This window comes from Collinsella sp. LCP19S3_B7 (genome assembly GCF_052121795.1).
In the GTDB taxonomy this organism is placed as follows: domain Bacteria; phylum Actinomycetota; class Coriobacteriia; order Coriobacteriales; family Coriobacteriaceae; genus Collinsella.
The window spans coordinates 1-57,671 of sequence record NZ_JBQKDO010000005.1; the positions used below are offsets into that span (position 1 = coordinate 1).

The 57,671-nt window shown below is 60.0% G+C and carries 48 protein-coding genes and 2 pseudogenes (1 of these 50 running past the window's edge); 24 read left to right on the top strand and 26 right to left on the bottom strand.

Going from position 1 to position 57,671, the window contains the following annotated elements:
* Window positions 1–309 precede the first annotated feature (309 nt).
* The gene (locus ACTQW0_RS03190) at window positions 310–1,872 is read right to left on the bottom strand and encodes a cation:proton antiporter domain-containing protein (RefSeq protein ID WP_427794183.1); all 1,563 of its coding nucleotides are present in this window, start codon (window positions 1,870–1,872) and stop codon (window positions 310–312) included.
* Window positions 1,873–2,056: 184 nt separating this feature from the next.
* Here ACTQW0_RS03190 and ACTQW0_RS03195 point away from each other — a divergent pair, with 184 nt between their 5' ends.
* The 3 genes from ACTQW0_RS03195 to ACTQW0_RS03205 all read left to right on the top strand — a co-directional run bounded on the left by ACTQW0_RS03195 (window position 2,057) and on the right by ACTQW0_RS03205 (window position 7,820).
* Window positions 2,057–5,803, top strand: a complete 3,747-nt coding sequence (locus tag ACTQW0_RS03195; RefSeq protein WP_441566912.1) for a phosphoribosylformylglycinamidine synthase — start codon at window positions 2,057–2,059, stop codon at window positions 5,801–5,803.
* A 100-nt stretch (window positions 5,804–5,903) separates the two neighbouring features.
* The gene (locus ACTQW0_RS03200; RefSeq protein WP_441566914.1) at window positions 5,904–6,839 is read left to right on the top strand and encodes a DMT family transporter; all 936 of its coding nucleotides are present in this window, start codon (window positions 5,904–5,906) and stop codon (window positions 6,837–6,839) included.
* 135 nt (window positions 6,840–6,974) lie between these two features.
* Complete coding sequence (locus tag ACTQW0_RS03205; RefSeq protein WP_441566916.1) at window positions 6,975–7,820, top strand: hypothetical protein; 846 nt, start codon at window positions 6,975–6,977, stop codon at window positions 7,818–7,820.
* On the opposite strand, the gene ACTQW0_RS03210 is transcribed toward ACTQW0_RS03205, so the two are convergent.
* Window positions 7,817–8,968: a diguanylate cyclase domain-containing protein gene (locus ACTQW0_RS03210; RefSeq protein WP_441071042.1), complete on the bottom strand. Its 1,152-nt coding sequence runs from the start codon at window positions 8,966–8,968 to the stop codon at window positions 7,817–7,819. The two genes, ACTQW0_RS03205 and ACTQW0_RS03210, sit on opposite strands and share 4 nt — an antisense overlap.
* Before the next feature lie 150 nt (window positions 8,969–9,118).
* Window positions 9,119–10,141 (bottom strand): 2-keto-3-deoxygluconate permease, encoded by a 1,023-nt coding sequence (locus ACTQW0_RS03215; protein ID WP_441566918.1) that lies wholly within the window; start codon window positions 10,139–10,141, stop codon window positions 9,119–9,121.
* A gap of 514 nt (window positions 10,142–10,655) precedes the next feature.
* Here ACTQW0_RS03215 and ACTQW0_RS03220 point away from each other — a divergent pair.
* A complete protein-coding gene (locus ACTQW0_RS03220; protein ID WP_441547069.1) occupies window positions 10,656–11,468 on the top strand; it encodes an HD domain-containing protein in 813 nt (270 codons plus the stop codon).
* Here ACTQW0_RS03220 and ACTQW0_RS03225 read toward each other — a convergent pair.
* The 3 genes from ACTQW0_RS03225 to ACTQW0_RS03235 are packed head-to-tail and all read right to left on the bottom strand — an operon-like array spanning window position 11,465 to window position 15,090.
* Window positions 11,465–12,670 carry an FAD-binding protein gene (locus ACTQW0_RS03225; protein ID WP_441566920.1) on the bottom strand — a complete coding sequence of 402 codons (1,206 nt, stop codon included), beginning with the start codon at window positions 12,668–12,670 and terminating at the stop codon, window positions 11,465–11,467. The genes ACTQW0_RS03220 and ACTQW0_RS03225 overlap by 4 nt on opposite strands.
* Window positions 12,671–13,486 carry an electron transfer flavoprotein subunit beta/FixA family protein gene (locus tag ACTQW0_RS03230; RefSeq protein ID WP_441048480.1) on the bottom strand — a complete coding sequence of 272 codons (816 nt, stop codon included), beginning with the start codon at window positions 13,484–13,486 and terminating at the stop codon, window positions 12,671–12,673. It lies immediately after the preceding gene.
* A gap of 2 nt (window positions 13,487–13,488) precedes the next feature.
* Window positions 13,489–15,090 (bottom strand): FAD-binding oxidoreductase, encoded by a 1,602-nt coding sequence (locus ACTQW0_RS03235; RefSeq protein ID WP_441566922.1) that lies wholly within the window; start codon window positions 15,088–15,090, stop codon window positions 13,489–13,491.
* A gap of 344 nt (window positions 15,091–15,434) precedes the next feature.
* Between ACTQW0_RS03235 and ACTQW0_RS03240 the strand changes: the two genes are divergently transcribed.
* The 8 genes from ACTQW0_RS03240 (at window position 15,435) to ACTQW0_RS03275 (ending at window position 25,104) form a co-directional block, all read left to right on the top strand.
* Window positions 15,435–15,731: a hypothetical protein gene (locus ACTQW0_RS03240; RefSeq protein ID WP_154517147.1), complete on the top strand. Its 297-nt coding sequence runs from the start codon at window positions 15,435–15,437 to the stop codon at window positions 15,729–15,731.
* A complete protein-coding gene (locus tag ACTQW0_RS03245) occupies window positions 15,728–16,237 on the top strand; it encodes a hypothetical protein (protein ID WP_427719604.1) in 510 nt (169 codons plus the stop codon). The genes ACTQW0_RS03240 and ACTQW0_RS03245 overlap by 4 nt, the downstream gene beginning before the upstream one ends.
* A gap of 87 nt (window positions 16,238–16,324) precedes the next feature.
* On the top strand, window positions 16,325–16,927 hold the full coding sequence (locus ACTQW0_RS03250) for a hypothetical protein (RefSeq protein ID WP_441566924.1): 603 nt from the start codon (window positions 16,325–16,327) through the stop codon (window positions 16,925–16,927).
* 280 nt (window positions 16,928–17,207) lie between these two features.
* Window positions 17,208–18,599, top strand: coding sequence for a hypothetical protein (locus ACTQW0_RS03255; protein ID WP_441566926.1), 1,392 nt, complete (start codon window positions 17,208–17,210; stop codon window positions 18,597–18,599).
* A gap of 87 nt (window positions 18,600–18,686) precedes the next feature.
* Entirely contained in the window at window positions 18,687–19,403 is a 717-nt protein-coding gene (locus ACTQW0_RS03260) for a DUF554 domain-containing protein (RefSeq protein WP_441566928.1), read from the top strand.
* Window positions 19,404–19,491: 88 nt separating this feature from the next.
* Window positions 19,492–21,252: a TerB N-terminal domain-containing protein gene (locus ACTQW0_RS03265; RefSeq protein WP_441566930.1), complete on the top strand. Its 1,761-nt coding sequence runs from the start codon at window positions 19,492–19,494 to the stop codon at window positions 21,250–21,252.
* Window positions 21,245–22,543, top strand: coding sequence for an ATP-binding protein (locus tag ACTQW0_RS03270; protein ID WP_441566932.1), 1,299 nt, complete (start codon window positions 21,245–21,247; stop codon window positions 22,541–22,543). The genes ACTQW0_RS03265 and ACTQW0_RS03270 overlap by 8 nt, the downstream gene beginning before the upstream one ends.
* Window positions 22,544–22,659: 116 nt before the next feature.
* A complete protein-coding gene (locus tag ACTQW0_RS03275; protein ID WP_441566934.1) occupies window positions 22,660–25,104 on the top strand; it encodes a DEAD/DEAH box helicase in 2,445 nt (814 codons plus the stop codon).
* Window positions 25,105–25,307: 203 nt separating this feature from the next.
* Here the strand turns inward: ACTQW0_RS03275 and ACTQW0_RS03280 are convergent, their stop codons facing one another.
* From ACTQW0_RS03280 to ACTQW0_RS03295, 4 genes are all read right to left on the bottom strand, one after another.
* Window positions 25,308–26,183, bottom strand: a complete 876-nt coding sequence (locus ACTQW0_RS03280; RefSeq protein WP_441540930.1) for a spermidine synthase — start codon at window positions 26,181–26,183, stop codon at window positions 25,308–25,310.
* On the bottom strand, window positions 26,184–28,091 hold the full coding sequence (locus ACTQW0_RS03285) for an elongator complex protein 3 (RefSeq protein WP_441540928.1): 1,908 nt from the start codon (window positions 28,089–28,091) through the stop codon (window positions 26,184–26,186).
* Window positions 28,092–28,189: 98 nt separating this feature from the next.
* Window positions 28,190–29,086 carry a DUF4097 family beta strand repeat-containing protein gene (locus ACTQW0_RS03290; RefSeq protein ID WP_441566936.1) on the bottom strand — a complete coding sequence of 299 codons (897 nt, stop codon included), beginning with the start codon at window positions 29,084–29,086 and terminating at the stop codon, window positions 28,190–28,192.
* The gene (locus tag ACTQW0_RS03295; RefSeq protein WP_441566938.1) at window positions 29,086–29,802 is read right to left on the bottom strand and encodes a helix-turn-helix domain-containing protein; all 717 of its coding nucleotides are present in this window, start codon (window positions 29,800–29,802) and stop codon (window positions 29,086–29,088) included. The genes ACTQW0_RS03290 and ACTQW0_RS03295 overlap by 1 nt, the downstream gene beginning before the upstream one ends.
* A gap of 267 nt (window positions 29,803–30,069) precedes the next feature.
* Between ACTQW0_RS03295 and ACTQW0_RS03300 the strand changes: the two genes are divergently transcribed.
* The 3 genes from ACTQW0_RS03300 (at window position 30,070) to ACTQW0_RS03310 (ending at window position 34,891) form a co-directional block, all read left to right on the top strand.
* Window positions 30,070–30,942 carry a class I SAM-dependent methyltransferase gene (locus ACTQW0_RS03300; protein ID WP_441055196.1) on the top strand — a complete coding sequence of 291 codons (873 nt, stop codon included), beginning with the start codon at window positions 30,070–30,072 and terminating at the stop codon, window positions 30,940–30,942.
* A gap of 118 nt (window positions 30,943–31,060) precedes the next feature.
* On the top strand, window positions 31,061–31,942 hold the full coding sequence (trmB, locus tag ACTQW0_RS03305) for a tRNA (guanine(46)-N(7))-methyltransferase TrmB (RefSeq protein ID WP_154517108.1): 882 nt from the start codon (window positions 31,061–31,063) through the stop codon (window positions 31,940–31,942).
* 267 nt (window positions 31,943–32,209) lie between these two features.
* On the top strand, window positions 32,210–34,891 hold the full coding sequence (locus ACTQW0_RS03310) for a DEAD/DEAH box helicase (protein ID WP_441566940.1): 2,682 nt from the start codon (window positions 32,210–32,212) through the stop codon (window positions 34,889–34,891).
* Between the two features lie 79 nt (window positions 34,892–34,970).
* Here ACTQW0_RS03310 and ACTQW0_RS03315 read toward each other — a convergent pair whose 3' ends face one another.
* From ACTQW0_RS03315 to ACTQW0_RS03345, 7 genes and pseudogenes are all read right to left on the bottom strand, one after another.
* The gene (locus ACTQW0_RS03315) at window positions 34,971–36,728 is read right to left on the bottom strand and encodes a DUF2130 domain-containing protein (RefSeq protein ID WP_441540920.1); all 1,758 of its coding nucleotides are present in this window, start codon (window positions 36,726–36,728) and stop codon (window positions 34,971–34,973) included.
* Between the two features lie 150 nt (window positions 36,729–36,878).
* A complete protein-coding gene (locus ACTQW0_RS03320) occupies window positions 36,879–37,439 on the bottom strand; it encodes a metallophosphoesterase (protein ID WP_441540919.1) in 561 nt (186 codons plus the stop codon).
* A gap of 51 nt (window positions 37,440–37,490) precedes the next feature.
* On the bottom strand, window positions 37,491–37,670 hold the full coding sequence (locus tag ACTQW0_RS03325; RefSeq protein ID WP_154517096.1) for a hypothetical protein: 180 nt from the start codon (window positions 37,668–37,670) through the stop codon (window positions 37,491–37,493).
* Window positions 37,671–37,688: 18 nt separating this feature from the next.
* Entirely contained in the window at window positions 37,689–38,015 is a 327-nt protein-coding gene (locus tag ACTQW0_RS03330) for an HIRAN domain-containing protein (protein WP_117655201.1), read from the bottom strand.
* A 123-nt stretch (window positions 38,016–38,138) separates the two neighbouring features.
* The gene (locus ACTQW0_RS03335) at window positions 38,139–39,518 is read right to left on the bottom strand and encodes an aldehyde dehydrogenase (RefSeq protein ID WP_441566942.1); all 1,380 of its coding nucleotides are present in this window, start codon (window positions 39,516–39,518) and stop codon (window positions 38,139–38,141) included.
* Window positions 39,519–39,526: 8 nt separating this feature from the next.
* Window positions 39,527–39,763, bottom strand: coding sequence for a hypothetical protein (locus tag ACTQW0_RS03340; RefSeq protein WP_441567012.1), 237 nt, complete (start codon window positions 39,761–39,763; stop codon window positions 39,527–39,529).
* Window positions 39,764–39,866: 103 nt separating this feature from the next.
* Window positions 39,867–40,040, bottom strand: a pseudogene (locus tag ACTQW0_RS03345) (iron-containing alcohol dehydrogenase); the annotation flags it as partial.
* A 405-nt stretch (window positions 40,041–40,445) separates the two neighbouring features.
* Between ACTQW0_RS03345 and ACTQW0_RS03350 the strand changes: the two are divergent.
* On the top strand, window positions 40,446–41,006 hold the full coding sequence (locus ACTQW0_RS03350) for a ferritin family protein (RefSeq protein WP_154517090.1): 561 nt from the start codon (window positions 40,446–40,448) through the stop codon (window positions 41,004–41,006).
* Between the two features lie 250 nt (window positions 41,007–41,256).
* On the opposite strand, the gene ACTQW0_RS03355 is transcribed toward ACTQW0_RS03350, so the two are convergent.
* Window positions 41,257–42,129: a hypothetical protein gene (locus tag ACTQW0_RS03355; protein WP_441559628.1), complete on the bottom strand. Its 873-nt coding sequence runs from the start codon at window positions 42,127–42,129 to the stop codon at window positions 41,257–41,259.
* A gap of 547 nt (window positions 42,130–42,676) precedes the next feature.
* Window positions 42,677–44,107: a MocR-like pyridoxine biosynthesis transcription factor PdxR gene (gene pdxR / locus ACTQW0_RS03360; RefSeq protein WP_441566944.1), complete on the bottom strand. Its 1,431-nt coding sequence runs from the start codon at window positions 44,105–44,107 to the stop codon at window positions 42,677–42,679.
* A 145-nt stretch (window positions 44,108–44,252) separates the two neighbouring features.
* Here pdxR and pdxS point away from each other — a divergent pair, with 145 nt between their 5' ends.
* Together pdxS and pdxT are read left to right on the top strand one after the other, a co-directional pair.
* Window positions 44,253–45,143, top strand: a complete 891-nt coding sequence (gene pdxS / locus ACTQW0_RS03365) for a pyridoxal 5'-phosphate synthase lyase subunit PdxS (protein ID WP_441566946.1) — start codon at window positions 44,253–44,255, stop codon at window positions 45,141–45,143.
* Window positions 45,144–45,163: 20 nt separating this feature from the next.
* Window positions 45,164–45,751, top strand: coding sequence for a pyridoxal 5'-phosphate synthase glutaminase subunit PdxT (pdxT, locus tag ACTQW0_RS03370; protein WP_441566948.1), 588 nt, complete (start codon window positions 45,164–45,166; stop codon window positions 45,749–45,751).
* Window positions 45,752–46,168: 417 nt separating this feature from the next.
* Here the strand turns inward: pdxT and ACTQW0_RS03375 are convergent, their stop codons facing one another.
* A complete protein-coding gene (locus ACTQW0_RS03375) occupies window positions 46,169–47,068 on the bottom strand; it encodes a hypothetical protein (protein ID WP_154517075.1) in 900 nt (299 codons plus the stop codon).
* Window positions 47,069–47,282: 214 nt separating this feature from the next.
* Here ACTQW0_RS03375 and ACTQW0_RS03380 point away from each other — a divergent pair, with 214 nt between their 5' ends.
* Window positions 47,283–47,693 (top strand): peptide deformylase, encoded by a 411-nt coding sequence (locus ACTQW0_RS03380; protein ID WP_154517072.1) that lies wholly within the window; start codon window positions 47,283–47,285, stop codon window positions 47,691–47,693.
* A gap of 226 nt (window positions 47,694–47,919) precedes the next feature.
* Here ACTQW0_RS03380 and ACTQW0_RS03385 read toward each other — a convergent pair whose 3' ends face one another.
* Window positions 47,920–49,401, bottom strand: coding sequence for an aminotransferase class I/II-fold pyridoxal phosphate-dependent enzyme (locus ACTQW0_RS03385; RefSeq protein WP_427747912.1), 1,482 nt, complete (start codon window positions 49,399–49,401; stop codon window positions 47,920–47,922).
* Between the two features lie 202 nt (window positions 49,402–49,603).
* The gene (locus ACTQW0_RS03390; RefSeq protein ID WP_427794949.1) at window positions 49,604–50,461 is read right to left on the bottom strand and encodes a LysR family transcriptional regulator; all 858 of its coding nucleotides are present in this window, start codon (window positions 50,459–50,461) and stop codon (window positions 49,604–49,606) included.
* A gap of 118 nt (window positions 50,462–50,579) precedes the next feature.
* On the opposite strand from ACTQW0_RS03390, the gene ACTQW0_RS03395 reads away from it, so the two are divergent.
* From ACTQW0_RS03395 to ACTQW0_RS03405, 3 genes and pseudogenes are all read left to right on the top strand, one after another.
* A complete protein-coding gene (locus ACTQW0_RS03395; RefSeq protein WP_441566951.1) occupies window positions 50,580–51,491 on the top strand; it encodes a DMT family transporter in 912 nt (303 codons plus the stop codon).
* A 267-nt stretch (window positions 51,492–51,758) separates the two neighbouring features.
* Window positions 51,759–51,902: pseudogene (locus tag ACTQW0_RS03400) on the top strand (KUP/HAK/KT family potassium transporter); the annotation flags it as partial.
* A gap of 38 nt (window positions 51,903–51,940) precedes the next feature.
* On the top strand, window positions 51,941–52,102 hold the full coding sequence (locus ACTQW0_RS03405) for a hypothetical protein (protein ID WP_441547130.1): 162 nt from the start codon (window positions 51,941–51,943) through the stop codon (window positions 52,100–52,102).
* Between the two features lie 79 nt (window positions 52,103–52,181).
* On the opposite strand, the gene bsh is transcribed toward ACTQW0_RS03405, so the two are convergent.
* Both bsh and ACTQW0_RS03415 read right to left on the bottom strand, forming a co-directional pair.
* The gene (gene bsh / locus ACTQW0_RS03410; protein ID WP_427719772.1) at window positions 52,182–53,147 is read right to left on the bottom strand and encodes a choloylglycine hydrolase; all 966 of its coding nucleotides are present in this window, start codon (window positions 53,145–53,147) and stop codon (window positions 52,182–52,184) included.
* Between the two features lie 244 nt (window positions 53,148–53,391).
* Window positions 53,392–53,811, bottom strand: coding sequence for a peptide deformylase (locus tag ACTQW0_RS03415; RefSeq protein ID WP_441547094.1), 420 nt, complete (start codon window positions 53,809–53,811; stop codon window positions 53,392–53,394).
* 193 nt (window positions 53,812–54,004) lie between these two features.
* Here ACTQW0_RS03415 and ACTQW0_RS03420 point away from each other — a divergent pair, with 193 nt between their 5' ends.
* Together ACTQW0_RS03420 and ACTQW0_RS03425 are read left to right on the top strand one after the other, a co-directional pair.
* Window positions 54,005–55,315 (top strand): NCS2 family permease, encoded by a 1,311-nt coding sequence (locus tag ACTQW0_RS03420; RefSeq protein WP_427794244.1) that lies wholly within the window; start codon window positions 54,005–54,007, stop codon window positions 55,313–55,315.
* Window positions 55,316–55,451: 136 nt separating this feature from the next.
* Window positions 55,452–56,117 carry an alpha/beta hydrolase gene (locus ACTQW0_RS03425; protein ID WP_441547096.1) on the top strand — a complete coding sequence of 222 codons (666 nt, stop codon included), beginning with the start codon at window positions 55,452–55,454 and terminating at the stop codon, window positions 56,115–56,117.
* A gap of 58 nt (window positions 56,118–56,175) precedes the next feature.
* Here the strand turns inward: ACTQW0_RS03425 and ACTQW0_RS03430 are convergent, their stop codons facing one another.
* Window positions 56,176–57,510, bottom strand: coding sequence for a uracil-xanthine permease family protein (locus ACTQW0_RS03430; protein ID WP_441562719.1), 1,335 nt, complete (start codon window positions 57,508–57,510; stop codon window positions 56,176–56,178).
* A gap of 122 nt (window positions 57,511–57,632) precedes the next feature.
* Window positions 57,633–57,671, bottom strand: partial view of a 5-methyltetrahydropteroyltriglutamate--homocysteine S-methyltransferase gene (locus tag ACTQW0_RS03435; RefSeq protein WP_441566953.1) — the 3' portion only. 1,095 nt of this gene lie beyond the right edge of the window; 39 of the gene's 1,134 nt are visible here — the last part of the coding sequence; the start codon falls outside the window, past its right edge — the gene reads right to left on this strand; the stop codon is at window positions 57,633–57,635.

The following is a 57,671-nucleotide window of genomic DNA, read 5'->3' on the forward strand; positions in this document are numbered from 1 at the left end:
CCGATACAATACGGAGAGGCGCAGCGATGCGCTCGGCGGCCGCACGCCGGCCGAGTTCCGCGCCGCGCTGGGAAGGGCCGCGTAACGGTCCAAGAAATCGTCCGCAGTCCCGCCTTTGATTCGGAAAGCGCATCCCATTTTGAACCTTCAGACTGGGACGCGCTTTCCGGCAGGAGTCCAAAGCGGAAACCGCATCCCACTCTGGGCGTCCATTCTGGGATGTGACTTCCCGATGGGGGCCGATGAGGAAACTGCGTCCCGTTTCGGGTCTTTAAAGCGGGACGCGGCTTCCCCTAGGGAAGCATCTCGTTATTTGCCGTCGTCGTCCTGGGCTTCATCGCGCGCGTAGAGCTCCAGCATGCGGCGGCGGTATTCGCGCACGGCGAGCTTGGCGCGCTCCAGGCGGCGGCGCTCACGCGGAGTCAGCTTGGACGGGTCGATCTCGTCGCCATAGGTCTTCTCAGCCAGCAAATGAGCGGCGTCCACGATGCGGGCATCGATGTGGCCGCTTGCCGCCTCGGTCGAGAGGCGGTCAGCAATGGAATCAAGGGTAGGTATGCCGTCGAGCGAACGCCCATGGCCATGCGAGGTCAAAAGCTCATGCTCGCGCGCGAGCAGGCTCGCTAGGTCGTGGTGAGCGCGCAGGATATCGAGTGCGTCGGCAGGGTGCTCGGCGACCTCTGCCACGGCAGTGGCCGGCGCGGCATCGACCACGCGATAGAAGAGCTGCGCGAGCAGCGGCATCAAGAACACCGTGATGGCACCGGCGGCTACCATAACCGAGGCGACGTCTTGCGACAGAGCGCCTGCGTTGACGGCCACACTCGTCACGGCAACGATGATCGGCAGGGCCGTGGTGCAGTACAGAGCCACGGTAATGCGGCCATACGCCGAAACGTCACGTGTCGCGGGACAAATGCTCATAGAGACAAGGATCGGCACGGCGCGAATGATCAGCAACGCCGCGATAAAGCCCACGAGCAGACCCGGGCGCGACGCCACGGCCGTCAGGTCAATCTTTGCGCCCGACACGGTAAAGAACACCGGAATCAAAAAGCCATAGGCCAGGCCATCGAGCTTGGTCTCGAGCGTATGGTTGCCCTCGGGGATGATATAGCGCAGGACAAAGCCAGCGGCAAAAGAGCCCAACACGATGTCGAGGTCAAAGATGGCGGAAAATGCCACGAGTGTGACCAGAATGAGCACCGTCAGGCGCACGAATGTCTGCGACGTCGTGTCGGCCCGTTCCTCGACAAACGCAAAGAAGCGGCTGCCGACGCGCTTGGAGCGGCTCGGAACCACGGCCAACAGCACACAGACCAGTGCAAACAAGCCAAGGATCACGAGCGTCTGGATACCAGTACGAGCGGAGAGCAGCACCGACATGGCAAGCACGGGACCGAGCTCTCCCCACGTGCCATAGGCAAGGATGGAGTCACCCACACGCGTGCCGGTCAGCGAACGCTCACGCATGATGGGCACGAGCGTGCCGAGCGCCGTCGAAGTGAGCGCCAGCGTCACGGCGATACCGTCGAAATGGCTGACCGAGAACCACGGGGTAAAGCGCACGGCAAGCCAGGCGATGCCAAACGTGACGACCCACGTCGCCATACCGTAGCGTCCCTCGACGCCCGTGATGTTCTTGGGGTCGATCTCAAAGCCGGCAAGCAGGAACAAAAAGGCCAGACCGAGCTCGGAAACAAGCGATACCTCGGCATCTACATGGATGACGCCGAGCATGTGAGGTCCCAGCACCGCGCCGAACACGAGCAAAAAGACCGTCTCGGGAACGGGCTTTCCGGGAATCGCCGATGCGATAAAGGGGCTTGCGAAAGCCACAAGCGCGATGATGGCGAGCGAAACGAATGCCATGTGATGCCTTTCTCTTGTTTGCGCTTCACTGTAGCACCCTCGCCGTCCTCAATACGCCATGAGCTGTCGTATCATAGTGACGTTTACAAACATGTGGCTCAAGGCGACCGCGAGGCTTGTCCCGCAAACCGACCGCTGCCGCATACCGCACCGTACGCCCAACCGATCAGGAAGGCAGGAACCAATGGTCTCTCGTATTTACGTGGAGAAGAAACCCGGGTTCGACGTCGAGGCTCAGCAGCTCAAGGGCGAGCTGACCGAAATTCTCGGCATCAAGGGCATCGAGGCCCTGAGGATCATCAACCGCTACGACGTCGAGGGCATCGACGAGGAGCTTTTCCGCTCCTGCGTTCCGACCGTCTTTAGCGAGCCCCAGGTCGATGTGACCTACGACGAACTCCCCGCAAGCGATGGCGCCGTCTTTGCCGTCGAATTCCTGCCTGGCCAGTTTGACCAGCGCGCCGACTCCGCCAGCGAGTGCGTGCAGCTCATCAGCCAGGGCGAGCGCCCCGCCGTGCGCTCCGCCAAGGTCTATATGATCTCGGGCGCTCTGGACGAAGCCGCCATCGAGGCCATCAAGCACTACGTGGTGAATCCCGTCGAGGCCCGCATCGCCTCGCTCGACCTACCCGAGACGCTGTACATGGAGACCCCCGAGCCCCAGCCCGTCGAGGTGCTCGACGGCTTCCGCGAACTCGACGAGGCCGGCCTTGCCGCCTTTATCTCCGAGCGCGGCCTTGCCATGGACGAGGCGGACATCGCCTTCTGCCAGCAGTACTTCCGCGATGAGGACCGCGACCCCACCATCACCGAGATCCGCGTGATCGACACCTATTGGTCCGACCACTGCCGCCACACCACCTTCGGTACCGTCCTGGACGACGTGACAATCGATGACGCCGTGGTACAGCAGGCCTTCGACCGCTATATGGAGATGCGCCACGAGCTCGGTCGCGACGCCAAGCCCGTCTGCCTCATGGACATGGGCACCATCGGTGCCAAGTACCTTAAGAAGACCGGCGTCATGACCGATGTCGACGAGTCCGAGGAGATCAACGCCTGCACCGTCAAGGTGAAGGTCGATGTCGACGGCGAGGACCAGGACTGGCTGTTCCTGTTTAAGAACGAGACCCACAACCACCCGACCGAGATCGAGCCCTTCGGCGGTGCCGCCACCTGCGTGGGCGGCGCCATCCGCGACCCGCTCTCTGGCCGCAGCTATGTGTACCAGGCCATGCGCGTCACCGGCGCCGGCGACCCCACCGTCCCGGTCTCCGAGACGCTCGAGGGCAAGCTGCCGCAGCGCAAGCTCGTGACCACCGCTGCCGCCGGCTACTCCAGCTACGGCAACCAGATCGGCCTTGCCACCGGTCAGGTCAACGAACTCTATCACCCCGGCTACGTGGCCAAGCGCATGGAGGTCGGCGCCGTCGTGGGCGCCACCCCGGCAAACCACGTGCGTCGCGAGTGCCCCGCCCCCACCGACAAGATCATCCTGCTGGGCGGCCGCACCGGCCGTGACGGCATCGGCGGTGCCACCGGCTCCTCCAAGACCCAGAATACCGATTCCATCGAAACCTCGGGTGCCGAGGTCCAGAAGGGCAACGCCCCGGTCGAGCGCAAGCTGCAGCGTCTGTTCCGCCGCGGCGACGCCTGCCGCCTGATCAAGCGCTGCAACGACTTTGGCGCCGGCGGCGTCTCGGTCGCCGTGGGCGAGCTTGCCGACGGCCTGTATGTCGACCTGGACACCGTGACCAAGAAGTACGACGGCCTGGACGGAACCGAGCTCGCTATCTCCGAGTCCCAGGAGCGCATGGCCTGCGCCGTCGCCGACGGTGACGTCGAGGAGTTCATGGGTTATGCCGCCGAGGAGAACCTGGAGGCGACCGTCATCGCCGAGGTTACCGCCGAGCCGCGCATGCGTATGGCCTGGAACGGCGTCGCCATCGTCGATCTGTCCCGCGAGTTCCTCAACTCCAACGGCGCACCCAAGCACCAGGTCGCCCACGTGTGTGCCCGTAGCGTGTGGCAACCCAGCTGGGCCGGCACCACGCTTGCCGAGCGCATGACCTCGCTTGTCACCGATCTCAACGTCGCCTCCAACAAGGGCCTTTCCGAGCGCTTCGACTCCACCATCGGTGCCGCTACCGTGCTCATGCCCTTTGGCGGCAAGACGCAGCTCACCCCGAGCTCTGCCATGGTCGCCAAGTTCCCCGTGGACGGCGAGACCACCACGGCGAGCGCTATGGCATGGGGCTTCAACCCCTACCTGATGGAGGCCGACCAGTTTGCAGGCGCCTACCTGTCCGTGGTCGAGTCCATCGCCAAGCTCGTTGCCGCCGGCTTTGAGCACAAGCGCGCCTACCTCTCCTTCCAGGAGTACTTTGAGCGCCTGCGCACCGAGCCCGAACGTTGGGGCAAGCCCATGGCAGCCGTCCTGGGCGCCCTTATGGCCCAGGTCGACCTGGGTGCCGGCGCCATCGGCGGCAAGGATTCCATGAGCGGCTCGTTTGAGGACGAGGCCGGCGAGCTCAACGTTCCGCCGACCCTGATCAGCTTCGCTGTCGCCGTGGGCCGTGCCGCCCGCGCCGTCTCCCCCGAGTTTAAGGGCCTCACGCACCGCGTCGTTCGCATCGCCCCCGCCACCTACGGCGAGGACTACCGCCCCGATGCCCAGCAGCTGCTCGCCGCGTTTGACGCCGTCGAGGCGCTCACCGCTACCGGCGACGCCCTGGCCGTCTCCACGCCCGGCTACGGCTGCGGCGCCGAGAGCCTCTTTAAGATGTGCGTCGGCAACCAGATCGGTATCGAGCTTGCCGAAGATGTGGACGTGGAGAGCCTCTTCACCCCGCTCTACGGCAGCTTTATCGTCGAGCTCGCCGAGGACGCCGAGCTGCCCGAGGTCGCCGACGGCGTTGTCGTCGAGCCCCTGGGTACCACCGTCGAGGGCTATGTCATCGACACCGGCTCCGAAGTCATCGAGCTCGCCGAGCTCCAGGAGGCCTGGGAGAGCGGTATCGAGGGCGTCTTCGCCTACCGCAGCGCCGGCGAGACCCCCGAGGTCGAGGCCATCGACTTCCGCGCCAAGGATATCCACGTGTACGGCGGCGCCAAGATCGCCCGCCCGCGCGTGATCATCCCTGTGTTCCCCGGCAACAACTGCGAGTACGATAGCGCCCGCGCCTTCCGCGCCGCCGGCGCCGAGGCCGACACCTTCGTGATCAACAACCTCACGCCCGAGGCCGTCGCCGAGAGCACCCACGAGCTCGCCCGTCGCATCCGTGCAAGCCAGATCGTCATGATTCCCGGCGGCTTCTCGGGCGGCGACGAGCCCGACGGCTCCGCCAAGTTCATCACGGCGTTCTTCCGCGCTCCCGAGGTCACCGAGGCAGTCCGCGACCTGCTCAAGGCCCGCGACGGCCTGATGCTGGGCATCTGCAACGGCTTCCAGGCCCTGATCAAGCTCGGCCTGGTGCCCTACGGCGACATCGTCGACGCCACGCCCGATGCGCCCACGCTGACGTTCAACACCATCGGTCGCCATCAGAGCCGTCTGGTGCGCACCCGCATCTCGTCCAACCTGTCCCCGTGGCTGTCGCAGTGCAGTCTGGACGACCCCTACACCGTCGCCATCAGCCACGGCGAGGGCCGCTTTGTCGCCAACGATGAAGTGCTCGCCCAGCTGATCGCCAACGGCCAGGTCGCCACGCAGTACGTGGGCGAGGATGGCAAGCCCAGCATGGATCTCTCCGTCAACCCCAACGGCTCCGTGCTCGCCATCGAGGGCATCACGAGCCCCGACGGCCGCGTCCTGGGCAAGATGGGCCATGCCGAGCGTCGCGGCGACAACCTGTACCGCAACGTGCCCGAGCATGTCCCCGGCGATAAGTTCATGCCGATCTTTGAGAGCGGCGTAGCCTACTTCGCTTAAATACGTTCCCATCGGGTACAATCCCCTCGGGTAACAACACCCGCCACCGGCACACCCGGTGGCGGGTTCTTTTTTACTTCGCGCATACAGGAAGGACATCATGGAAAGCCGCAAGCCGTATCTCGCCACCCTGCCCGGACTCATCCTGGGCTGCCTCGTCTGCTGCGCACTCTGGGGGTCGGCTTTCCCCTGCATCAAGATCGGCTACGAGCTCTTTGGCATCCCCGCGCACGATAGCGCCTCGCAGCTGCTCTTTGCGGGCTTGCGCTTCACGCTTGCCGGCGCCCTGGTTATCGTTGGGATGAGCACGGCCCAGCGCTGCCCACTCGTTCCACAGGCTCGCGACATTAAGCCCATCTGCATCCTGTCGCTCTTCCAGACTATCGGGCAGTACTTCTTTTTCTACCTGGGACTCTCGCGCGCCAGCGCCATGTCGAGTTCCATCATCGAGGCCAGCGCCAACTTCCTCGCCATCCTCTTTGCCGCTCTGGCGTTTCGCACCGAAAAGCTCGATGCGACCAAGGTGCTCGGCTGCGTACTGGGCTTTGCCGGCGTCGCATTCGTCAACCTTTCGGGTGCGGACGGCACCTTTGGCTTTACACTCGACGGCGAGGGATTTATCTTGGCTTCCACTATTGCGGGCGCCCTGTCGACCTGCCTCATTGGCATCTTCTCGCGCGAGCATGACGGCGTCTTGCTCGCCGGCTGGCAGTTTTTGGTCGGCGGTTTGGTCCTTACCGCCATCGGGTTTTTGATGGGCGGCGCGCTATTCCCCACCGAAATCGCCCCCGCCATCGCGCTCATCATTTATATGGCGCTCATTTCCGCCGTCGCGTACTCGCTGTGGTCCCGCCTACTCGCCGTCAACCCCGTTAGCCGCGTTTCGGTCTTTGGCTTTATGAACCCGGTCTTTGGCGTGCTGTTGAGCGCGTTGTTGCTCGGAGAGGGCGCTGGCACGAGCCCCGTTACCGTAATTGTGGCCCTGCTCTTGGTCTGCGGTGGCATCATCATTGTCAACAAACCTAAAAAGGCCTAACAAACCACCCCGTTTGGAAAAGGGCAGCTCTCACTTTAGCTTAATGGAGTACACTGTATCTCGTTGATTTCGTACCGAGTCGCGGCGGCAAACGCCGTCTTGCCGTAACGCGCCGGCGACATCGAGGGGATACAGATGCATAAGAAACTGGTTATGGGAAACCAGGCCTTTGCGTATGCCGCGCTTGCGGCGGGCGTTCGCGTGGTCGCCGGTTACCCGGGCACGCCGTCGACGGAACTTGTCGAGACAGTTGCCAAACTCAAGGCCCAAGGTAGTGCCGAGGGTGTCCACGTCGAGTGGTCGACCAACGAAAAAGCCGCGCTCGAGGTGCTGGCAGGTGCATCGTATGCAGGAGCGCGCTGCCTTTTTACCTGCAAACAAGTTGGACTAAACGTTGCCTCCGACCCGCTCATGAGCCTCAACTACGTGGGCATCAAGGGCGGCCTGGTGCTGTTTGTTGCCGATGATCCCGGCCCCATCTCCTCTCAAACCGAGCAGGATACGCGCCGCTTTGCCGCATTTGCGAAGATCCCCGTGCTCGATCCGCAAAATCTGGAGCAGGGTTACGCGATGATGCAAGAGGCATTTGAAATCTCGGAGCGCTACCATACGCCCGTTATCGTGCGCCCCACCACCCGCGTATGTCACGCCTCAACCTATTTGGAGGTACCCGAGCATACCGTCGCACATCCCGCTGGCACCTTTGAGAAGGATCCCAAATGGGTTATCTTCCCGCGCCGTTCGTTTGCCGCCCATGGCGAGGTTAACGAGCGCCTGCCGCAGATTGCAGACGCCTACTCCAGCGGCAAGGCCGCAGACGCGTTTAACCCCATCGAAAACCATGGCGATGCCACGCCGCGCCTGGTGAGCTGCCGCGCTCCGAGAAAAAGACGAGGCGCATCTTCGACAGCCGATACTAGTCCCCGAAAGCGCAGAAGGGGCGCACGACCATCGCAACGGTCGTGCGCCCCTTTTTTCTAGCGTATCTGGACGCCGACTTTCTTCTTCTCGCGCTTTACGCGGTAGAGCTCCGCGTCGGCAGCACGGAGCAAGTCTTGCCAGGTATCGACGCCATCACCAACCCGTGCGTAGCCGATGGACATCCGCAACAGATACGGAACCTCGGCGCGCGCGAGCTCGTCGTTGATTGCCGCGCACAGATGCAAGATATCCTGCTCCGCTATCGCCTTTTGAAGCACCACGAACTCATCGCCGCCATAACGCGCGATAAAGCTACCAGACGCCGAGCAGACTTCTTTGAGCGCAGCGGATATGACCTGAAGAGCATGGTCGCCCTCCACATGTCCATAGCGGTCGTTAATCTGCTTAAAGCCGTCGGCGTCCATCACAAGCAGATACACGTCTTTGGCCTGATCCACATTTGAGAAGAGCGACAGTATATAGGTCTCAAAACGGTTGCGATTGTTGAGGCCAGTCAACGGGTCGGTCGAGATGAGCTGCTCCTGGAAGACAATGTAGAGCAGCAATATGCTAATCATTATGCCGACACAAAGGCCGGGCACCGAGTATACGACCTGAAAGGTACCGCCCACCAGGGCCGGAATGGCGAAAAATGCCAAGGTTCGATAGATGGTCTTCGTCTGCAGGCTCTCGACCCTGCGAGACTGCACAAACGCATGTAGGGACGTATGTAGAACGTAACAGTAGCTGACAATGGGCTGGATCATATAAGCAGAGCCGCGACTATACACGCCCTGCGAATCGATATAGAACAGGGCGTGCGTCCAGTAACTGGTAAACGCCAGCACGACCACCAGAACCGTAGGCGACGCTACAAGCACCACCCTATAGCGCGAGGCCAAAAGGCGAGAACCCTGCACCGTCTCGGAATAGATAAACCAAATGAGACACACGATGGCAAAGAGCGAAAACGAAACCGCGTTGGAAATCCAGTTGACAGCAATGCCCAACGTGCCGTCCACACCATCCAATAGCACCCAGATCATATCGAATAATATGTACGCGGCAGAGGTGTAGCCAAGCATGCTAAACAATAGCTGCTGGGTGCTCGAGAACAAGGAGCGACGACTCCGCACGGCAAGCCCGATAAGAACAATCATGCTTAGCAGGAATATCTCAATCTTGAGCGCCTTAACCACCAGGCCCATCTCCCCATCATCAAACCGACAGCGCTTCTCCGAGCCGCACGCATCACCATAACTCCCCCAATACAGAGGGGAATGAGGGAATAATACCAGAGCGCCCGGGCGCTCTCACGGCGCGAGTTGCACGCCAGCATCATTGATGGGCGCCGATGGCTACTCGCCATCGATGTCGGCCGCGACGGCTTCCTCGATGGCCTCGACACCGGCGGGCGACAGGTCTTCCTTGCCCTGGCAGAACTTCTTATCGACCCAACCGGTCAGAATCGGAGCCATGATTGCCGTGATGATGACGGCGGTGGCGATCTGAGCGTATGCGGCGGGCGCAAGCTCGGCATAGCGCGGCGCGACCTCGGCAAGAGCAACCGGCGTGGTCATAGCCGTGCCGGCGATGGTGGAACAAGCCACGGCGGCTTTGCCGTTACCGCCGCACAGGCGCTCGAACGCAAAGGTGATGGGGCCGACGACAAACAACGTGACAAGGCCCAGCAAGATGCCGGAAATGCCGCCGGTGATAAAGCTCGACAGGCTCATAGACGCACCGAGCTGAAATCCGATGACGGCGATCGCAGGATTGGTGCCGGGAACCAGCAGGTTCTTGATGAACGGGAAGAGGTTGCCCAAAACCATGCCAATCACGAGCGGCAGGATGGAACCGATGATGGTGCCAACGGGAATGTTGGCAAGACCAGAGACACCAAGAATGATCATGGTAACCGCAGGGCCCGCCGTGAAGAACAGGATGCCCACGGCGCCCTGCTCGGACTCGTCGCCAAACTCGCCCATGATGCCCGTGTAGAGCGCCATGTTGCAAAACGTAATGCCGCCGATGATGGAAACCGAGCTCAGGCCCAAAAAGTTGTCGTTAAAGAAATACGCAACGCTCAAGCCCAGCACGGCTGCCACCACAAGCTTAGGAATCAGTACGACGATGCCGGTCTTGATGGCACCCGGCGTGGACTTAAAGCTGATGCCGGCACCCACGAACAACAGGATCGCGGCGACGATGGTATTGGAACCGCCGCGGCAGGCGGCGGTAAAGAAGCCGCCGATCTCGAAGACCTGCGGGCAGAAGGTATTGAGCGAAAGGCCGACGATCATCGGGTAGATCATGATGTCACCCGGAATGCGCGGTACTTTGAATTTCTTTTGCTCGTTGGCGATCGCTTCCTGTGCCATGAAACCCCCATTTCCGCCGACGCAGAACAAAAGCCCACGTCATGCTTTGCTACAGTAAAGTTTGACCATGGTACCAGAAGAAGCAGACCGGCTCGGTGAGAAATCCGATTCGTTGGGCCCGGACGGCAAACGCACCCCACTCCTATACGAGGCTCAAAACGATATAGAGCCCGATACCCGAGACGCAGCACCACAACATCGACTTTGTCTTGATTGCCACCGCAACGACGCCGACAGCCGCTGCGAAAAGAGCAGGCAAATAAAGAGCGATGTGCAGACAAAACCCGCAATAGCGGTGGGGACATCGACAACGGCGCACCTATCGCAACATAGGCAAGCATCACCGGCCAGACGGTTTTAACGATTTTGAGCACCGTAGCGTTCCTCGTCCCGACAAGCTTTCCGAGCCGCATTCGACGACATGGCAGAATCATCGCCCGGCGGCAACCGAGTTCACCTACAATTGCCACCGGATCGAAAGACACAGAAAGACACAGCTTTTTAGGAAGTCGTTATGACAGCTATCGATCGAACGGGGGCAATCGCGGCCTTCAGGACCTACACCGATGCCTACGATGCCGCCAATCCGCGTATCGCGCTCAAAATCGAGCATACGTACCACGTTGCCGAGGCATGTAATGCCGTGGCACGCGAGCAGGGCTGGTCACCGCAGGACATTGACCTGGCGTGGCTTTGTGGGCTGTTGCACGATATGGGCCGCTTTGAGCAGCTGCGACGCTGGGACACGTTTAAGGATGCCGAGAGCATGAGCCATGCGAAGTTGGGCCTCGAGGTCCTTTTTGGCAAAAACCCTGCAGACGCGCCCGCGGCAACAAGTATCCGCGACTTTATCGACAGCCCGGCAGAAGACGAGCTCATCCGCGCGAGCATCGCCTATCACAGTGACTTTCGCCTGCCGGCACAACTCGACGAGCGTACACGGTGCTTCTGCGATATCGTGCGCGATGGCGACAAAATCGACATTATGCGCACCATCGCCGACAGCACCGTCGACACCATCCTCAAGGTGGATGAGGACGCATTTCTCGCCAGCCACTTCTCGGCGCCGACGTTGGCCGCCTTTGACGAGCACCGCTGCGTCGCACGTGATGAACGCGACGAGCCCGCGGACTACCTGGTAGGACTCATCTGCTTTATGTTTGAGCTCGTCTATCCGGCGAGCCGCGCGCTGGCGCGCGAGCAGGGCGATATCTACCGCCTGCTCGACGCGCCCTTTGGTATTACGCAGCCCTTTACCGATCCCGCCACACAGGCAACCTGGAGCCGTCTTAGGGAAGAGATGCGCGACTGGCTGGCGCGCGCCTAGCGCTCAAGCTGGGCTAGCAGCTCCTCGACGACCTCGACGGCATCACCGACAACCTTGTACTGGGCAGCACCAAAGATGGGGGCATCCGGGTCCTCGTTGATGGCGATAATGCATTCCGCCCCACCGATGCCGGCAAGATGCTGGATGGCGCCCGAAACACCAATACTCACAAGAATCTTGGGCGAAACCGATACGCCCGTCTGGCCAATCTGATGGCGATACTCCAACCAGCCGGCCTCCACGACGGGTCGCGTGCAGCCAAGCTCGGCTCCCAGAGCCTCGGCGAGCCTTCGCATCAGCGGCAGGTTTTTCTTGGAACCAATGCCGCGACCTACCACGACCAGGCGCTCGGCATCGGCGATTGAAGCCTGCTGTCCCCACTCCTCGGCGGGAATCGAGATCTCGACACGAGCCTTAGCATCATCCGCAAGTGCTATCTGGGTGATCGTGCCGGAGCGGCCGTAGTCAAAGTCGGGCGCCTTAAAGATGCCGGGGCGCACCGTTGCCATCTGGGGACGATGATTGGGGCAGACGATGGTGGCCATCAGGTTGCCGCCAAACGCCGGACGCGTCTGTTGCAGCAGCCCCGTCTCCGTATCCATCGAAAGCACGGTGCAGTCAGCCGTAAGGCCCGTCTGCAAACGCACGGCAACGCCGGGTGCCAGTTCGCGGCCAAAGGCGGTCGCTCCGTACAGAATGGCCTCGGGCTTGCGCTCTGCCACCAAATCGCAGATGAGCCGGGCGTAGACCTCCACATCGTTCTGGCGCAGACGCTCGTCGCGACAGATCAGGACCTCGTCTGCACCGGCGCAAACCAGATGCTCCAGGTCACCGAGAGAACCCTCGGGGCCCATGCCGACCAGCGCCACCAGGCGACAGCCGCGTGTATCCGCAAGCTCGCGGCCCTTGCCCATGAGCTCGAAGGCAACGGGAGCCACCGTATCGTGCTCGTCGGTCTGCGCGAATACCCAAATGTCTCGATATGCATCGAGGTCAACCGCGCCGGCGGCCTCGTCGCGCTCGATCGAAATGGCATTGACGGGGCAAGCGTCGACGCACCCGCCGCATAGGATGCAGCCGTCGGTTACGCGGGCGCAACGGTTGGGCCGCTCGCCTTCCACTACGATGCCGCCCGAGGCACAGGCGCGAACGCAGCGACCACAGCCGATACAGGCTTCGCTATCGATAACCAGTCCGCTCATCTATGCCATCCCCTCGATAATCTTGGCAAGTTTCGCCGCCTGCTCGGACGCCGTTCCGTCAACGGCCTCGCACGTTTGGTTGCGGTCGGGCACAAACGATCGCACGACCTGTGTCGGCGAGCCGGCAAGACCGCAGCGCGCGGGGTCGGCGTTCACGTCGGCAGCGTTGACCACGCGCACGTCCGCCTCCTCGGCCGCACGAATACCGGCGATACTCGGCATACGCAGTTGGCCAATCTCCTTGGCAGTCGTCATCGCGCACGGCATCTCAAGATAGACCGTCTCCTCGCCGGCATCGCAGCCGTGAACAAGCGCCAGTGAACCACAGGTCGTAAAGCCCGCACTCTGCACGCAGCTCACGTCGGTCACGCAGGGAATCTCGAAGGCACCGGCAAGCTCGGGACCAATCTGGGCCGTATCGCCGTCCACCGCCATCTTGCCGCAGATGAGCAGGTCGAAGTCCTCGTCGAGCGCCTCGATGCCGCACTTGAGGGCATAGGTGGTTGCCAGGGTATCGGCACCTGCAAAGGCGCGATCGGTTAGCAGCAGTGCGTCATCGGCGCCTCGGGCGATGCAGTCGCGCAATAGCGATTCAGTCGCGGGGATGCCCATCGACACCACCGTTACGCGCACGTCCATGCCAAAGCCGATAAAGTCGTCCTTCAGCGCCAGCGCGCATTCCAAAGCGCTCGCGTCAAAGGGATTAATGACCGCCTGCTTACCATCGCGCACGATGGTATTGGTCTTGGGGTCCATCTTGACCTCGGTGCTGCCCGGCACCGCCTTGACGCACACCACCATATGGAAATCGCTCATCTTCACGCGCCCCCTTTCTGGACGAGCTCATCCAAGAGCTTCTCCGAAAACAGGTTACCGCGGCCCAGCTGCCCGGCAGGATCGAGCTGGAGCTTGAGCCGCGCCGACTCGACCATGGCCTCGTGACCGTACATCGTCTCCAAGAAGCCCGCCTTGATCTTGCCGACGCCGTGTTCGGCGGAAACGGCGCCGCCCATGGCCGTGACCTCGGAAGCCCACTGGGCAAAGAGCTCTCCGCCGCGGCGGTAATCCTGCGCATCGCGCGGCAGAATGTTCACATGCAGATGGTTGTTACCGATGTGCCCCCAGGCGGCAGATTCAAGCCCACTTTCGGCCAACGTGCGGCGATAAAGGGCGATGACATCGGCCAAGCGTGCGTTGGGCACCGACATATCCGACCCCAGCTTGGTAATGGTGGGGTCCGTGCGGCGACGCTCGTCGATGAGCATGTTGACGCTCTCGGGCACCGCATGGCGGAAGAATCGCTGACACTCGCGATCGACCTCGGTGCGCGCGACCCATGTCGCATCGTCGCTGCCGCCCGCAAGCTCCAGTACCCACCCCAAGTGATACAGCTCCTCAGTCGCCTGGGCTTCGTCGTCGCAGTCGAGCTCCACGTAGACACAGACCTTGGCGTCTTTGTCGAGCGCCGGCAGCGAGGCGAACGCGGTCGACTGCTCGCGCTGACGACGCAGGATATCCAGGGCGCCCGCATCGAAATATTCGATGGCAGCCGCGTGGGACAGGACGGGACGTACAGAATCGGTGAAGGACACGGCCTTGTCTTCGCTGTCAAAGAAGCAGCTCACGCCCCAAACGACCGCAGGCGCCGCCTGCAGGGCAATCTCGAGCTCGGTGATGACGCCGAGTGTGCCACACGCACCGATAAACAGATCGATGGCATCCATATCGTCAGCAACGAAATAGCCCGAAGCATTCTTGGTCTTGGGCATGGTGTAGTCGGGAAGGTCGAGCTCGAGCGTGCGGCCCTGCACCGTGACGAGCGAAAGGCGACGACCCTGTGCAAAAACCTCGCCACGGTGAAGCTCGAGCAGGTCGCCATCGGTCAGCACGACATGAAGGCCCGTGACGTGAGGGCGCATGGGGCCGTAAGCGTAGCTACGGGCGCCGGAAGCGTTGCATGCCGCCATACCGCCCAGGCAGGCAGATGCCTCGGTGGGATCGGTAGGAAAGAATTGCTCGGGAGCTTCCTGGAACTCCTCGTAGGCCTCAAGCGATGCCTGGTCCCAGCCGGCAGTCGGCAGCACTTTCTTGCCCAGTTGCTTGCGCAGCTCAGACAGCACGACGCCGGGCGCCACGCGCAAAAGAAAGCGGCCCTGCTCATCGCGGCGAATGCCTAGGTAGCGATTCATGCGGGAAGTATTGAGAATGTGACCGCCATGAGGCACGGCGCCGGCGGCAAGACCGGTCCGGTCGCCCTGAACCGTCACCGGGACACGCTCGGCATGGAGCTTTTCCATAATGGCGCGGACCTCGTCCTCCGTTGTCGGAAACGAGATGCTCGAGGCCTCGCCCGATGTGCGAGACTCATCGCGACCATACTCTTCGAACTCGTCGGTGAAGGGTTTGATGGTTGCAGACACGCGAACTCCCCCTTTAGCTAACTACAGTGTTTGCAGGGAAATGTTACCGCATCGTTTCACCGACATGTTCGAGACCGTCTCCATAATTGACGTTTTTAACGTTCGCGCAATTCGGCGAACGGTGGAATTTTCGAGACAAGCGACGCTTTTGCCACACGTTGCCGCGCAGCCACAACATGTGCATTTATCAGTCAAAAATAGTTGAGATTTTTTTCACATGCTTTTACCTGCGGGGATATCGGCTCGTCAAGCAATTGGTTAGTTATTGGGCAAGTTGCGGCTGATACGGTCGGCATCGACAGCCAAACCAATAGGAGTTTTGGCCCCAGAGCAGGGAGGTTTCCATGGCATATTACTGGCCCCAATACGGTTTCGCCATCGAAGTCGATGACGACCCCTATCTCTTGCCTTTCGACGAAGATGCATTTCCAGGTACGGAGGTCTACCACGTCACCACCGATGTGATCTGCGACCCCGAGTCGTTCTCGGCGCTCGCCCACCACATCGCGCGTATCCACAACATCGAGCTCCCTCACGACTTCGACGAGCTCATCTACTCGCGCCGCCTGATGCTTCACATGCTCTTTGGAGCGGACCCGTCCACGTTCGCACGTGTCTACACCACCAAGGACGCCGCATGAGTGCGAAGAAGCCGCCCCGCCTTGCAGGACTGGGGCGTCGCAAGAAACTCGTCGTTGTCTGCCTGGCTGTCGTCTGCGCCCTCATCGCCGTAGGGCTATACGCCTGGCAGTCGCAGCCCGTGCCCGAAGCGGGCGCCTCAGTCACGACGGCAGAAGGTAAATCGCGCCAAGAAATCCAGGATGAGCTCGACGCCATCGTCCGCGACAACATGATGACGATCTCGGTCGCGCCGGTCGCACAGTTGCAGGAAGGCGGCAAGTTGCGCGTCAACGTGCAAAACGTCCAAGACAACAAGTTTCCCCAGCGCTTCCGCGTGATTCAAAACGACGAGACCATCTATGAGTCCGGTGTGGTCGAAGCCGGCAAGACGGTTGAGACCTGCCCCGCCGGCGATATCCAAGAAGGCGAGGCATATATCGAGATTCAGGCACTCGATGCCAAGACCTACGACACCCACGGCAATCCGACGCGCGTCAAAGTGCGGGTGGCACAGGCAGAAGGCTAGTGGCCGACGCGCTCGCAGGGGCAGCACCCTGTCCCCATTCGTCCAACCATCACGGAACCAGTCCGTGACGAGCAGAAAGGATCAATTATGAACACACCCATGAACCTGAGCGGAGCCAGGGCACTCGCCGTGGGCGCAGGGCTTACGCTCGCACTTGCGATGGGCGCCGCGCCAACGGCGGCCATGGCAGAGGTGCGCGTTGGAACCACCGATGTGACGGTGAAGGCCGACATTAGCAATGTTTCGTTTAAGGCGCCAACGGTCATCCCCTTTGCCGCCAAAGCCGACGGAACGCTTGTAGGACCCTCCGACGAGACGATTACCATCGACAACCTCTCGGCATACGGCATCCACGTCACCAACATGAAGGTCACGGCCCAGAACGACTGGACAATCGTTGCAGACGCAAAGACGGGCTCGGCCCAGAACTCCATCGATTTTAAGGTTGGCCCCGATGAGGCAGAAAAGGATGCCAGCTCGGCGACTCAGACTACGGGCCTCGATCTTTCCCAAGACGCAAGCTTCGACATGAAGTACAAGGACATTGGCGACGGAACGGACAAAATTAGGCTCAATGTGAGAGGCCACGTCGCCCGCGTCACGCGTGACATCTACCACGCCGCCGGTACGGGAGATCAAGTGGCAAGCATCACCTGGACGGTCGAGCCCGGTGCGCACGCCACGTCCTAAGGCGATTGCACTGGCCGCCATCGTCAGCATCTTGGCGTCCGCACCCGCAATGGCCTTTGCTCAACAAGAGCAAGCGCAGGCAGCCACAGAAGTGACCGTCGATCTTTCGGGCCTTAATCGCGGCAGCTGTCACGAGCCGCTCGTCCAGACGAGCGACACCCGGCAACTCATTGCGGTAGGCGTCGCCACGGTGGGAGCAGGACTGACGTGCCTTGGCCTGCACATCAAACGCAACCAATAGCCAAGCACGACCGGAGTACGCGGAATAGATAGGAGAACCATGGCACCCAAAAACCTTTTGCCCGTTGCCGCGCTCTGCGGCGCACTGGCGAGCGGTACGCCTCTCGCCGCTTGGGCGACGCCCGCCACGGCAAGCTCCTTACCGCAAGCTCTGAACCCCGCGTCGAATTCGTCGGGTATCATCGCCTGCCAACGTTTTTCGCTCGCACATGCCACGGTCCGAACCTCGGGATGCCTTCACCGCAATACGGTCGACTCGATAGTCGTGGATATCAATCGACCGGACAAGGAGAACGGCCCCCAGACAGGTTGCGCCATCTGCACATGGAAATCGGCTGCAGTCGACGCCGATGGCGACCCATGCGACTTAGAGCTGCGCATCGATATTGCCTCGGTCGATGACTCGGCGAACGGGGCAAAGGTCGTCTTCGACAGCGCGGCCCATGAAGAAGAAGGGGGTGTATGCCTGGGCTGCGTTCCCTCGAATGTCGATGGCGCGCAGCCCATCATCTCCTTTACGGCGTCGCTGCGGCTGACCAAGGCGGACACCGAAGCCATCGCAACGGGAGATGCGCCTTTGCTGTTCTACGCTGGCGACGCGGACGACCAAAAGGCTCAAAGCACCAGGCAGAAGGGCTCGCTTAACCTCACGCGCGGATCAGAACCCGCCCCCATCAATATCGATGCCCAGGAGCCGGGCGTGCAGCGCATTCTCGCCGATCCGGCGCTGCTCCAAATGACATGGCACGGAGTGGGATCCGTCGAGATTGCCGCTCCTATATCGAGCGATAATGACCAATCCCCCAAAGACGAGGACGCAGACGCACCGGCACATGTTGACGATGCATCATCAGAAGACAACGCTGCGGTTCCTCTCGAGAAGCCAAGCGGCAACGCCACCGAACTAGGCGATTCCCAACCGAAAGACGGCCTGGACTTTGCCGCTCCCCCAGGTGTCGACGAAGGCAACTGTTGCATGATGGTCGCGCTCGACCACACGGAAACCGTCGATGCTGCAAGCATTGAGCCAGTCGCTGCCAATGCGCCCCGCCGCAAAAATATCCTCATCGCATTCCCCAGCACCGTCGAGCTCGTCTTTTTGCCTTCGGGCGAAGTCGTCGCGCCTACGGCACTTACAGCAGTGGGAGCAAAGAGCGCATCGAACGATATCCAAGCTATCTCGGCACTTGATGCCACAACGACCGCCAAGTTACACCTTTATTCCGTTGCAGCAGACGGAACGCGAACCGAAGAATTCGACGGAACCAAGCTTTTGGTTCCTCGTCGCATCGGTATCCAAGAAGACGTCCCCTATCAAATGGAACTTGAAGGGTTCGATCGCGCACGAGATGCCGACATCATTGCCGCAGCCATCGAATCCCCACAGCACCTCATGACGCTGCGCTTCGACTTTAGCCCCATCCTGTCCTAGACCGCTAACCGTCGCTTGGCTCGGATACTGAGCGCCCCTCCCCGTTCTGCTACGATTGCCGCGTTGGCATCAATTACAGGAGGGTTCATGCCGGGTTTAGGAACGATCATCAACGTCGCGCTTTTGATCGCGGGCGGTCTGCTTGGCCTTATGGGCGGGCGCTTCATTACATCTCGCATCCAAGACACGCTCATGAAGGCGTCGGGGTTGTGTGTTCTGTTTATCGGCCTGGGCGGCACCATGCAAAAGATGCTCGTTATCGATGGAGAGGCGTTGGCGACCACCGGCACCACCATGCTTATCGTCTCATTTGCCCTCGGTTCGCTCATCGGCGAGGCCATCAACCTGGAGGCCGCCATCGAGAACCTCGGCGAATGGCTCAAGCGCAAAACCGGCAGCGAAGGCGACAACGAGTTTACCAACGCCTTTGTCTCGGCATCGCTCACCGTGTGTATCGGCGCCATGGCCATCGTAGGATCGATTCAGGACGGTCTGCTCGGCGACTGGTCCACGCTTGCCCTGAAGGGCGCGCTGGACTGCATCATCGTCTGCACCATGACGGCCTCGCTTGGCCGCGGCTGCATCTTCTCGGCCCTGCCCGTTGCCGTATTCCAGGGCACGATCACGCTTTTTGCCGGCGCACTCTCCCCCATCATGACCACCGCAGCCCTCGACAGCCTTTCGCTTGTGGGCTCTATGCTCATCTTCTGTGTTGGGGTTAACCTTATTCGACCTCAGACCTTCCGCACGGCCAACATGCTCCCCTCCGTCGTCGTGGCGGTCATCTACGCCCTCTTGTTCTAAATCTATCTACGTAGCGGTTTCTCGAACACCTGTTTGATGCTGTGCTATGATATGAGGTCACCGAAGCTGCGTTAGGAGAGGAGAAGCGGTGGCCGACCAGGACGTCAAGATGCTCATCGAGCGCATTATGGCCGAGGCCCGGACCCATCAGTCCGCCCACTTCTCAAACGAAATCTATGCTGACGAGCCGATTCTCAAGACCGGTCGACAGATGCAGAACTTCCTCCCCGACCAGTACCGCAAGATGCGCGAGATATCGCGCTGGCAAGATGATCCCAAAGGCGGCGCGGGACGTTGGCTATCGGAGGCGGAGCTCTTTTACCGCCAAGGCCTGCTGATGGCCGACTTCGAGGACGATTGTCCCTACAACGGCACCTTTAAGTCGTACTTTCCCACCTACAATGCCATGAGCGATCGACAGTTGCGCGGCTACTTTACCTGGCGTGCCCAAGTGCGCCGCGGAACTGTCGAGGAAACGTCTACGTCCTTTGCCTTCCTGTATCTCTATGAGCTGATCTGCGGCATTGGCGTAGATGACCCACTCGATGGCTTTAGCAAGATCAAGGCCTTTTGGAACGCCTATCGTGCCTTCGAGCCCGGCATCGACCGGTTTGCACGCGTGTGGTTGCAAGATTACGCCGTTTTCCACGGGCTCGACCCCAAACTGCTTCGCGACTCTAAAACCGTCATGTTCGATAACGCCCTTATCGAGCTGCGGCGCGCGGCTCGAGACCTTGCACCTGCACCGACGCCGTCGGATCTGCCGCCTGCGCGTCGTAAGACCTCCGAGCCTACGCTCCCCCTCCCGCCCGACGAGGCGGGCGAGGAGCGACTCATGGCCGCTATCAACGCCCTCTCCACGTATAACCTCGATAACTCTAGACTCGATCGCAGCCACCATCGCGACCTACGCCACGTGGCATGTGCCGTGTACGTCCGCACGGCGCGCTACTATGACACGCATCGAAAGACCGGTATCGTGGCGAGCTTGTTTGGGGAGGAGACGGCCATGCCCTATACCATGTTTGCCTCGGCCGTGTTCTTTGCGCCCGAACGCCACGAGGACTGCGAATACCGTCTTGACCCCATCCATATCTACCGCTGCCAAAACGGTTTTTGGGAATGCATGCGAATTCACGGCAGCAGGCAAAAGAGCAGCAAGCTTGGTGAGATGATGCGCGCCTGCGACCAACGTCTGCGCCTGGCCCTAGCCCCCGCCCACCCCCTGAAGGAGGAGAAGGTCCCCAAATATCTGGCCAAAATCATCGATGACGAGATCGTGGCATGGCTTTCGTGGGATGCCGCACACCAGCCCGTCAAGATCGATATCGATTTGAGCCAGCTGGGGCACATTCGGAGCGCCGCCGCGCAAACGCGTGAAGCGCTTTTGATTGATGAGGAGCGCGAGGACGGCACGCCCGTGGAAGCCGAGGCAACGCTTATCGAGCAGCCGGGCCGCGAGCCTGCGCCCGGCATGACTGCCGAACCTGGCGAGATGACCATTCAGCAAGACGAACCCGACGAGCCGACTGTTTCCGCCGAAGAGTTTGGCGTCATGGCACCGTTCCTCGTGTCTGCGCCCGCACCCGTAACGCCCGCGTCTGCCGAAGCTACGAACAAACTCGCGCCCGCCGAAGATGCCTTTCTTCGCGCACTCCTCGAGCAAAACACAGCGCAAGCGACATCGGCAGTGGAGAGGTCGGGCCAGAGCGAGGATATGCTCGTCGACAGCATCAACGAGACGCTCTTTGACCTGGTGGGAGACACCGTTATCGAGTTCGGCGCGGCAGGACCGCAAATTATCGAGGATTACGAAGCAGACGTGAGAGGATACCTAGACCATGAGTGATACCGCATCCGCAGCACCCCGCGTGCCCAAGCGCGTCGCTGCCGTCATTCTCAACTCACTCAAGGGCGGTGTGGTCCCGCGCATCGGCCTTCCCTATATCACCGTAGGGCGCGAGGTCGAGATCCGCGCCCTGCTCACCGATTTGAGTCTCATCGCCGACGGTGGCGCGAGCTTCCGGTTTCTGGTCGGTCGCTACGGCGCAGGCAAGAGCTTTTTGCTCCAGACCATCCGCACGCACGCCATGGGCGAGGGGTTCGTCGTCGCCGATGCCGACCTGTCGCCCGAGCGCCGCCTGCAGGGCGGTCAGGGGCAGGGCCTTGCCACCTACCGTGAGCTCATCCGCAACATATCGACCAAGACGCGCCCCGAGGGCGGTGCGCTCAACCTTATTCTGGATCGCTGGGTCGCCTCGTGTGCCGACGTCGACGAGTCGGTCGTCAATGCCCAACTGGCCCCGCTCGAGGAGATGGTCCACGGCTTCGACTTCGCCCGCATGCTCCGCCGCTACCGCACGGCCGTATCCGAGGGCGATGAAGAGGCCATGAGCCGCGTAACCAAATGGATCCGCGGCGAATACCGCACCAAGAGCGAGGCTCGCGCCGAACTGGGTTCCTCGACCATCATCAGCGATGACGACTGGTACGACTACGTTAAACTCATTGCGCGCTTTTTGGTCTGCAGCGGCTACAAGGGCATGCTGGTGCTCATCGACGAACTCGTGAATCTGTATAAGATTCCCAACGCGATCACGCGCCAATACAACTACGAGAAGATCCTGACCATGTACAACGACACGCTCCAGGGCAAGGCGCAGTACCTGGGCATGATCATGGGCGGCACGCCAACCTCCATCGAAGACCGCCGCCGCGGCGTGTTCTCCTACGAGGCCCTGCGCAGCCGACTCGCTCAGGGCCGCTTTGCACGCGAGGACCTTAAGGACATGCTCGCGCCCATCATCCGTCTGCAGCCACTCACCTACGAAGAGTTGCTGGTGCTGATCGAAAAACTCATGCAAATTCACGCCGGCTACTTTGGCTGGACGCCCACGCTTACCGAGAGCGACCTGGTGGACTTCCTCAAGATTGAGTTCGGTCGCGTGGGAGCCGACACGCATCTGACGCCGCGCGAAGTCATTCGTGACTTTATCGAGCTGCTCGACATCCTATGCCAAAACCCCAACGCCAACGTGGCCGAGCTGCTGCAAAGCGTCGGCGGTGACGCGCCAGCAGCCGCAACAGACGACACCGGCACCGCAGGCGCCGACCGCAACTTCGCCGAATTCGCCATCTAACCTGCCAAAAAGGGACAGGTTTATTTTGGCAGGTTTTACCTGGGCAAACATTGAAGCAGTCATGCAGCAAGCCACTGCCCGCCGCGTTGAGAGATTCGCTTTTGAAAGGAGGCCCCGTGAACGCCTTTGACCGCTACGCCCCGTTTATCCAAGACTTCATCTACTCCCACGATTGGGAGAGTCTCCGCTCCATTCAGGTTGCGGCGGCAGATGCCATCTTTAACACACAAGACAATGTGCTCCTGACGGCATCCACGGCTTCCGGCAAAACCGAGGCGGCCTTCTTTCCCATCCTGACCGAGTTTTGGGAAAGGCCGCCCGCGAGCGTGGGCGCCCTCTACATCGGCCCCCTCAAGGCGCTCATCAATGATCAGTTCGTCCGCCTTAACGACCTCTGCGAAGAGGCCGATATCCCTGTCTGGCACTGGCATGGCGATGTCTCGCAGTCGCACAAGGCTAAGCTCATCAAAAAGCCGAGCGGCATCTTGCAGATTACGCCCGAGTCACTCGAGGCGCTCCTGATCCATAAGCACATGGCGATCCCGCGCATGTTTTGCGACCTGCGCTATGTGGTCATCGACGAGGTCCACTCGCTCATGCGCGGCGACCGTGGCGGGCAGACGCTCTGCCTTATCGAGCGACTCTCGCGCATGGCCGGCGTGCAGCCTCGACGCATTGGCCTTTCGGCCACCATCGGCGACCCCGAGCGCACGGGCGCTTTTCTCTCACAGGGAACGGGACGTGACTGCGTTATCCCCCGTTTTGAGGAACCGCGCCGCGTGTGGCGCATCTCCATGGAGCACTTCTACAACTCGGGTCCCCAGGCACAGCAGCGGGGATTCGAGAGCATGGGTCCTCAAGAGGCCGAAGTGCTTGTCTCCGAGCGCATTGAGGCAGCGGCACCCACGGCGCTGCCGGCCGACACCCAAGGCACGAGCCACAGCGGACAGCCCACACAGGACAAGCGCCGTCAACGTCGCAAACGGGCACAGGGTAAGGCTAGCTCCGGGAACCGCTGCACTTCTTCGGCCCCCGAGGGCGAAGTCGACATCCCCCGGGCCGCCGAGAAAGCGCTCCTCAACCCCACCGACACCGCACCCGACAACGCCGATCCCGGCATGGGCTATATCTTCGAACACACCCGCGGGCGCAAGTGTCTGGTCTTTGCCAACTCGCGCGAGGAGGCAGAGGCCGTATGTTCCATGCTGCGCAGCTACTGTGAGAGCCGACACGAGCCTGACCGTTTCCTCATCCATCACGGCAATCTTTCGGCATCGTTGCGCGAGACGGCAGAAGAGCTCATGCGCGATGAGGAGCAGGCACAGACGACCGTCACCACCTCTACGCTTGAGCTTGGCATCGATATCGGCCGTCTGGAGCGTGCGTTTCAGATCGATGCGCCATTTACCGTCAGTTCCTTTTTGCAGCGAATGGGCCGCACGGGACGCCGCGACCTTCCGCCCGAGATGTGGTTTGTCATGCGCGAGGAAGAGCCCGAGCCGCGTACGATGATGCCCGAAACCATTCCGTGGAAGCTCCTGCAGGGCATCGCACTCGTACAACTCTATCGCGAGGAAAAGTGGGTCGAGCCGCCCGAGCTCGATCGACTCCCCTACAGTCTGCTCTATCACCAGACTATGTCGACGCTTGCCAGCACCGGAGAGCTCACGCCGGCAGAACTTGCCCAGCGCGTGCTCACGCTCAGTTATTTCCACCGCGTCTCAGCCGATGACTATCGCGTGCTGCTGCGTCACCTCATTAAGATCGACCATATCCAGGTCACCGAGGGCGGCGGGCTCATCGTGGGCCTCGCGGGCGAGCGCATCATCAACAATTTTAAGTTCTACGCCGTGTTCCAGGAAAACGAGGAGTTCACCGTCCGCAGCGAGTCGGCCGAGCTGGGCACGATCGTCAATCCCCCACCGCCCGGTGAACGCATCGCCATCGCCGGGCACTGCTGGATTGTCGAAGAAGTGGACTGGAAGCGCCACACCGTCTTTGCCACGCAGGTCAATGGCCGTGTGCCGGCCTACTTTGGCGACTGCCCCGGCGACATCAACACGCATGTACTCGAGCGCATGCGTAAAGCGCTCAACGAACATGCCGCGTATCCGTACCTTATGGGCAACGCGCGGGCCCGCTTGGCGCAGGCTCGCCATACGGCCGAGATTTCGGGTGCGGGCACTAGGCCACTCATTAACCTGGGCGGCGACACCTGGGTGCTCTTCCCCTGGCTGGGCAGCTATGCCTTTTTGGCGCTCGAGCGCATGCTCAAGATTAAATGTGCCGCGGAGCTGGGCCTTCGCGGACTCGACCCGTCGCGCCCGTACTTTATGCAGTTTAAGATGAAGGCCGACGAAGAGACGTTCTTTGAGGTGCTCGCCACCGAGGTCGAGAAGGACTTCGATCCCATCGAGCTCGTCTATCCCGGCGAGGTGCCTTACTTTGATCGTTACGATGAGTTCGTTCCCGAAGAGCTCGTGCGTAAGGGCTTTGCCGAAGGCGTGCTCGACATAGATGGCATGAAGCAGCGTGTCCGCAGCTGGCGCAACCACGCATAAAACGGGGCTGACTATATGAGCAGTCAATTTGGGACGGGGCTATTTTAGCTGCCTTGCAGGTAAAGCGATAGGTTTGGCCGATTAGTGGCAGGGATAGCTAAAATAGCCCCGTCCCAAATTGACTGCTCCCGATGTGGAGCGAGCCGGCATCCGAAAGCAGCTAAAAAGCCCCGTCCCAGAAAGACTGGTCGCAGAAAGACGCGCTAGTCGTGAAGGACGGCGCCGAGGAAGTCGGCGTCAAAGGGCACGGCTTCGGCAAAGGCATAGTTCCCGTCGCTGGCGATGAGCAGGTAGTTTTCCTCGCCGCCGAACTCTGTATCGCCACAGGGGACCACCCAGGCGTGGGCAAATACCTCGAGTGCCGTGGCAGCGCAGTCGCGCAGGAACGTTACATCGCTCCCCTCGTTTGCGCTCACGATATTGGCAACGTAGATACCCCCGGGGTTCAGGCTGCCCCGCACTAAACGCAACGCCTCAACCGTCGCCAGCTCGCCTACGGGCTCGGCACCGCCAAAGCAATCGCTCACGACCACGTCGTAGCGACGATGGCCCACACTCGTCACACCCAGATACGAGCGAGCCTCAGCGGTTATCACCCGCAGGCGATCGCCCGCCGCGCGCTCTAGCTCGTCTAGGTAGAACCAGCGGCGCGCCAGGCGCGTGATCTCTCCGTCATACTCGATAACGTCCATGCGCAGGCCCTCGTGCGACATCAGCGCAAATTTGGGATAGGCAAACCCGCCGCCACCTAGCATAAGCATACGGCTGATACCGTGACCATAAACGTCACGCATCGCATCCTCGGCCTCAAACACGTCGTCAAACGCGCGATAATACGCAAAGACGGGCTCCGCCCAGCGCTCGCCGACGTAACTCGCGCTTTGGTAGACACTGCCTTGCACCAATACGCGGACTTCATCGCCGCCCTCATCGTGCACGCGTTTCACACGCGCCAATCCATTGCGGGTTCGCGCGACCTGCAGGCAGGCAGCGCGAACGGCGACGGCAGCCGCGCCCAGCGCCGCGGCTCCCAGAGCAACGCCGGCAACAACGCCGGCAGAAACACTCGGCTTGTTCATCTAGAGCTCCTTTTGCAGGTAAAGGCCATGGTCATAAAATCCAAGATGGCGATAGTACTCGCGCGTGCCAATCGCGCTAATCACGTTGATGCGCGCATACCCCGCATCCCGGGCAATCTCGCACGCACGCTCTACGAGCAAACGCCCCAACCCGTGATGCTGCGCCGCCTGGCCCTGGTCGCCCACGCGCGCCGCCATGCCGTACACGTGCACCTCGCGAATCATCGCCTCGTCCGGCATCGTCGGCAACTCGTCCGCATGCGCGGCAACAAACGAATGGTCGGGCAGCGACAGGCGCAAAAAGCCCGCAATCTTGCCCTGCGGCGTCACCCACTGCAAAAAGCGCTCGTGCGTCACCGGCGTCTCGTACGCCACATCCTCGTCAAGGGTCAGCTCATCCAAGTCGGCACCCGCCGTGCTGATCTCGCGATAGCGAATCTCACGCACCGTCACACCGTCGCCCCGAGCAGCCAGGCGGTTCTCGACGAGCTGACGCAGGTTGGGCTTCTTGTTGCCCACCATAATGTCGTCGGAGCTAAAATCGCGGATCATGCGGCTGATACGGCAGAACGACGGCGTCACCACGATGTCATCGGCTAGCACGTCGAGCAGCTCCTCCTCGGTATAGGGGCGCCACTCGCCGCGCTCGTAGCAGCCCACCAGACGCGAGCCCTCGATGAGCGCGCACGGGTAGACCTTGACCTCGTCGGGCATAAAGGCCCCCTCGGTCATAAAGCGCTCGTAGTCGCGCTTGTCCCCCTCGGGCGTGGCGCCCAGCAGGTTGAGCATAAAATGCGCATGGATCTTAAAGCCAAACAGGCGCGCAAGCGAAAACGCCCGCTCGATTTGGCCCACCGAAATGCGACGCTCGTTGATATCGAGCAGGTGCTGGTCGAGGCTCTGGATGCCCATCTGGATCTTGGTGCAGCCCAGGCGGCGGATGAGCGTAAGCGCCTGCGGCGTTACGGCATCGGGGCGCGTCTCGATAACGAGTCCCACCACGCGATGCTTCGCCGTCTCATTGATGTGCTGCTGACGCTCGAGCTCCTCCATCGTTGCCGTCTGCCACTCGGCGACCTCGCCCCATGGCGTACCGGGGCCGTACAAACGACGCACCGCACGGTTATAGCCGCCCACGGCAGCATCCACACGCTCCTGCTCGTCGGCAACGCCGGCAGCGAGCGTGGCCTCGTCTATCGCAATGCCGGCAGCCCGATAGCGCTCGCGACGCTCCGCCACCACCGGCGGCAGCGCATCGGCGGGTGCATCGTCGAGCAGACGCCCCGCCTCGGCACGGCTGATGCCCGGACGCGCCAACATGGGGTTGGCAGCCACACCAGCCACGGCATCGTCATTGAGCGCACGGAAGAGCTCCGACATAAACCACGTCTGATACCCTTGCGGATAGTCGCTCCAGGTACCACCGAGCACAATGAGCTCAATCTTATCGGTCGCATGCCCCATCTGCGAAAGCGCGGTCAGACGAGCGCTCACCTGCAGATACGGATCAAAGCAGTTTTGCTCAGCACGGGCGCACGCGGGCTCGGCATGCAAATAGCTTTTGGGCATACGCAGGTCGTTGGGGCAAAACAGGCAATCGCCCGAGCACGGCCACGGCTTGGTGATGACGGTAATGGTCGCCACGCCCGAGGCCGTGCGGCGCGGCTTCATGCGTAGCACCTGCAGCAGTTGACGCTCTAGCTCGGCATCGACATTCCACCCAGCCCAACGAGCCGGCTCCTCACGTTTAACCCGCTGGTAGAACGGCAGCAGACGGCGCTTGGCCAAATCGCGTTTGTCGGCACCCTCACGGCGCGCCTCGGCATGTATCAGCTTGACGAGCGCCTTGTCGTCCACGGTCTCGCCGCGACGCAGGGCTTTAAGTATGTTCAAGATAATCTGTTCCATGCCCCCATTGTAAAGGCAAAGGCGCCGAAGCCCGTCGCGGCTCCGGCGCCTTCATCAAACAGCGCAGCTATGGTTTATAAGTCTTCGATAGCCGTCTGTCACTCCGGATCAAACGACATGTCGCCCGAACCGACCTTAAAACGATACGTGGCAGACTTATCGCCGTTATCGAATTCATGATTCAAAATAGTCTCGCCATCGTAGCCAAGCGGAAGGAAATCGCTCTCGAAGTCGCCGCTGCCCACGGTAAGGCTCGCCTTAAAGCCCGTAGAATTCGGAACCGTCATCTCCACATCGCCCGAGGCCACGCTCACGTCCATCGACTTCGCGGGGGCCTGGTAGAGCTCGAACGTCGCATCGCCCAAACCGACCTCAGCGCTGAGCGCATCAGTCACGCTGCCCGTAAACTCTACATCTCCCGCACCCAGGACAAGATCGAAACCATCACAGATGACACCGGCAATCTGCAGATCACCCGAGCCCACGTGCGCGTTGACTCCCTTCAGATGTTCGGCAACACGGCGTGGCAGCTCAACCGTAACTGAGCGATCGATTGCCTTACCGTCATCACTTCCAAACTGGGAAACCTTGAGCGTCGAGTCCTCGACGGATGCGATGTTTTGCTTCGCGGCCTTGGAGGCATCCATACCCTCGGCAACGCGCCCCCGCTCTATAACGCGAGCCTTGTTGCCATCAACAACCTTGACGTCCACCGAAGCCGCATTGATATCGAAATCGAGGTAGCGGAACTCATCGGCATCAAAAGTCGCACTCGAAAGTTGCTGAGGCCGAGCGGAATAGTTACCGCTATTCAAGGAATCGTCCTCGTCAAACATATCGTCAAAATCAGACAAATGGCCAGATAGAATACCGGTCGTACGCACCATATCGGAATGAGCCAATAGCCGCGAAATGCCAAAGACAAGCCCAATGATGAGCACAAACGCTCCGACGCCAACGCCCAAGCGTACCTTGGATTCATGCGAAAGCTTCATCATTCATCACCCTCTTTGGCAATCGGCTCAGCGGTAGTCGCGGTAGCCACGTCAGCATCAACCGCAGCGGAAACATTCTGAGCCCTAGCTGTCACCGGCGCCGGACCAACCTGGATATCACCGCGCGCCCAATCGCCATCGAGCGCACGCGCCACCCAGTGATAGATAGGGATCGTAAAGAAGATGAGCGCAGCAAAGGGGCCGGCGCCAAACGGGAACATCAGCAAAAAGAACAGTAGCCAGCACACGGCCCAATACGGGAACGACTGGAACGGGCCCTTCGCCGGAGTCGAGCCAACTGCACCGCCACTCGTCGCCTGCGCCGTAGCAGCGTTGGCGGCCTGCGCACTCCAGCTTGCCGCTTGTGCCGCCTTGGCCGCAGCATCACTCGCCTGTGTTGCCGCCTCGGTGGCACGTGCCGCCGCCTCATGGGTGCGGGCGCGCTCCGCGGCCTCGGCCTCGCGCTGGCGGGCGCGGTCCTCGTTCTCAAACTCGATATCGTCCTCGATCTCGTCGCTCGGATTGAGCAGCTCGTCCAGGCTCACGCTATAGAGTTTGGCGAGCGAGATCAGGTTCTCGGTATCGGGCGAGCTCTCCGCGCGCTCCCATTTACTGACCGCCTGGCGCGACAGCCCCAGCTTTCGCGCCAGCCCTTCTTGGCTAAAGCCTTTGCTGCGGCGAAGGTCGACGAGCCGCTGCGCAGTTTCTACATTCATGGTTCCTCCTATGTGATGCCAGCCGTGCCGCCGGACCGTTTTTGTTCTTAAGGCGCCTTGCACAGTTAAAAATCTATCCGCCACCGCCAAAAGCATGCCGCCTATTCTAGTGAGATTTTTGACAACCGGCGGTTGCGGGTGCATATGAGCTGCGGAAATGTGTCCAAACAAAGCAATGGCACCTAGCCCGGTTGTCCCCGTTGCGGCGTTAACGGTAGTATGGTCGTACTGTTTATTCCGCACCGCCAACGGAGGGAGTCCCGCGCCGTGAACCGCGATTTCGCCTCATCGCTCATCCAGCTCAACAACACGTTCTATCGCGAGCACTCCGCCTCCTTTTCCGATACGCGTCAGGCCCCGTGGCCCGGCTGGGTGCGCACCATGGATATCGCGCTCGAGCAGCTCGACGTCGCCACAATCGAGCATCCCGTCCGCGTCTTTGACCTTGCCTGCGGCAATATGCGATTCGAGAACTTTGCCGCCGGCGGCGCACTTGCCGCCAAGGGCGTCGACGGCGCAAACTCCTCGGCAGATGCCAGCTGCCCGTTTGAGTTCTATGGCGTCGACTCGTGCCAAGACCTGGCTATCGATGCACACGGTCACGCCCTGCGCATTCCCAACCTGCACTTCCAGGAACTCGACGTGCTCGATGCCCTCATGAAGCTCAACCCCGCCGAGACTCCCGACGTGCTTTTCGACGCCCCGCTCGCCGATATCTCGGTCTGCTTTGGCTTTATGCACCACGTGCCGTCGTGCGAGTACCGCGTACGCGTGCTCGACGCCCTGGTGCGCCAGACGCGCCCGGGCGGCATCATCGCCATTAGCTTTTGGGAGTTTATGAACGACGAGCGCATGGCGCGCAAGGCCGTTCGAGCCGAGGCCCGCGCCGAGCTCACCCCGCCGTTTGAGGGTTACGATTCAGCGCAGTTTGAAGCCGGCGACCACCTCATTGGCTGGCAAAACGACCGCCATGCTTACCGCTATTGCCACCACTTTGACGATCAGCAGATCACCGACTTAGTGCGCGGCGTGCGCACGTTCTACAAGAGCGGAGAGGTCCCCGTACGCGAACTTGAGCGCTTCCATGCCGACGGTCGCAGTGGCGAGCTCAACCGCTACGTAATCCTCAAGCGCCTGTAGGCACCGACGACTCGCCGTCGAGCCGCACCGCGTCTTTCGGGCAAACTATGCCTACCTTTTTTCAACCCATTGACGGAACGCGCAGCTAAGCGTTCCATACTTATGACCAAGGAGCCTCATGGGAGCCGTCCACGTTCGCACGCCTAAGAACTTTGTGCTCGAAGAGCGCCTGGAGCGCTACGCCGATGCGATTGAGACGAACCCTGAAATCTATGCCGGAGATTGGCGCGAGGCCTGTGCGCCCGCAGGCAGCAAGTCTTTCGAACACCTTCACCTGGATCTTGGCTGCGGCAAGGGAACGTACCTTGTAGAGCGCGCGGCCCACGAGCCAAACACGCTCTTTATCGGCATGGACCAGGAGCCCATCTGCATCGCCTATGCCGCACAGAAAATCTGCGAGCAGGAACTGACCAACGCACTCGTCCTGCCCCGAGGCGCCGCATCGTTGCCGCAGCTGTTTGCCACAGGCGAGCTCGATGCCATCACCATCAACTTTCCCACGCCGCAGCCTAAGGCCAAGTACGCCAAAAAACGACTCGTCCATGTCGACCATCTGATGCTCTACCGCCCGCTTTTTTCAGCCGGCGCCACCGTCACGCTGCGCACCGACAGCAAGCCATTGCGCGACTACGCCCTGGGGCAGTTTGCCGCGGCCGGCTACGACACACTTTGGGTAAGTGACGACGTTCGCCGCGACCATCCCGAGCATCCCGAGACCGAATACGAGCGCCGCACGCGCGAGATGGGTGCCGCCGTCTATGGCATTTGCGCCACTCCCGACGCGCTGCCCAGCGACGAACAGCTCACGGCGGGTCGCGCGCAGGAGCAAAGCCTTGCGTGCTACCTGCCCGACAATCTCGATGAGCTCACCTACGTGCCCCTCGGCATGGAAGAGGCCGTCGAGAACTTTAAAAACCGCGCCCGCAAGGGCAAGAAGCGCTTACCGCAGGAGTCCCAGGGGCCTCTGATGGTCGCGGCTTCGGCAAACAAGCGCAAATAGGCGCCAGCAAACGACCCTCAAATCTAAGTGAGTAGACTTTTTTGCAATAGCCAAGCACAACCCGCATAACCAATACTAAAACCGCAGGTAGAGCCTTTGCGCAAAAGCCATGTGCTCGCGATATTGCAAAAAGTCTACTCACTTAGTTGGCAACTGCACCAAACAGCTGGGCAGAACGCCCATTTCCTGCATTTTCTTGCCTGCGAACGCATCGATGCGACGCTACGCCATAATAGTTGGCGGACAATCGCGAGAGAAAGCAAACACATGGCACAGACCACGACAGATACCGCCGCCAGCACCGTCTCCGGTGCCGGCGCCGCCAGCTCGTTCTCGGGCGGCACGGGAACCGAAGCCGAGTTTGGCTCGCTCGGCGCGCTCTCTCCCACCTGGTGGGAGCCCGAGGACGGCAGCGAGCCCGAACCATGGCTCACGCCCGATCAGGCCTTCGAACGCTTCTTTGAATGGACGAGCGACCGTGGCATTGAGCTGTGGGATCACCAAGAAGAGGCCCTCATGGACCTGGCCGCCGGCGATCACGTCATTTTAGGCACACCGACCGGATCGGGTAAATCGCTCGTCGCACTGGGCATGCTCTTTATGGGCATGGCTCAGGGCAAGCGCTGCTATTACACGGCCCCCATCAAAGCCCTGGTCAGCGAAAAGTTCTTCGACCTGGTACAGGTACTCGGCCGCGATAACGTCGGCATGATCACCGGCGATACGCATATCAATACCAAGGCGCCCGTCATCTGCTGCACGGCCGAAATCCTTGCCAACGATGCGCTGCGCGAGGGCGAGGGCGCCGACGTGGGCTGCGTGGCCATGGACGAGTTCCACTACTTTGCCGACCCCGACCGCGGCTGGGCCTGGCAGGTACCGCTGCTCACCCTGCCCCACACGCAGTTTATGCTCATGAGCGCCACGCTCGGCGATGTCTCCGCCATCGCCGCCTCGCTCGAGGAGCACACCGGCGCTGCTTGCGACTTGGTTGTCGATGCCCCGCGTCCTGTTCCGCTGAGCTACGACTATGTGACGACCTCCCTCGAGGGCACGGTCGAGCTCGCCATGCGCCGTGGCGAGGCCCCGCTCTATATCGTGCACTTTAGTCAGGATGCCGCCCTTGCGACGGCACAGTCGCTCGCCAATTTTGGCATCGCCAGCAAGGAGCAGCGCGAAGCCATCAAAGAAGCGGCAAAGGGAACGAGCTTCTCCACGGCCTTTGGCAAGATTCTCAAGCGCCTGCTTGGATGCGGCGTCGGCGTGCACCATGCTGGCATGTTGCCGCGCTATCGCCTGCTGGTCGAGCGCTTGGCGCAGCAGGGCCTGCTGCCCGTCATCTGCGGTACCGATACGCTCGGCGTCGGCATCAACGTACCCATCCACACCGTGGTCCTCACTGCGCTCACCAAGTTCGATGGTTACAAAATGCGTCGCCTGCGCGCCCGCGAGTTCCATCAAATTGCCGGTCGCGCCGGTCGCTCGGGCTTCGATACCGAGGGCATGGTAATCGCCGAGGCACCTGAGCACGAGATCGAGAATGCCAAGCTTATGGCCAAGGCGGGCGACGACCCCAAAAAACTCCGTAAGATTAAAAAGAAAAAGGCCCCCGAGGGCTTTGTCTCATGGAACAAGCAAACTTTTGAGCACCTGATCGAGACGCAACCCGAAACACTCAAGCCACGCCTGCGCATCACGCACTCTATGGTGATTAGTGTGGTCGAGCAGGGCGGCAATGCCCGAGCCCGCGTACACGACCTCATCGAGACAAGCCTGCAGACCCCCGAAGAAAAGGCCAAGCTCGAGGTTCGCGCCGACGAGATCTTCGCCACGCTCATCGACTCCGGCGTCGTCGTGCGCACCGAGGTGCCGCCCGCACCCGACGCTCCGGCTGACGCCGCGCCGGACATCGACTACGCGCTGACGGTCGACCTGCCCGAGGACTTTGCGCTCGACCAGCCGCTCTCGCCGTTTTTGCTTGCCGCGCTGGAGCTGCTCGACCCCGAAAGTGAGACCTATACCATGGACCTCATCTCGATGGTCGAGGCCACGCTCGAGGACCCCAAGCAGGTATTGCGTGCACAGGAGCGCGCCGCACGCGATCGCGCTATGGCCGAGATGAAGGCCGACGGCATCGAGTATGAGGAACGCTTGGAGCGCATTCAAGACGTCACGTACGAAAAGCCGCTCGAGGATTTGCTCGACGCCGCTTTTGACAAGTACTGCCAGGAAGTGCCCTGGGCAAACGACTACCAGCTCTCTCCCAAGAGTGTCCTGCGCGATATGCTGGAAAGCGCGAGCGATTTTAAGGGTTACATTCAAAAGCTCGGCATCGCCCGCTCCGAGGGCATTTTGCTTCGCTACCTGGCAGAGGCCTACCGTTCGCTCGACCGCACCGTACCCATCGAGAAGCGCGACGAGCGCCTGCGCGACATTATCTCGTGGCTGGGCTTTGTGGTGCGCTCGGTGGACTCGAGCCTGGTGGACGAGTGGGAGAACGCCGGCAACCCGGCAGCCCTCGATGCCGCGCCGCCACAGGGCATCGACGAGGTCGTGGCGGACCGCCGCGGCTGCACGCTGCTGGTGCGCAATGCGCTCTTCCGCCGCGTGACCCTTGCCGCCCGTGAGCACGTTCGCGACCTGGGCGAGCTCGACGACGACTGGGGCATGAGCGAGATCCGCTGGCAAAAGGCCCTCGATGCCTACCATGAGCAGCACGAGGAAATCCTCACCGACGGAGACGCCCGCAGCGCCGCGATGTTTTCCATCGATGAGTCCGACGAGAAGACCGCGCACGTATGGCACGTGCACCAGATCTTTGCCGACGAGGACGGCGACCACGACTTTGGCATCATGGGCGATGTCGATCTGGACGCCACGCAAGACGGCGGTGAAGTCATCTTCAAAAACTACCGCGTCGGCTTTATCGAAGACCTGCTCGAGGACTAGTCGAACATACTGGAACGAAACGAAGCGGGGCCGTTGGCAATATCGCCAGCGGCCCCGCTTTTGCTCTATACGCTATGCCTTACTCGGTATCCTCGACCTCATACGAATCCGCCTCGGCTGGCTCATCGTTTGTCTCTGGCGCAGCCCCGCGCGCCTCGTCAAACGCCGCCTTCATGGTCTTGTTGCCCCACGTGAGCTTGCGAATGGTAAGATCATCGGCCTTCTTGTTGGCTAGGCGCAGATTGTTCTCGGAGGACAGCAATGCCTCCTTGGTTTTCTGCAGATGGCCAATCGTCTTGTCGATCTCATCGATTGCCGTTTGGAACTTGCGACTCGCGATCTCGTAGTTGCGACCGAAATCATTCTTGAACTTCTCCATCTTGGCTTCGAAGTTCGTGACGTCGATATTCTGCTGTTTGTACTCCGCTAGCTCCTGCTTATAGCGCAGTGAGCCCATGGCGGCGTTGCGAAGGAGCGTGATCATGGGAATGAAAAACTGCGGGCGAATCACGTACATCTTCTCGTAGCGATAGCTCACGTCGACTATCCCTACGTTATAGAGCTCGCTCTCGGGCTCGAGCAGCGTGCAGAGCACCGCGTACTCACAGCCTTTCTGGCGACGGTCGTGATCGAGTTTCTTAAAGAAGTCCTCGTTTTTATGCTTGGTCGCGGTCTCGTCGTTTTCGTTTTTCATCTCGAACATAATCGAAATGACCTCGTTGCCGCTCGCGTCGCACTCGCGGAAGATAAAGTCGCCCTTGGTACCCTCGGACGCATCGTTATCCTTCTCGAAGTACGCGTTGGGAAATGCCGTCATGCGCAGACGGTTAAACTCGGTTTCGCAATGCTGCTCGAGCGACTCGCCCACCATCTTGGTGGACAGACGGACCTTCATGTCCTTAAGGCGCTCGATCTCTTCATCCTTGTAGCGAATCAGGTCATCGCTCGCGCGCTTGGCCTGCGCAAGCTCGAGCTCGTGTGCCGCCTTGGCCTGTTCCTCGCGAGAATCGCGCACCGCCAGCTCGCTCGTCAGTTTGGCACGCGCCTCATCGCGCTCTCGCTCCGCCGCGGCGACCGCCTTCGACAGCTCCATTTTTGCAGAAAGTTCTTGCTCACGAAGCTGTGCACGAAGGCCCTCGGCCTCGCGCTCAGACTGAGCCTTTGCGGCGGAAAACTTCTCTTGTACCTTCGCGCGATAGTCAGCAAGCGCGCGCTCGGCCTCGCTGCGAGCGGCATCGAGCTCACGCTGCGACTCTGCCGCGGCAGCGGCAAGCGCCATCTCCTGGGCCTTGTCCGCCGCGGCAAGCCTGGCCTGCAGCTCGGCAATCTGAGCATCACGTGCAGCTAAATCGTTTTGAGCGGCATTGCGCGCCGCCGACTCGACGAGCTTGGCTTCGTCATCTTTGCGCTCCAGCTGCGCACGCAAATTGTCGATCTCGCGCTGGAGTTCGGCATTCTCCTTTTGAGCGTTGGCTCGTGCCTCTACCGCCGCGCGCTGGCTTGCACTCTCGCGCTCTGCGGCAGCGCCCTCGAGCTTGGCGCGCAGCTCGGCGAGCTCAGCATCGCGCTTGGCAACCTCTTGTGCCAGCTGTTGAGCTGCAGCGTTCTTCTGCTCGGTAAGCTGAGCGTTGCGCTGGGACTCTGCCTTTTGCAAGGCAGCCATCGAACGCGAGCGCTCAAGCTCCAGCGCTTGCTCGCCCTCGCGCTGGACCGCCTTCACACGCTCATCCAGGTCGCGAGAAAACTCGGCATCGCGCACTTGCTTGACGATATCCGCATAGCCGGACGCGTCGACCTTAAAAACTTCGCCACAATGCGGGCACTTGATCTCGTTCATAGCAGCTCCTCGCTGGACGCAAATATCAACCGCCTACACTCTACCGCGCCACACGGACAAAAAAGGCGCCGCCGCCATAATGGCAACGGCGCCAGAACCGCCACAAAGGTGCCCGTCCCCTTTGTGGCGGTTTGTATGACGGTTCGAGAATTACAGTCCAAAGAAGCCTAGGATTTGGTCACGGCTTACGGGCTTGTACTCGTTGGCATCGAGGCCGACATCGTAGCGAAAGGTAGGACGTTCGCGATCGCGGTTGCGCGCATTGGTGCGGTCTCCCCTGCTGTGGATATGCCCGTGCAGCATGATGGCGCCACGTGCCTTGCCATTCCAGCTGAGCATGGGGTAGTGGCTCATAACCAGACGATGACCCTTGGCATAGCCGGGGGCAATCTCCAGGTAATCACGCACGTCTTCCCAAATCTGCGGCACGTCGGGATCTTCCCAGTCGCCGTCATGGTTACCACGGATGAGCGTCACGTTCTGGCATTCAATGCGTTTACGCAGGCGCACCGCCTCCGCCAGGGGCAAACGATAGGTAAAGTCACCCAGAATATAGAGGCGGTCATCCGCAGCCACGCACTCATTGATGGCATCGATGACCTTGCGGTTCATCTCCTCAACCGAGCCAAACGGTCGGTCCATGTCGTGCAAGATATTCGTGTCGCCCAGGTGCAGGTCGGCGGTAAACCACATCATCGTCTCAGTCCTCATTTCGCAACGCGTCCAACTCGTGCTAAGTATACAGACGCAGCGATGCGACAGTTACCCAAAGAGCCCGCCAAACAGTCCGCGACGGCGCTTGTCTTTCTTTTTCGACGCATCACCCTGAGTTTTCTTGTCCTGTCGCATCTTACGGTCCTGCTCCAGCTCATCGTCGTCGAGTAGCATATCCCACTCAAACGAATCGTCCGTCAAATCGAACAGGTCATCGTCATCAAACATGGCAGCCTCCCTTACCGATTAGCGGGCATCCACCACATAGAGGCCAACGCGCACCTGGTGCCACGGGCTACGCTCGGGGGCAACCTGCTGCACGCGGGCCTCAAATACGTCCTCATGGCCGTAATACATCATCAAGGACAGCGGACCGACCTCGTTTCCCGGAACATAGCCAAGCTTGGTGTTGCCGTAGTAGATCGCAACCGCCTCGGGATCATGGGGATTATCGCGCTCGGCGCACAGCGTCAGTTTATCGCCCGCCTTAAGATCGCCCAGGACCAAAGCGCCGTCGGCATACTGAAATCCCGCAATGTGAAACGACAGAAGAACACGTGAAGGCTCGTACATAGCAACTCCCCTAACGGCCGGATAAAACGGCGCTTAACCTTATTGAGAAGTCTACGGGTCCGTGCGGACACAAATTCATCCTGCCTGCGTCTTTTCGACCGTTTGTCCCTACGCCATCTGATTTTAATGCACAAACATGCGCACGAATTTGTGCTTCCAGTTTGCGTAAGGGGCATAGCGAAATGGCACGTCCAGCCACGTTGCCTTGTTCACGATGCTCTTCTTGTGGCTAAACGTATTGAAGCTCTCGCGTCCATGGTACTGCCCCATACCGCTCGCTCCCATGCCGCCAAAGCCCATATGGCTCGTAGCCAGGTGCATGATCGTGTCGTTGACGCAACCGCCACCAAAGGGCACGTAACGCACAAAGCGCTGCTGAACCTCACGGTCCTGGCTAAAGATATACAGGGCCAGCGGCGTCGGACGATCCGTAATAAACGTCTCGGCCTCGTCTAGGCTCTCAAACGTCAGCACCGGCAAGATGGGACCGAAAATCTCCTCCTGCATCACGGCGTCATCGGGGGCCACGCCGTCCAAAATTGTCGGCTCAATCTTGAGCGAAGCCTCGCGCGCAGCACCTCCAAGCACGACCTTATCGGGATCGATCAGCCCATGCACGCGCGCAAAATGCTTGGCATTGACGATATGCCCGTAATCCTCGTTGTCGAGCGGATGCTCGCCAAACATACGGCGCGCCTCTTCCTTGATGAGGCCCAGCAACTCGTCGTGCACACGCGTATCGACCAGCAGGTAGTCGGGCGCCACACAGGTCTGCCCCACGTTGAGCCATTTACCAAAGGCGATACGCCGTGCCGCAACCTTCAAGTTTGCCGTCGCATCCACGATGCAGGGACTCTTTCCACCCAGCTCAAGCGTCACGGGCGTAAGGTTTTTACTTGCGCGCTCCATGACGAGCTTGCCGACCGGAACGCTACCGGTAAAGAAGATCTTGTCCCAGCACTCATCGAGCAGCGCTTCGTTCTCGGCGCGCCCGCCCTCGACAACTGTCACCAGGCACGGATCAAATGCCTCTTCGCAGATCTGCTTGAGCACCGCACTCGATGCCGGAGCATAGGCGCTCGGCTTGATGACCACAGTATTGCCCGCGGCAAGGGCGCCGGCGAGCGGCTCGAGCGTTAGTAAAAACGGGTAGTTCCACGGGGCCATGATGAGCGTGACGCCATAGGGCACGGCTTGCGTTTTGCACACACTCACGGCGTTGGCAAGGTCGCACGGACGCAGGCGCGGACGACTCCATCGAGCCACATGCGCGATCTGATGACGAATCCCGGAAAGCGACGTGCCGATCTCGCACATATACGCCTCGTCATGCGACTTTCCCAAATCGGTCTTGAGCGCATGGGCAATATCGGCCTCGTGGGCCCGCACCGCATCGCGTAAACTCACGAGCGCACGACGTCGAGCATCGACATCAAACGTGGCATGCGTCTTAAAGTAGACGCGCTGGTCTCCGACGATGCGCGCAATTTCCTCGGTGTTCATGGACCCTCCTAGTTCTCGCCCTCAAACATACCACCCGCGACGACCTCGTGCATGCGCATCAGCTCCAAACGGTCCATCAAAAGTGGAACGGGGTACAGCGGATTGGCCTCGGCATCGGCATGCGCCGCCATCTCGGGAATGTCGGAGCGGCGAATGCCCGTCACATATTTGGGAATGTCCAAGGCGGCGTTCATTCGATCGACCCAATCGATAAAGGCCTCGACGGCATGCGTCAGGGCGCCCATGCCCGTCTGCCCCGTAATGGAGGCGGGCAGACCGCGCGAACTCGGGGTCGTGCACCGCAAAGCGCGGGATAAGCACAAAGTCGTTAATGGGGTACTTGTAGTGCGTCTCGTTATCGGTGATAACCGCCGCGAGCGTGACTTCGCTTCCCGTGCCGGCGGTAGTGGGAACCGCAATAAGCAGCGGCAGGAGACGATGGACGCGCAACAGGCCGCGCATCTTGTTGATGGGCTTGTTTGGCTGTGCGATGCGTGCTCCCACGCCCTTGGCACAGTCCATGGCCGAGCCACTGCCAAAGCCGATAATGGCCTGGCAGGCGCTCTCTCAGCATGCTCCAGAATGCGTGGCTCGGTATAGGGCAGCACCGGCGATGCGATGCGAAAAACCGTTTGATACGTTCGGCACCAGGCGCAGCGGGCTAGATGCATAAAGGAAACTCCCTCATTTGTTGATTGGTCAACATTTGTTCGACTGATTGTACTCATCAGAGGTCGCAGGCGGCCTGCCAATCGTTAATCAATCAACATCTTCATCTCTCAAAATTGTTTTATCAAAAATCATTCCTAATAGGCTTCACATTTTGTTGCATTTATGGATAATAGAACTCGTCAAGACGCACGTCCGGAGAGGGCCCTTACGGGATCGGACAAGCGCCCCATCGCCATCCATCGAAAGGATCGAATCATGAAATTTGTTTGCCCCGTTTGCGGTTATGTGGAAGAGTTCGACGGCGACCAGCTGCCCGAGGATTTTAAGTGCCCCCAGTGCGGCGTTCCCGGTTCTCGTTTCCTGAAGCAGGAGGAGGGCAAGCTCGAGTGGGCTGCCGAGCACGTCGTGGGCGTCGCCAAGATGGAGGGCGTCTCCGAGGACATCGTTGCCGACCTGCGCGCCAACTTTGAGGGCGAGTGCTCTGAGGTCGGTATGTACCTGGCCATGGCTCGCGTCGCCCATCGCGAGGGCTATCCCGAGATCGGCCTATACTGGGAGAAGGCTGCCCACGAGGAGGCCGAGCACGCCGCCAAGTTCGCCGAGCTCCTGGGCGAGGTCGTGACCGACTCCACCAAGAAGAACCTCGAGATGCGCGTTGAGGCCGAGAACGGCGCCACCGCCGGCAAGACCGATCTTGCCAAGCGCGCCAAGGCCGCTGGCCTCGATGCCATCCACGATACCGTGCACGAGATGGCTCGCGACGAGGCCCGCCACGGCAAGGCTTTCGCCGGCCTGCTCAAGCGCTACTTTGGCTAAGCCAACCGCCTGAGAGATAATCTCTAACTTTAAAGGGCCCGAACCGCATGGTTCGGGCCTTTTTTCGTGTCTCATGAACTCGTTAACGCCCTGAAATAGGGCCACCTTCGGCATCGACTTCTCGTCAAAAACTAAGTGAGTAGACTTTTTGGAACTTGCCGAGCAGACCATCCATATTGCTCTATAAAGCAGCAGGTAAATGACTTGTTGCAAAACGGCCTGGTCGCCATCACGCCAAAAGTCTACTCACTTAGATCCGCGCCGTCCACGATCGAGCTGTTTTGTGTCCAATGGACATCTTTCCGTCGATTACTCCCAATTTTGTCCAGTCAACGAATAGTTCAGACCGGAGTAACGCCTCAACCCTTTGCTCATCCGAGCTTTTATCGCGATATTCAACATCGAGCATCCTGCATACGGCCTTAACGATCGCACGGAATCTATCCTCATCGGATATCTGTCCGTGTGTCAGGAGAAGCACGTCGTAGCCCATGGCTTGAAGCGCCGTCATGCGATCAGCGTCACGCAAGCCATCCCCCGCGCGCCCGTGCGAGGCCTTTCCCTGACATTCAATGGCCACCTGTCGCCTCCCGTCCGGCGAGGAAAGAAGTAGATCGATATATACGCGGGTCTTTCCTACAATCGCTCGTGCACTTGTGCTTAGCATCACTTTGACATTGAGCTCTATGCCGCAAAACCCTTCACCTCCCAGGGCTCGCGGCAGTCCAAGCAACAAATACGCCTCGACCTCAAAAGGCGAAGCGGCACCCAATGGAACGAGTTGCGACACCGCCATAAATCGATTGCCGTAACGCATCCCGCAAACATCTGAACAAAAACGGTCAAGGTCCCCATCCGAAACCAAAGCGTCGCGACGCCACAAATTTGAGGCGGCGCCGCCCTCGGACGGGCAGCGCACCCAACCCAACGTTGTCGAAATCGTACCCGAATCAATTGCACGCGAAAGCTCCACCTCAAGTGCCGCCGGCAGGGCGCATACCGCAAACAAGCCGCACATCTCCGCCAATACCAGCAGAAGTTGGAGATCCGTCAGATGTCGAGACATGATAAATGCCGTCAGTAGAGGAGACGTGACCAAAAATCCATGCTCCGTTTCCAGCACGGATTCCCTGGGGAGTTCACCAAGAAACAGCCGCTGCCTAATGTTGGCAGGGCAAGTCCGTTTGTTTCTCGTCCGAACCAATGTATACAACGGAAAACCGAGCGCGACCGCAGCCGTCGGGTTGCGGACGAGGTCATATCGCTGCCGGTCTTCATCCGGCCGCGGAAGCGGAGGACACAAAGCGCGGACTTGAGGGGGCAAACGCCAGTACCTAAAAGCCGATATGTCACAAAGTAGATCCTTCATAGGCACAGGAAAGCACGAATTTCAACCCAGTCGGTCTCTCATTGGCGCGAACGCACCGAAAATGGCTCCGAACGAACTGCAAGGTTTTCAACAGCCCTCCCCAACTGGCCAAAAGCTTACCGAGAACTGGACGAAGCCCTGTTGGAAACCCCACTTTTTTTCTCATGCGGAAGCTTTGCGCGGCAAGTGAGTAGACTTTTTGGGACATCCCGAGCAGACCGATGATCCCACTTCTCAAAACCATAGGTAGATAGCTTGTTACAAAACTGTCTGGTCGCCAAAGTGCCAAAAGTCTACTCACTTAGGTTACAGAGTGCCCCATTAGCTGTGATTCCAGGGTATTAAGCACCTCCGGACTCAGGTCGTCATACTGGACAAGAATTTGAGTTGAGTTTTCAGGGACAGATGCGCCATCGGCGCACCAATAACAGTTACTGATATCGATAAAAGGGATGCTCGAGCGCGTGAGGGCCTGCGCAAAAGAGCTTCCGCCCGTTCCCCGCTCCGCAACCACGGTGCAGTAAAGACCTGCGTCTGCATGCTCGATCGAAACCTCTCCTGCTGGAAACGCATTCCGTACAAGCGCCGCCAGGCCATCACGCGCCTCACGAGCACGAACGCGCACGCGGTTCACATGTCGCTCGTAATCACCTGATTCCAGCAAACGAGCCAAAGCGACCTGGTCGACAGAGCTCACCGACGAGGCGTAGAAACCAAGGTTGCACCTAAACCGCTCCATCAGCTCATCGGGCAACACCATGTACGCTAGACGCAACGCCGATGAAAGGCTCTTCGAAAACGTGTTGGTGTAGATGACCGATTGAGCGGCATCGATCGAAGCAAGCGCGGGAATCGGCTTGCCGGCCAGACGAAACTCGCAATCAAAGTCATCTTCGATGAGATATCGACCTGGTCGCTCGGCGGCCCAGCTCAGCAGCGCATAGCGACGCGCAATGCTCGTCACAAGGCCGGTCGGATACTGATGGGACGGCATCAGGTGAAGGACATCGGTCCCCGTTTTCTGCAGAGCGCTCAAGTCTACGCCCTCATCATCCAACGGGATATGTCGAACTTTGCAACCCATAGCCTGATAGATGCGCGTTAGGCGCAAATAGCCCGGGTCCTCAACGGCATACACCTTGTCGGCGCCAAGCAACTGAACCAACATGGTATCGAGCAGCTGGGCGCCTGCGCCGATAACAACGTTGTTGGGGTCGACATTCATGCCCCTTGTCCCGCGCAGATGGTGGGCAATTGCGCGTCGTAGCCGAGTGGTGCCCTGTGCCGGCGCGGTCGAAAAGATTTCGCGCTCGTCTTCGGATGCCAGCGTCGCCCGCAGCGCGCTTTGCCAAAGCCGCGCCGCCTCCAAAGCAGAAGGAGAAAGTGTATCGAATCGCTCGACCTGTCCGTTGACATCATGCGCGCCGGAACCCGCAGAGACGGCATCCCGGTCGATGCCCTCTGCAGCCGAAGCCAAAACCGGTGCATCCGGAAGCTCGCAAGCGTAGTAGCCACGACGCGGCATTGAGCAAATATAGCCCTCGGCAAGTAACTGGCTATATGCATTCTCGATGGTAATGACACTGATTCCCAGATGATTGGCAAAGGCGCGCTTAGACGGAAGATGCTCCCCCGCCGCAATGCGTCCAGCAACGATATCATCTCGAATTTGCTGGTAAATATACTCATAGAGCGATGCGTCGCCGCGTTTTTCCAAATTGTAGTCAAGCATGAGTTTGTTACCTGACCTTATTGAGTTATTCAGTCTGATATTAGTCTGACCTTATTATTATCTCGAAAACTGAGTATTTCGCCATACCCAGCTCCCCGATAGGATGTTCCGTCAAGCAATGCACATGCCAACCAAGGGAGCAACCATGGCAGAACAGACCAGCAAGGCCGATCGCGTCAAACTCAATCGCGAGCTCGCGCAGATGCTCAAGGGCGGCGTCATCATGGACGTCACCACGCCCGAGCAGGCACGCATCGCCGAAGAGGCGGGGGCCTGCGCCGTCATGGCACTCGAGCGCATCCCGGCCGACATCCGTGCCGCAGGCGGCGTCTCGCGCATGAGCGACCCCAAGATGATCAAGGGTATCCAAGAGGCCGTCTCCATCCCCGTTATGGCCAAGTGCCGCATCGGCCATATTGTCGAGGCGAAGGTCCTGCAGGCCATCGAGATCGATTACATCGACGAGTCCGAGGTTCTCTCCCCTGCCGACGACGTCTATCACATCGACAAGACCCAGTTTGACGTGCCGTTTGTCTGCGGCGCCCGCGATCTGGGCGAGGCGCTGCGCCGTGTTGCCGAGGGCGCCACGATGATTCGCACCAAGGGTGAGCCGGGTACGGGCGATGTCGTCCAGGCCGTGCGTCACATGCGCAAGATCCAAAAGCAGATCCGCGACGTTGTTGTCCTGCGCGATGACGAGCTCTTTGAGGCAGCCAAGCAACTGCAGGTTCCGGTCGAGCTGGTGCGCGAGGTCCATGCCACGGGCAAGCTTCCCGTCGTGAACTTTGCCGCCGGCGGCGTAGCGACTCCCGCCGACGCCGCGCTAATGATGCAGCTGGGCGCCGAGGGCGTCTTTGTGGGATCGGGCATCTTTAAGAGCGGCAACCCGGCCAAGCGCGCCGCCGCCATCGTCAAGGCCGTGGCAAACTTCACCGATGCCAAACTCATCGCCGAGCTTTCGGAGGACCTGGGCGAGGCCATGGTGGGCATCAACGCCGACGAGATCGAGATTATCATGGAAGAGCGCGGGCGCTAGTCCGGCAGAAAGGATCGCCCATGAGCGATTATGCAGACCAAACGGTCGCCGTGCTGGCGGTCCAAGGCGCTTTTGCCGAGCACGAAGCAAGACTATCCGAGCTGGGCGCACACTGTATTGAGCTGAGGCAGGCGGCCGATTTGCAGCAGAACTTTGACCGTCTGGTACTTCCCGGCGGCGAGTCCACCGTTCAGGGCAAGCTACTTGCCGAACTCGATATGCTCGAGGATCTTCGTACCCGCATTGTTGAAGGCATGCCTGTACTGGGAACTTGTGCCGGTCTGATTCTGTTGGCGCGCGACCTTGCCGCCCACGATGACAAGGGGACACCGCGCTTGGCAACCATGGATATACTCGTTGAGCGCAATGCCTATGGCAGGCAGCTCGGCAGTTTTCACACCAAGGGGCAGGTAGGCGGTATCGACGGTGAAGTGCCGTTAACGTTTATCCGTGCACCCCGCATCGTCGAGGTGCACGGCAATGCCAAGGCCTTAGCGAAAGTCGACGGACGAATCATCGCCGCCCGTCAAGACAATCAGCTCGGCGTTACCTTCCACCCCGAGCTCGACGACGACACCCGCCTCCACGAGCTCTTCCTCCAAATGTAGGCAGAAAACAAACGAACGTGGATTTTCGGACGCATAGCAAATGAGAGTGGAAAGCTCGCACTTTGAGCTTGGATGCAGGCTCAAACCGGGAGATTATCCACTCTCATACTATGTAGTCGTTGGGGACGTTCTCAAACGACTAGTCAAACAAGAACGTCCCCAACGACCAGATTGCGATAGACGGCCACGTTTGCCCAGATAATACCGACCAAAATAAACCTGTCCCTTTTTGGCAGGTTTGGATCAAGGCAACGCCGATGTTTTGGCAACGACAGCGAAAACCCGTACACGCGAGCAGGGTGCCTTGAAACGAGGCGGCATTGACCTTCTGGTCATGCCGCCGAAGTTGAAAGGCAGATTGCCGCTCTGGCGGGCTTGCAGCGTCGGCCCGTTACGGCGTTTGGTAAAACGCCGTAACTAAAAACGGTTGCCGCGGAAGCCACCGCCGTTGCGGCCGCCACGGTCGCCGCCTCGACCGCTGCGGTCGCCGCCACGGTTGCCGCCGAAGCCGCCACGGTTGCCACCGCGGTCGCCATAGCCACCACGGTTGCCGCCAAAGCCGCCGCGACCGCCACGATCGCCGCCACGGTCACCAAAGCCGCCACGGCCACCGCGACCACCACGGTCGCCGCCACGGCCACCGCGGTCGCCAAAGCCGCCGCGACCGCCGCGGTCGCCGCCACGGCCACCACGGTCGTCACGGCCGCCGCGAGGACCGCGATCCTCGTCCAGACCCATGGCGACGAGCGGAGCGATAACCTTATCGAGCGCGGCCATCAGCTCGGTGGCCTCCTCGTAAGAAAGCTCGGGCAGGAGCTTCTCCTTCTTGTTGGCAAGCTCGACCAGGCCCTCAGCGGCATCCTCGGCAGCGAAGACGACGATCTTGCGCATATCGCCCTCGGCGTTGTCGATGCGGCCGACCAGATCGGCAGCCTCGGCCTCGGCCATCAGGCCATCGAGCTCACGAAGGCGCATGCCCAGCAGATCGGACATTTCCTTCTGCTCCATCTTGGGCTTGAGGTCAAGGAGCTTGATGGCGCGCTCGATGTTCGCCATACGCTCGGCCTTAGCCTCCTCCTCCTTGGAAATAGCAAAGCGACGGCTACGCAGCAGGCGGGCGGCCTTCTGCATCTTGTCCATCAGCTCTTCGTCATCGTAATCAACGGCGGCCTCGACAACCTCGGCCTCCTCCTCGGCGGAAACCTCGTCAGCAGCCTCAACCTCGGTAGCTTCGGTCTCCACGGTCTCGACTGCCTCGACCTCGGCAGCCATGGTCTCGTTCTCGGTCTCGTTCATGATCTCTTCGTTCTCGGACATGAGACTCCTTCTTGGCCCTCTCGGGCATCATCGCCCCATTCGCGGGGCCCGTCGCGCACTCTTTGCGCTTTAAACATTCATGCCTCTCGGCAAAACGTCCCTTAGTTTATGGTGTCGCCATCCAATCTAGCTGCAGAATCTATATGCACACATTAATGCGACATGTCGCGGTATCATGGCCTGAACCAAACGTGTCCACCTTAAGGAGCCCGCCATGATTAAGCCCATCATGAAATCCGAGTTCTTTTTGCGCCTGCCTTCCGAAGACGCAGGGCCCGACGATGCCGTGATCGGGCAGGACCTCCTGGATACGCTCCACGAGCATGAGCACGAGTGCGTGGGGCTCGCCGCCAACATGATCGGCGTGCGCAAACGCATCATCTGCGTAAAGGACGGCAACAGGACGCTCCTGATGTACAACCCTCAAATTCTTGAGCAGGTCAATGCCTATCAGACCAGCGAAGGATGCCTCTCGCTGATCGGCGAGCGTCCCTGTACCCGCTATCGTCGCATTAAGGTGGAGTATTTGGACGAGAACTTCGTCCACCGCATCAAAAACTTCTCGGGCTACACCGCCGAGATCATCCAGCACGAAATCGACCACTGCAACGGCGTCGTTATATAGTTCCGCGAGTCAGGGAAAAAGATCTGTTTTCCTCCGTCCCCTTTGGATCATGGTAACGACGCAGGCCGAGCACACGACAGCGAGCGAGCCGCATTTGCGCCAAGGTGACGTGAAATGAGAGGGCGCTGACCTTCTGGTCGCGCCCTCGAAATTGAACGTCAGATTGGCGTGAATGCGGCTCGCGTAGCGTCAAGCGGTCCGCCGTTCGGTAGAACGGCGGAACCAATTAGGACTGGCGGTAGTGATCAAAGAAATCGGCGAGGTCTTCGAGCGACTCTTTGAGCACTTCCATGCGCGGCAGGTACACGATGCGGAAGTGATCGGGCTCAGCCCAGTTGAAGCCGCCGCCACGCGTGATGAGGATCTTCTTCTCGTGCAGCAGGTCGAGGGCAAACTGCTCGTCATCGGTGATGTTGAACTTTTTAACATCCATCTTGGGGAAGATATAAAACGCCGCACGCGGCTTGACCACCGAGATGCCGTCGATCTTGCTGAGCGCCTCATACACAAAGTTGCGCTGCTCGTAGACACGACCGCCGGGGCGGATGTAGTCGTTGACCGACTGATGGCCGCCAAGCGCCGTCTGGACGATCGACTGGGCCGGCACGTTGGAGCACAGGCGCATGTTGGAGAGCATGTTGATGCCCATGATGAAGTCGCTCATGCAGCGCTGGTTGCCCGAAAGCACCATCCAGCCAATGCGATAGCCCGCGATCATATGCGACTTGGACAGACCGCTAAACGTAATGCAGGGCAGGTCGGGGGCGAGCGATGCAATGGAGACGTGCTCGTAGCCGTCCATGCACAGGCGGTCATAGATCTCGTCGGCAAAAATCATGAGCTGGTGCCTGCGCGCGATCTCAACGATGCCCTCGAGCACCTCGCGCGGATAGACCGAGCCCGTGGGGTTGTTGGGGTTGATGATGACGAGGGCCTTGGTCGCGCTCGTGATCTTAGACTCCATATCCTGCAGATCGGGATACCAATCGGCCTGCTCATCACACAGATAGTGCACGGGATGTCCACCGGCAAGAGTTGCGCACGCCGTCCACAGCGGATAATCGGGGCTGGGAATCAGAATCTCGTCGCCATTGTCGAGCAGCGCGTTCATCGAAAGCTGAATGAGCTCGGACACGCCGTTGCCCGTGTAGATATGTTCCATCTGAACATTGGGCAGGCCCTTGATCTGCGAATACTGCATGATCGCCTTGCGCGCAGAGAACAGACCGCGCGAGTTGGAATAGCCCTCGCAGTCGGGCAGCTGCTGGCGCATGTCCTTAATGACCTCATCGGGCGTGCGGAAACCAAAGGGCGCCGGATTACCGATGTTGAGCTTGAGGATGCACTCGCCTTCGTCCTCCATACGGGCTGCCTCGTCGACAACGGGGCCGCGCACGTCATACAGAACGTTCTCGAGTTTGGTGGATTTAGAAAAAGTACGCATGGTGGTGCTCCTTGCAATTTGATCTGAGGGATGGGGTTCGGGCTTGGAAACGTTGTGGGTCGATGATGTCTCGCCTTGATCGGCGTCACCGGCGAGCAGCCAGGTAACATCGACCTCCAAAATGCGGGCGAGCAGCTCTGCCACATCGCGCCGCGGAATCGTCTTGCCGCTCACATATTGGCTCATCTGACTCTTGCCGAGTTTTTTGCCGAGCATCTCCGATGCGCGGATTACGTCCGACTGGCGAACGTCGCGATCGGACATAGCCTGTCGCAGACGATCGCTAAACGTCTCTTGGGTCACAGGAACCTCCTTGCTGGCAAAGTTCAATTTATAGAACACGAATTGAACCAAGGTTCAATTTAGCAAGCAGTATAGCGCCGTGCTATTTCTAAAAGTTCAATTTCAAAAATAACATGACCCAAACCTCAAGATTTATCCCAAGGCGGTAACGACGTGCGCCCATTTAGAGGTATTCGAGAAAACGGGCGGCGGCAAGCGAAATATCGGCCGTTCGATATATGGCGTTGATCTGCCGATGGGGATGCCCTTCGAGCGGACGCACGGCAACATCGAACTGACAGCGGCGCATGATGAGCGCGGGAAGAATGCTCACACCCAGGCCGTCCTCGACCATAGCCATAATCGCATAGTCATCCCAGGTCGACAGTTTTGAGTGCACTGCCAGTCCCGCCCGACGAAACAGCGGCGTAATCTCGTCATCGGTGCCGCGTTCTAGCAGAATAAACTGCTCGTTGGCCAAGTCGGCAAGAGAGACGACCTCCGCCGTGGCAAACAACGAGCCTGACGGCACTACCGCCATTAACTCGTCACGCACCAAAGGCAGCGATGTCATGCCGTTTTCTCGGGGCTCACGCGGGATAAAGCCCAGATCGCAGCGACCCTCTGCCACCCATTGTTCAATCTCTGAATAGTCGCCCATCAGCAACTCGTAATCGACGTCTGGATGATCAGCACGAAAACGCGCAATCACCGGCGGCAGCACGTGGGTCGCCACGCTCGAAAACGTACCGATGCAGATTTTGCCGCGCATGAGCCCGCGCATCTCATCCACCCGTCGCTGCAAGCGAACGAATTCCTCGCAGAGCGCCTCGACAGCCGGCATGACCTGCCGCCCGTCGGCAGAAAGAGCAACACCTTCACGACTGCGGTCGAGTACCTTAAAGCCCCAATCGGCCTCAAGATCGGCCACCATGCGGCTCACGCCCGATTGCGAGTAGCTCAGGCGCTCGGCAGCACGCGTAAAGCTTCCAGCGCGCACGGTCTCCAGCAGCACCTGCATCTTTTGAATATTCGTTTCCACGATATGCCTCCACCCTTGCATGAGTTTTTGTCATGTTTTCCATGCATTATATTCGCTTTTCTTCTAAAGCCAGTTCACCCATAGTGAGCATGCACAGATATAGAGGGGACGGCAGCGCATGAACAACGGATTGATTACGTATTTAGCAGCATTGTTGTTGTTTGGCTCCAACGGCATCATCGCTGCGGCCATCGCACTCCCGAGCTCCGATATCGTGCTGCTACGCACTTTTCTGGGAGCCCTTTCGCTTGTCACCATCCTCGCCATTACCCAACGCCATAAGCTGCAGGCGCCTTCTCGCCCCCGCGAAGCCGCAGCCCTCCTCCTCTCGGGAGCCGCGCTGGGCGCCAGCTGGATTTTTCTGTTCCGCGCTTATCAGACGATCGGCGTCGGCGTTTCTTCGCTGCTGTACTACTGCGGCCCCATCATCGTCATGGCCCTCTCGCCGTTTATCTTTGGCGAAAAACTAACCGGTGGCAAAATCGCCGGGTTTATCGCAGTCGCCTGCGGCGCTTTTCTCATTGCAGCGCAAGGTCTAGGCGGCAATATGCCCATTGCGGGCATCGTCTGCGGAATCGCCTCGGCCTTCTGTTATGCATTGATGGTCATCGCCAGCAAGGGCGCGCCGCACATCGAAGGCCTCGAGAACTCCGCGCTCCAGGTGAGCGCCGCCTTTGTGACCGTGCTGGTCCTTACGCTCGTCACCCAAGGCACCCCCTCATTCCTGTCCGCCAGTATCGCCGCAACCATCGATTGGCGCGCCGTCGCTATGCTCGGCGTCGTCAACACCGGCATCGGTTGTCTGCTCTACTTTAGCGCCGTCGCCAAACTGCCCGTGCAGACCGTCGCTGTCGTCGGCTACCTCGAGCCGCTTTCGGCCGTCGTGTTCTCGTCCGCCCTTTTGGGCGAAGTCATAACACCGGTCCGGCTGATGGGCGCCGTGCTTATCATCGGCGGCGCGATCTTTTGCGAACTCGCCGGTAAACGCTCAGGCGCCAAGACCGGTATCGCTCAGGCAGCACGCGTCTAAAAGTTCCCTCTTCAGTTTCAAAGCAGGAGCGCGTCCGCAGTTATTACATTGCAGCAAAGCCATACAGCGGATGCGCCCCTGTTTTGAAATGCTACCTGCGTACATAAATAATCCCCAGCTGGGGATTATTGTCTAAAATTACCCGATGTGCCAAACAGCTCTTGTATGTATAAAGACGGCATAAAAGTTATCTGTCCAAGACAGATAACCGGATGTCCAAGGGAGTCCACGTGGCGCACGCCAAACTGGAGGCAAACCTCCAAGACCAGCACGGTCAAGTACGTGGTAATCGCCATGAAGGCCGACAACCACAACGAGGGCGGCATCTTCGCCCTGTTTAGCCTGGTGCGCAAAGTGGCGCCGTGGCTGATCCTACCTGCCATGATCGGCGGCGCGGCGCTGCTCGCCAATAACTCCAGCTCGAGGTTCAGATCGAGGAAGCCGAGGAAATGGATGTCGGTATCTTCTCGGAAGAGCTTGGCAACGGCAACGAAGCCGGTAGGGACATGAACGTCGACCCCACCGAGCTGCTCGGGAGCGTCGCCGATACGCCCGAACAGCAACAGCTCGACGGCCTCGAGAGCGAACAACTCAACGACGCCAACTTCTAACGACGTCGCGCGTCGACGACAGCGGCCCTGCGCCTCATGGGAGGCGCAGGGCCGCTTTGCATTGCAGTAAAACCGCCGGCTACGAACGACGCGGCTCGGGAACCACGAGTCTATCGGGGCTCGCGCCCTCGGCATCCATCAGGCTCACGTAGCGAATCGACGGATCCTCATACGTTGAGTAATAGTAATTGCCCGTGCGCGCGCTAAAGCATCCGGTGTAGATAGTCTTCTCGAACTTGCCGTCACCCATCTTGGACGCGCCCTCGATCATCGCCACCCCCTCGAGCGAGCGGAACATGCGAATGACGTTCTCGGCCTCGCTGTCTTTTTGCGGGTAATTGGCATTGAGGTATGCCGCCTTTACAAAACGGCTCGGCGAATAGCAGTCACCCGGAATACCGCGCATGCCGGCACCCGCGCCATAGGGCTTGAGCTCGGCGCCACGCCATGTCGCCGTCTGAGGAAAATCGCTTGTGGCGGTGATATAAGTGCGCAGGTTTTCCATGTGCCACGGGAAGGTCGGCTGATTGGCAAGGGTGTCGACCGGATCGTCGTATACATGCAGACCGTCAGCCATCATCTCGACCACGATGCTGCGCCGGCTGTCGCCGATAATCCAATGGAGCAGCGACACACCCAGCCCCTCTCCGGCAGATTTGGCAACAATCACCGTGTCGCGCAGCGCAGCCTCGACCTCGTCGACCGTCGAGAACGTCGCTGCCACCCACAGGGGAAACTCATAGGCCGCGATATTGGTCTTTCCATCAACCGGGTCCTCGGCATACTCGGCATAACCGGGAAAGTTGAGCCCTGCCACAGCCAGACCCGCATCGTTACCACAGTCGAAAAACATAGGATAGTTCTTGTAATCGATGCACATGCCGATTACCGCGTGTGCCGCCGACGCATCGTCGATAAACGAATACGGGATATGGAACCCGCGGGGCATCACGCGAACCTGTTGGCCGTAGCTAAAGCTCCAGTCGAGGTTGCGACCCAGATACATGTTGCCGGAATTATCGGTAAATCGAATGCTCGTGCACATGGCGCCTCCTAGCCATTCGTCCTTGCTAAGCGCATTGTTACCAAACAAATAGGCGCTAAACACAAAAGCCCGGACATGACAATATCGTCACGCCCGGACCACACAAGCAAGATAAACTCAACCAAGTCAACCTCGCAGGTCGTCTAAGGGGTCAAAGTACCGCAGATTGCCACGAAAGAGGAGCGAAGCGTACTTAAGGTACGCGAGCGACGATTGAGCGGCAAGGTGCGGCGCTTTGGTCTCCTTAGACCAACTTTCCAAGACAGTGATCGATCATATGCTGGATCATTTGTGCCTCAAAGCCCGTGTAGTCGCGGCGGCACTCCTTCATCTTGCCGTCGACGATCTGGTCAAAGGCAACCTTGCACTTGATATAGCGCGTGGACTTGGTGATTTCGTCGTGCGTCAGGCAGCTCTCCTCCATCTTGCTGGCGCCCAGGCCAAACACCAGACGGGGGTTGTAGAGCACGTGGGGCTCGCCGGCGTCGTCCAGATAGACGCAGACCTTCTTGGTGACGCCAATCTGGTTGGCGGCAAGGCAGCCGGCGTCCTCGAGCGAGTTGATGGTGTCGATCAGGTCCTGTGCGACCGACTCGTCCTCGACAGTCGCAACCTCGCAACGCTGGGACAGGATGGCCTCGTCGCGGCAGAGCTCTTTAATCATACGTTCCTCCAAAGAGTTCAATGTAACTGCTTAAGTATACGGTACCTACACATTTTCATGCGAAAAATACCGTCCGCCTGTTACAAAGCGCCGAACTTCAACATGCGAGAAACATCGACCTTCCAAAGGCGATATAGTAGGTAAGTTCGTGTCAATCGGCCTAAACTCGGGGCCGAACAAGGAAAGGGTATGCATGGACGAACTTTTTCACGTCAGTGAGCGCAAGTCCACAATCGGGACCGAACTTCGCGCTGGACTGACAACATTCCTGGCGATGGCCTACATCATCGCCGTCAACCCTGCGGTGCTCTCGGGGGCTGGCATCGATGCGGGAGCGCTCGCCTGCGCCACCTGCCTGGGCGCCGGCATCATGACCATCTGCATGGGCATCTTCGCCAACCGCCCGCTCGCCTGCGCGTCGGGCTTAGGCGTCAACGCGATGATCGCTGGAATCACCACCACCGTCTGCGGCGGTGACTGGCACGTGGCCATGAGCGTCATCTTCCTTGAGGGCGTCGTCATCTTGCTGCTCGTGCTTTGTGGCCTGCGCGAGGCCATCATGGATGCCATCCCGGTTGTCCTGCGTCACGCCATCTCGGTGGGCCTGGGCCTGTTCATCGCCATGATTGGCCTGTGCGATGCCGGCATTATCACCGCTGGCGCCGGTACACTCGTCGGTCTGGGCGACATCACCTCCCCCACCTTCATCGTCGGCATTATCTCCATCCTGGTGACAGTCGCCCTCGCCTGCCGCAACGTCCCCGGCTCGCTGCTCATCGGCATCATCGTCGCCGTTATCGCCGGTATCCCCCTAGGTGTGACCCATGCTCCGACCGGTATTATCGCCCCGCTCGACTTCTCGAGCATCGGTGGCCCCATCGCCGACGCCGGCGGCGTGCCCGCCATCGTCAAGGTCCTTACCGACCCCACGCTCCTCGTCATCTCGTTCTCGCTGCTCATGAGTGACTTCTTCGACACCATGGGCACCGCGATGGCCGTGGCCAAGCAGGGCGAGTTCCTCACCGACGACGGCAACGTCGAGAATATCAAGGAGATCCTGCTCGTCGACTCCGCCGCCGCTGCTGTGGGCGGTTTTATGGGCGTCTCCTCCATCACCACCTTCGTCGAGTCCACCTCTGGCGCTGCCGACGGTGGCCGCACGGGCCTCACCTCCGTCACCACCGGCGTGCTGTTCATTCTCGCCGCGTTCTTCTCCCCCATCGTCACCATCGTTTCCAGCGCCGCCACCTGCGGTGCTCTGGTCTACGTCGGCTACCTCATGATGAGCGAGGCCTCCGAGATCGACTGGTCCGACGTGTCGCAGGGTTTCCCAGCGTTCATGATTGTCGCCGGCGTGCCCTTCACCTACTCCATCTCTGCCGGCATCGGTCTGGGCTTTATCGCCTACGTGGTCGTCGCGCTCTTTAAGGGCGAGGCCTCCAAGATCAAGCCGCTCATGTGGATCGCAGCACTCGCCTTCCTCGTCTACTTCTTTGTAGCGTAAGGGCAAAGCTGCCAAAGCAAAACCTCAAGGCGCAGAGTCGTATCAAGCGGCTCTGCGCCTTTCTTTTAGTGACGGTCCCTACGCCGACGTGCGACAATCGTATTTGTAGATGTCGAAATGCAGAGAGAAGCCTGTCATGGAAGCGCGTCAAAAGCAGATAACCATTCATTCAAAGCATGTCGAAAGCGCGCCCGTCATTTACCTTCCCGCGGTCATGGGTGATGGCACCGAGGTCTATAGCCGTTGTCTTGAGCTTGATTGCCCGCCATTCACCCTGGTCGCCATTGGCGGGCTCGATTGGAATCGCGAGCTGAGCCCTTGGGAATGCGACGGAACCGTGCGCGATGCCGAGCCCTTTGGTGGACAGGCGTTCGAGTTTCTCGATGAACTGCTGAATCGGATAATCCCAGAGGTCGAGCCATCACTTCCCTGCCCGCCTACCTGGCGCGGCATTGCCGGTTACTCATTGGCGGGCCTCTTTTCGCTTTGGTCGCTCTGGCAGACCGATGCCTTTGACCGCGCCGCAAGCGCATCGGGGTCCCTATGGTTTCCCGGATTTCTCGATTACGCACACGGGCACACGATGCCAGCCGCGCCCAACGCCGTTTATCTATCACTCGGCAAAAAGGAGACCAAGACGCCCAACCGCATGATGCGGCACGTACTCGACGACACGCGCGCAATGGAAAAACTACTCGGCGACCGAGGCATCCCCGCGACCTTCGAGCTCAACCCCGGTAACCACTTTGCCCAAACCGGTGTGCGCATGGCCCGCGGCATACACTGGATACTGACGCATTAAAAATGGCGCCCACGCGTACGCACGGGCGCCATTTTTTTGATTTAGCTGAACACAACTACTACTCGACAGTCTCCTCGAGTTCGGAAACGGCGAACTCAAAGTCGTTGCCAGGCAGAATCGCGTTGAGCACGATGCCCACCAGCGAGCCCACGGCAAGGCCCGAAAGCGAAATCGTCACGCCGAACAGCTTCAGCACGATGCCACCGGCGGCGCTGTAGGCAATGCCGAGTGAAAGCACGAGCACCAGAGCGACCACCAGCACGTTGCGGTTGTTCTGGAAATCGACCTGGTTCTCGATGAGGTTACGGACGCCCACGGCGCTGATCATGCCATAGAGCACGAGCGACACGCCGCCGATAACGCATGCCGGCATGGCGGCGATCACGGCAGCGAACTTGGGGCAGAACGAAAGCACGATGGCGCAGCACGCGGCAATGCGAATCACGCGCGGGTCAAACACGCGCGTCAGGGCGAGCACGCCGGTGTTCTCGCCATACGTGGTGTTGGCCGGAGCGCCAAAGAGCGAAGCCAGAATCGTGGCGAGACCATCACCGAGCAGCGTGCGATGCAGGCCGGGATCGGCGATGTAGTTGCGCTCGCAGGTGGAGCCAATAGCGGATATATCGCCGATATGCTCAATCATGGTTGCAAAGGCCAGCGGCATGATGGTGATGATGGCCGTCGTGGCAAGGCCGCTATCGAACTGCGGCCCAAAGAGTGCAAACACCGTGTTGTCCCACACGACGGGCAAGCCAAGCCAGGGAGCGGCTGCGACGCCGGAGAAATCGACCTCGCCCAGCGCAGCCGCAACGGCATAGCTCACCACGACGCCCAGTAAAATCGGCACGATCTTGACCATGCCGCGACCCCAAATATTGCAGATGACGATTACGGCGACGGCAACCACGGCAACGAGCCAGTTAGTCTGGCAGTTGGCAATAGCGGAACTCGCCAGGATCAGACCGATCGAAATGACAATGGGGCCAGTCACCACCGGCGGGAAGAAGCGCATGACGCGCTTGGCGCCAAACGTGCGGAAGAGCGCCGCAAGCACCGGGTAGAGCAAACCGGCGCAGGCAACGCCCAGGCAAGCGTAGGGCAATAGCTCGGCCTCGCCGTTGGGCGCGATTGCGGCATAACCGGCAATAAAGGCAAACGATGAGCCCAAAAATGCGGGGACCTTACCGCGTGACAGGAAGTGGAATAGCAGCGTGCCCAAGCCGGCAAACAAAAGCGTTGCCGATACCGAAAGGCCGGTGAGCACGGGCACCAGCACCGTGGCACCAAACATGGCAAACAGGTGCTGCAGACCGAGCAGAAACATGCGCGGGCGGCCGAGCGACGAAGCGTCGTAGATGGCATCGGTGACGGCGGGCGTCGAGGACTGGGACATGGATGTCCTTTCGAATGGAAGGGCGCTCGGGCATAGCGGATAACCTGCCCAAACGATACGGTCCGAACCATTGTACGCGATACGCCATGTCTCGCACGCGCCGTCACTTGCAAACGGTACCGCTATTTCCAAACACGCTCGGCAATACGCTTGACCAGCGC

What these genes read in the sequence shown, in the direction of transcription:
- ACTQW0_RS03190 (WP_427794183.1), bottom strand. Translation starts at nt 1,872, where the DNA reads ATGGCATTCGTTTCGCTCGCCATCATCGCGCTTGTGGCTTTCGCAAGC.
- ACTQW0_RS03195 (WP_441566912.1), top strand. Translation starts at nt 2,057, where the DNA reads ATGGTCTCTCGTATTTACGTGGAGAAGAAACCCGGGTTCGACGTCGAG.
- ACTQW0_RS03200 (WP_441566914.1), top strand. Translation starts at nt 5,904, where the DNA reads ATGGAAAGCCGCAAGCCGTATCTCGCCACCCTGCCCGGACTCATCCTG.
- ACTQW0_RS03205 (WP_441566916.1), top strand. Translation starts at nt 6,975, where the DNA reads ATGCATAAGAAACTGGTTATGGGAAACCAGGCCTTTGCGTATGCCGCG.
- ACTQW0_RS03210 (WP_441071042.1), bottom strand. Translation starts at nt 8,968, where the DNA reads ATGGGCCTGGTGGTTAAGGCGCTCAAGATTGAGATATTCCTGCTAAGC.
- ACTQW0_RS03215 (WP_441566918.1), bottom strand. Translation starts at nt 10,141, where the DNA reads ATGGCACAGGAAGCGATCGCCAACGAGCAAAAGAAATTCAAAGTACCG.
- ACTQW0_RS03220 (WP_441547069.1), top strand. Translation starts at nt 10,656, where the DNA reads ATGACAGCTATCGATCGAACGGGGGCAATCGCGGCCTTCAGGACCTAC.
- ACTQW0_RS03225 (WP_441566920.1), bottom strand. Translation starts at nt 12,670, where the DNA reads ATGAGCGGACTGGTTATCGATAGCGAAGCCTGTATCGGCTGTGGTCGC.
- ACTQW0_RS03230 (WP_441048480.1), bottom strand. Translation starts at nt 13,486, where the DNA reads ATGAGCGATTTCCATATGGTGGTGTGCGTCAAGGCGGTGCCGGGCAGC.
- ACTQW0_RS03240 (WP_154517147.1), top strand. Translation starts at nt 15,435, where the DNA reads ATGGCATATTACTGGCCCCAATACGGTTTCGCCATCGAAGTCGATGAC.
- ACTQW0_RS03245 (WP_427719604.1), top strand. Translation starts at nt 15,728, where the DNA reads ATGAGTGCGAAGAAGCCGCCCCGCCTTGCAGGACTGGGGCGTCGCAAG.
- ACTQW0_RS03250 (WP_441566924.1), top strand. Translation starts at nt 16,325, where the DNA reads ATGAACACACCCATGAACCTGAGCGGAGCCAGGGCACTCGCCGTGGGC.
- ACTQW0_RS03255 (WP_441566926.1), top strand. Translation starts at nt 17,208, where the DNA reads ATGGCACCCAAAAACCTTTTGCCCGTTGCCGCGCTCTGCGGCGCACTG.
- ACTQW0_RS03260 (WP_441566928.1), top strand. Translation starts at nt 18,687, where the DNA reads ATGCCGGGTTTAGGAACGATCATCAACGTCGCGCTTTTGATCGCGGGC.
- ACTQW0_RS03270 (WP_441566932.1), top strand. Translation starts at nt 21,245, where the DNA reads ATGAGTGATACCGCATCCGCAGCACCCCGCGTGCCCAAGCGCGTCGCT.
- ACTQW0_RS03280 (WP_441540930.1), bottom strand. Translation starts at nt 26,183, where the DNA reads ATGAACAAGCCGAGTGTTTCTGCCGGCGTTGTTGCCGGCGTTGCTCTG.
- ACTQW0_RS03285 (WP_441540928.1), bottom strand. Translation starts at nt 28,091, where the DNA reads ATGGAACAGATTATCTTGAACATACTTAAAGCCCTGCGTCGCGGCGAG.
- ACTQW0_RS03290 (WP_441566936.1), bottom strand. Translation starts at nt 29,086, where the DNA reads ATGAAGCTTTCGCATGAATCCAAGGTACGCTTGGGCGTTGGCGTCGGA.
- ACTQW0_RS03295 (WP_441566938.1), bottom strand. Translation starts at nt 29,802, where the DNA reads ATGAATGTAGAAACTGCGCAGCGGCTCGTCGACCTTCGCCGCAGCAAA.
- trmB (WP_154517108.1), top strand. Translation starts at nt 31,061, where the DNA reads ATGGGAGCCGTCCACGTTCGCACGCCTAAGAACTTTGTGCTCGAAGAG.
- ACTQW0_RS03310 (WP_441566940.1), top strand. Translation starts at nt 32,210, where the DNA reads ATGGCACAGACCACGACAGATACCGCCGCCAGCACCGTCTCCGGTGCC.
- ACTQW0_RS03315 (WP_441540920.1), bottom strand. Translation starts at nt 36,728, where the DNA reads ATGAACGAGATCAAGTGCCCGCATTGTGGCGAAGTTTTTAAGGTCGAC.
- ACTQW0_RS03320 (WP_441540919.1), bottom strand. Translation starts at nt 37,439, where the DNA reads ATGAGGACTGAGACGATGATGTGGTTTACCGCCGACCTGCACCTGGGC.
- ACTQW0_RS03325 (WP_154517096.1), bottom strand. Translation starts at nt 37,670, where the DNA reads ATGTTTGATGACGATGACCTGTTCGATTTGACGGACGATTCGTTTGAG.
- ACTQW0_RS03330 (WP_117655201.1), bottom strand. Translation starts at nt 38,015, where the DNA reads ATGTACGAGCCTTCACGTGTTCTTCTGTCGTTTCACATTGCGGGATTT.
- ACTQW0_RS03335 (WP_441566942.1), bottom strand. Translation starts at nt 39,518, where the DNA reads ATGAACACCGAGGAAATTGCGCGCATCGTCGGAGACCAGCGCGTCTAC.
- ACTQW0_RS03340 (WP_441567012.1), bottom strand. Translation starts at nt 39,763, where the DNA reads ATGGGCGCCCTGACGCATGCCGTCGAGGCCTTTATCGATTGGGTCGAT.
- ACTQW0_RS03350 (WP_154517090.1), top strand. Translation starts at nt 40,446, where the DNA reads ATGAAATTTGTTTGCCCCGTTTGCGGTTATGTGGAAGAGTTCGACGGC.
- pdxR (WP_441566944.1), bottom strand. Translation starts at nt 44,107, where the DNA reads ATGCTTGACTACAATTTGGAAAAACGCGGCGACGCATCGCTCTATGAG.
- pdxS (WP_441566946.1), top strand. Translation starts at nt 44,253, where the DNA reads ATGGCAGAACAGACCAGCAAGGCCGATCGCGTCAAACTCAATCGCGAG.
- pdxT (WP_441566948.1), top strand. Translation starts at nt 45,164, where the DNA reads ATGAGCGATTATGCAGACCAAACGGTCGCCGTGCTGGCGGTCCAAGGC.
- ACTQW0_RS03375 (WP_154517075.1), bottom strand. Translation starts at nt 47,068, where the DNA reads ATGTCCGAGAACGAAGAGATCATGAACGAGACCGAGAACGAGACCATG.
- ACTQW0_RS03380 (WP_154517072.1), top strand. Translation starts at nt 47,283, where the DNA reads ATGATTAAGCCCATCATGAAATCCGAGTTCTTTTTGCGCCTGCCTTCC.
- ACTQW0_RS03385 (WP_427747912.1), bottom strand. Translation starts at nt 49,401, where the DNA reads ATGTCCGATCGCGACGTTCGCCAGTCGGACGTAATCCGCGCATCGGAG.
- ACTQW0_RS03395 (WP_441566951.1), top strand. Translation starts at nt 50,580, where the DNA reads ATGAACAACGGATTGATTACGTATTTAGCAGCATTGTTGTTGTTTGGC.
- ACTQW0_RS03405 (WP_441547130.1), top strand. Translation starts at nt 51,941, where the DNA reads ATGGATGTCGGTATCTTCTCGGAAGAGCTTGGCAACGGCAACGAAGCC.
- bsh (WP_427719772.1), bottom strand. Translation starts at nt 53,147, where the DNA reads ATGTGCACGAGCATTCGATTTACCGATAATTCCGGCAACATGTATCTG.
- ACTQW0_RS03415 (WP_441547094.1), bottom strand. Translation starts at nt 53,811, where the DNA reads ATGATTAAAGAGCTCTGCCGCGACGAGGCCATCCTGTCCCAGCGTTGC.
- ACTQW0_RS03420 (WP_427794244.1), top strand. Translation starts at nt 54,005, where the DNA reads ATGGACGAACTTTTTCACGTCAGTGAGCGCAAGTCCACAATCGGGACC.
- ACTQW0_RS03425 (WP_441547096.1), top strand. Translation starts at nt 55,452, where the DNA reads ATGGAAGCGCGTCAAAAGCAGATAACCATTCATTCAAAGCATGTCGAA.
- ACTQW0_RS03430 (WP_441562719.1), bottom strand. Translation starts at nt 57,510, where the DNA reads ATGTCCCAGTCCTCGACGCCCGCCGTCACCGATGCCATCTACGACGCT.